The following is a 57,671-nucleotide window of genomic DNA, read 5'->3' as shown; positions in this document are numbered from 1 at the left end:
GAAGGAAAATTATGAAATACATTAAAGACGGCAAATCATATATCGTTAGAATCGATAGAGGCGAAGAAGTTTTAGATAAATTAAACGAATTTGTTAAAGAAACAGATTTAAAGGCAGGAAGCATCACAGGTATAGGCGCTTGCTCGGAAGTAGAGCTTGGTGTTTATAGCGTAAAAAAGAGAAAGTATAGCAAATACAAATACGATGGCGAATTTGAAATTCTTTCTTTAAATGGCAATATCACTAGAGACGGCGAGGAGCCATATATACACCTACACATCATGATTTCAGATGGAGTGGTGCTTGCTGGAGGCTTAACTTTTGGTATGGGTATCACTGTTGGTGGTCACCTTAATAAGTGCATAATAAGCGGCACATGCGAGCTTCGCATTGATGAGTGCGAAAACGCTTATCAAAGAAAAATCGATGATGAGACAGGAATTAAAATTTTAGATATCTAGTTAGAGATACCTCCTCTTTGGGTACAATAGACTCGTAGAGGAGGTATTTATATGAAAGAAAATATTAAGAGAGTATTAGAGATACTAGGAAGTGAAGATGAATTTTATTTAGCAACAGCTGTTGAAGGCAAGGCAAATGTAAGACCATTTGACGTGCACTGCGAGTTTGAGGACAAGATATACATTGTTACAAAGAAGCACAAGAATGTATATAAGGAGATCAAAGCTAATCCACATGTAGCTATAGCAAGATCTATTGGCAAGGACTACTACAGAGTATTTGCGGAGCTTGTTGAAGATGATAGAAGAGAAGCAAGAGAAAAACTTGTTAATGATAACGTAGAAGCATGTAAGGGCAAGTACGCTGCAGACGATGATGATACAGCTGTTTTCTATTTAAAAGATGCTGTGATGAACCTTATGAGTCATGGTAAAGATCCAGAAGTAATTAAATTTTAATTAAATATTTATGCAAAGAAGTTTACGATTGTGAGCTTCTTTTTTATTTATCTAGACCTAGATATTGTTATAGAATTAATAAGAAATATTTCGTTTTTCTAAATAAAAACAGCTATTTCCTTGTATGAGTTAAAAATATATGTTATAATAAATTAAATGTTTTATAAAAAGATATAGATATGAGATATGGAAGTGATTAATTGATAGATAATGAATTTTTGAAAAGAGTTTTTAAAGTAGCGTGGCCATCGGTACTTGAGAGTGTATTTATAGCACTAGCAGGCATCATCGACACTTACATGGTATCAAGCTTAGGTACATACGCCATCTCAGCGGTTGGTCTTACAACGCAGCCAAAATTTATTGGGCTTGCGATATTCTTCTCGATAAGCATAGCTGTTTCGGCGCTCGTAGCGAGAAGAAAAGGCGAAGAGGACAGAAGATCTGCGAATGAAGTTTTAGTAACAGCATTTATACTTGCTATGCTGCTTTGTTTAATAATAACGACTGTCATGGTGACATTCTCCGACCCAATACTAAAATTAGCAGGAAGCAAGAGTGATACACATGAGTACGCGATAGAATATTTTAATATAATTATGGGCTTTAGCGTATTTAATATTATTAGCATAGTTATAAACGCAGCTCAAAGAGGTAGTGGCAACACTAAAATTGCCTTCACTACTAATTTAGTTTCAAGCGTAGTAAATATTTCTTTTAACTACATACTAATCAATGGTAAATTTGGTTTTCCAGCCATGGGCGTAAGAGGTGCAGCGATAGCGACCATCTTAGGCACTTTTGTTGCGAGTATCATGAGTATCAGATCATTATTCAAGAAAGATTCTTATGTAAGTTTACCATTTATAATAAAATATAAGATAAAACCAGCTTTTGAAGCACTTATAAAAATAATTAAGCTTGGATTAAATATGTTTGCTGAAAATCTTGCGATGAGAGTCGGATTCTTATCAACAGCTCTTATGGCAGCATCACTTGGTACAGATCAGTTTGCTGCACACAATGTCGGCATGAACGTACTAAGCATCGGCTTTGCCTTTGCAGATGGAATGCAGGTCGCAGCCGTTGCCTTATCAGGTGAAGCACTTGGAGCGAAAAAATATGACGACGCAGTAACTTATGGCAAAACTTGTCAAAAAGTTGGTTTCGTTATATCACTCGTTTTATCGGCAGTTTTATTATTGTTCGGTAAATACATTTTCGGAGCATTCTTCCAAGATGAAGCAGTTATTAACTACGGTGTAATGATTGGCCGCTTCATAACAGTCATAGTTATTTGCCAAATATCGCAAATTATTTATGGCGGCTGCTTAAGAGCGGCAGGCGATGTAAAATACACACTTATCGCATCCATCATCAGCGTAAGTATAATTCGTAGCGTATCAACATATATACTTGTAAATGTATTCCACTTAGGATTAATGGGTATATGGATGGGCGTTTTATCAGATCAATTCTCAAGATACATCTTTATGAGCACAAGATTTAAACAAGGTAAATGGGTTGAGAAGAAGATTTAATTAAAATTTAAGAATTTATATAAAAATAATGATGTAGACAAAAAATCTACATCATTATTTTTACTCAAAATTAATTTTAATAATTTTCTACAAATATTTCGAAGTGAGCTTGTGGGTGATCACATGCAGGGCACTTTTTAGGAGCTTCCTTGCCTTCATACAAGAAGCCGCAGTTTAAGCACTTCCATATGTAAACGTCGCCTCTTTTGAATACCTTGCCAGCTTCGATATTTTCGATAAGCTTTTTGTATCTGTTGTAGTGAGCTTTTTCAACCTCACCTATGTGTGTAAATACAGCGGCTATTTCATTAAAGCCTTCTTCTTTTGCAATTTTGGCAAATTCAGGGTAAATATTAGTCCACTCTTCATTTTCGCCTTCAGCAGCAGCCTTCAAGTTAGCTAAAGTATCTTGAAGCGCTACTGGATAAGTACCAGATACTTGGATAGTTTCGCCATCTAGCTCGTCCTTTAAGAACTTGTAGAATCTTTTAGCGTGTTGTTCCTCATTTTGAGATGTTTCTAAAAAGATGTTTTGTATTTGTACATAGCCATCTTTTTTTGCTTGAGATGCGTAATAACCATATCTTATAGAAGCTTGTGATTCGTTAACGAATGACTTCATAAGGTTTTCGCATGTCTTAGTTCCTTTTAATTTCATAAAAATACCCCCTCTTTTTTTATGATAAATTTATTATATATCAAATAAAATTTTTTGTAAAGCGGTGTTTGCGGTTGAGCACAAATAAATATTATCAAAATCAAATTAAAAATGCTTGAAGAACTACCTATATTGTGATATAATTAATTTTATGTTTAATAAATATATATAAGAAATATCTATAGAAAAGAGGAAAAATATGAACATAGTCAATGAAGTGCAAAATTTAAAGAAAGACAAAATCAAACACAAATACAACTGGAAAGAGATAGTACTCATCATCATAGGCATAATACTAGTTGCCTCAGCGATACATTTCTTCCTAGTGCCATCGAACCTAACATCAGGAGGCGCATCAGGTATCGCCATAGTTTTAAGTCACTACATACCACTTGGAGTTGGACCCTTATTTATCTTAGTAAACATAGTTTTATTCATCATGGGATTCATCTTCATCGGTAAAGACTTTGGTACAAGAACCATCATAGTTACACTTGCCTTGTCAGGACTAGTTTGGCTATTTGAAATAATATTTCCAAATCCAAAGCCGCTATCAGATGATTTGTTCCTATTAATTACTCTAGGCATGATTATTCAAGGTATAGGCGTGGGCATGGTACTTAATCAATACACATCAACAGGCGGCACAGACATCATTGCCAAGATTATGCAAAAGTTTTTAGGACTTGACTTAGGCATAGGTTGTGTTGTTGCGGACCTTGTCGTTAGTATCTTCGCTGGCTCTGCCTTTGGTATGAATATATTTTTATATTCAGTTATGGGCGTTATAATCAACGGAGCAGTAGTTAGCATCACAATTAGCGGTCTTAACACAAGTAAGCTTTGTTACATCAATACAAAAGAAGTCGAACTCGTATCAAAGTTTATTATAGAAGACCTAGATAGATCCGCAAACCTTATCCCATATAAGGGCGCTTATTCAAAGAAGGACAACGTTTTGATACAAACAGCAGTTTCAACACGCGAGTACATCAGACTAAAAGAGTTCGTTAACGACGCGGACCCAACAGCCTTCGTCGTAACAAGCAGCGCAAACGAGATACTTGGAGAAAAGTGGAGAAGATTTATATAAGTTAATATTGTATATAGGCTGAGCTATTTACTAGCTCAGTTTTTTTATGCTATAATATAGATAAATTTAATCTATACAAGACCCACTATGTATAGATTAATCTTTAAGTGTAAAACAGATATTATATGATATAATATTAATGATGGTATAAGGAGAGTTATATGCAGACGAAGGATTGTATTGAAAAATATAAAAAAGAATTTGAAGAAGAAATAAAATCTCTTTTTTGGACAAGTGATGGTGCTTTGAAGAAAAAGATTTATGGCAAGGTTAAGGAAGAAGCTCTTAATGAGATTGTAAATGATGTTTTTGTTTATGATGATGATTTGTTTAAGTCATTAAATTTAAGTGCGGCTAAGATAAGTGTTTATTTGGAGACGAAGTACAAGGCGGTTGATTTTAGAAGCTTTGTTGCGCCACTATCGAGGATACTTTTACCGGTTGCCATATCTTTCATGACTTTCTTTTTAAGTGCTAAGTCGTTAAAGTACTTCAAGATTGAAGAGATTTTTGGCGTCACATTAAAAACATTTTTTGCTTTTGCTTTGAGCGCCATAGTCATCGGCATGCTCTTTAGTATTTATTATACAAAGGTTAATGAGAAGAAGCTCTATGCTATATACATAAGGGATAGGATTAATTTCGAGATTGAAAGACTTCTTATCCAAGTGAAGAAAGAGGTGTAAGATGGCTTTATTTGTAATTGTCTTCGCCATAGTTATTTCGCTTATCAATGGCGGAAGGATAAATAATTTATTTAAAATGAATTTAAGGTATACATGGTTTTTATTGCTAACAGCTATTATAAATATCGCTGTTCTTGTTTATATCACGAGATTTAATTTTATTTTTAGACGCGAATTGATCATGACATATCCATATATCAATATTTTTACATTTTTTGTAATGATATTTTTTGCGATTGCTAATAACAAGTACTTTGCCTTTAACATAGTGGCGATCGGTCTTGCGCTTAATTTGATAGCGATGATTAACTATGGAGGTTTTATGCCGGTGGTGAAGGATGCTCTTGTATATAACGGTTCTGCTGGCGAGCTTGGCTTTTTAGAAAAATCTTTATCGATGACGCATACGCTTTCTGTTAGCGGAAAAACTTTTAACGCGCTTGCTGACACTATTCCACTTGGTAAGTTCACTAGCTTTAGGACTATAATTAGCATTGGCGATATATTTCTATCGCTTGGACTGTTTATGCTTGTTGAAGATGTTATGAAGAGGAGATCTTAGATGTTATTTAGAAAATTTACAATTTTTCTTCTTTGTTTCATAAATATGCTTTTAGGGCCAGTCGCTTGCAAGCAAAAAGCAAAAGAAATTAACAAGGACAAGTCTTTAACTTATGTTTATGATGTAAAAGAAATTCCGATTATTATTCAGAAAAAAGAAGAGCCCATAAAGACAAGCAAAGTGCAAATATTTGCAGCTGGCGATTTTATGCTTCACGGCCCACAACTTTCGGGCGCTGAGCAAGGCGATGGCACTTATAATTTTGATGAATATTTTAAATATTTACCAAATTTTAAAAATGCCGACATGGCTATGATTAATTATGAGACAACTGTTTCGGCCAATGGCAAATACACTACTTATCCAATGTTTTCATCGCCTGAAGATAGTATTAAAGCTCTTAAAAATCAAGGTTTTGATGTGATTTGTACTGCTAATAACCACGCTTTTGACAAGGGCTTCGCAGGTGTTAACAAAACCATTGACACGATTAAAAAATATGAGATGGACAATATTGGCACATACAAAGACAATAATAACATGCCTCTAATAAAAGAGGTCAATGGCATTAAATTTGGTATATCGGCTTATACTTATTCAATTAATGGCTTTGAGAAAAAAGTTCAAGGAACTGACAAGGCTTATGCGATAAATTTCATCGACATGGATAAGATTAAAAAAGATATTGCTTATATGAATGAGAATGATGTTGATGTAAAACTTGTTTATATGCACTGGGGCAACGAGTATCAGCACAAACCGCATCAAAGTCAGATCAAGGTCGCAAACGAGTTAAATGCTTTGGGAGTGGATTTGATTTTAGGTTCGCACCCACATGTTATACAAAAATCAGATATTATCGAAGCGCATGGCAAAAAAACTTATGTTTGCTACTCTATGGGTAATTTTGTATCGAATCAAAGAAGAGAGGGCATGGGTCAGCGCTTTAGTGAGAGCGAGCTTATGATGGAAGTGATAGTAAAGAAGGACAAAGACGGCGTAAGCATAGAAAAATTCGAAGCGCATCCACTTTGGGTTGACAAGTACCGTGCGAATGGTAAGAGCCACTACAATGTTATTCCGGTGAAGGATGCTCTTGACGGAAAGATTAAAGTAGACAGATTTAATCAAATAAAAGCAAAATTATTAGAAAGCCTAAACGATTTTAATGAATTATATAAATAGGAGATGGTTTAATGTATTTTGAAGATGAAATGACACCAAAAGAAAGGATGATTGCCTTTTCAAAGGGCGAAGCAATTGACAGATTACCTGTAGTGCCAGATATGGGGGTTACTATGGCATGGTACATAGGTAAGAAGACTAATGATTATTATACATCATCTGATGTAATCACAGAGACTGAAATTGCTTTATTCAATCGCTTTCATCATGACAACATCTGTGTGTCAACAACACTTAGGGGCATGGCTGAAGCCATGGGCTCGGTAATGAATTATCCTGATGACAATATCTCTAATTTAAGAGAGCCAGTTGTTAAAACAGAAGAAGACATCGATAAACTCGAGCTTATCGATCCATGGAAGGATGGTCACCTACATGTACTACTAGAGGCGCTTGAAAAAATTAGAGACGCTCTTGGCGATGTAGCTGATATAGGCGCATCAATGACTGCACCGTTCACAGTAGCCGCATCAGTACTTGGCACTGAGAATATGCTTAGATGGATTGTTAAGAAAAAAGAAGCTTTTCATAGACTTATGGATATAATCACAAGAAATAACGCTGAATATATCAAAGCTCTTGGCAAAATTGGTTTCGGAACAGGTTTTTGTGATCCAGTATCATCAACATCTATGATTAGACCTGCTCAATACAGAGAATTTTCTCTGCCATATTTTAAGAGAAATGTTGAAGATGTTAAAAAATATTGCGGTGGCGCCCCTACAATTCATATCTGCGGCAAATCAAAAGATATCTGGGAAGATGTTGTTAGCGCTGGTGTTGGTAACTTCTCTATAGATAACTGCGAAGACCTTGCCGAAGCAAAAAGAATTATGGGTGACAAAGTAGTTATCACAGGTAATGTTCCGCCGGTTGATGCGATTTATCTAGGCAACGACGATATTATTAAAGAAGAAGTTAAAAAATGCGTTGCAAAGGCTTGGGACTCGCCAAAAGGATACATTTTGTGCACTGGCTGCCAAATTCCAAAGAACAGTCCTATTGAAAACATTGATTCATTTATGAAGTGGGGCAGATATTACGGTAAAATGCCTATGGATACATCAAAATTAGTATAATATTTTTTTTATAGACTTTCGATAACAGAAATATTTTTTATAAACAATGTGCGTGTAGCTAAGCTATATGCACATTTTTATTGTATAAATTTCATGAATACCCCTTAATTACATGGATTTGATTAAGTTTTCTAGCTGTTGTATAATATTTAACGGTGAGAGCGTGAAAAAGATAGGAGATATTAGAGTGTACTCATGCACTGCAACAAATGAAAAAGAGTATACTGATTTAAATTTGGATATAAACGAAGAAGACTTATTCAATGATGCAAATCTTTATAAAGATGTGGCTCAAAGAATGAGCCTTGGTTTTGATGTAATTTTTTATCCAATTGTAGGCACTATGGAAGGCGAATTAGCTGGCATGATGCTTGATAAAAACGCTAATCTTAGAAGATTCATAGAGCTTGACAGTATTGATGAATTATATAATTTAAAAGATTTTGATTTTAATTTGGAGCATTTTATCACCATGGAAAAAGCCATGGCGAGTGAAGAGGCTCCTATTTGTTTTAAATTAAACGGTCTTTTGTCATTTATTTCTCAAGTGATAGATATATCAAAATTTCTTCTTGCATTTAGAAAAAAATTAGACAAAGAAAAAATTTATGCTTATTATAGAAGAAATGTTTTAGATTTATTATTAAAGCTTGATGAAATTAAGGTCAAAATCATTTGTCTAGCTGATCCTATACTAAGCGTTGAAACTGTTGGACCAAAGATAGTTAAAGAACTAGTGAATGATTTTTATTACCCTCTTATTAATGATATATTAAATTTTACAAATTTTAAATTACATATCTGTCCTAAATTAGGCTTTGCCTTGTCAGATTTAGGACTATATAATGAAATGAAGTTAGAATGTGACGAGATGAGTTACCAAGAAGCGCTTATAAACTCGTCTTATAGAATTTTTACTAATAGATGCTTTAAAATTTTAGGAAAAGTTAAAGCGATTACAGTTTTAGGGGGAAATTATGAATAAAAAGGAAAGATTATTAAAGATACTTCATGGCGAAAAGGCTGATAGACCAGCTGTTATCTGCCCAGGAGGTATGATGAATCCATGTGTAACAGAGCTTATTGAAAAGTATGGCATTGATTTTGCAAAAGCAAATTCAAACGCTGAAGAGATGGCTAAGCTATCCAAATTTGTAGTGGAAGAGAATCTTTTTGAAAATTATGCTGTTCCATTCTGCATGAGTGTTGAATCAGAGATGCTTGGCGCAAAATGCGTCTATGGCACTAATGAAGAGGAAGCTCACATCATTGAATATGCTATGGATAAGATAGATATAAATAAATTAAAGAATATTAAGGTCGAATTTAGCAGGGAAGATGCTTTAATCGGCGCGATAAAACTTCTTAAGAATGACGATATCCCTGTTATTGGCAATATTACTGGACCATTCTCGGTCGCAACTAGTGTAGTTGAAGCAAGAGAGGTTTATGTTGGACTTAAGAAGAATAAAGAAGCTTTTGAAGCCTTTATGAATTATATTTCTGATGTGATAGCAGATCTTGCTATAAAAGAAGTAGATGCAGGAGCAGATTTAATCGCAATCGCTGATCCAAGCGGTACAGCTGAGATACTTGGACCAAAATATTTCGAAGAGTATCTAATTCATTATGTTAACTACATCATTGACAAGATTAAAGCACATAAGGACGTGCCAATAATTATTCATATCTGTGGCGATATGAAGAGCGTTATCGACATAGTTGAAAAAATTCATGCTGATGCTTACTCATTCGATGCGATAGTTAATCTAAAAAAAGCAAAAGAACATATACACAAGCCTGTTATGGGTAATGTGTCAACATATTTAATCGAAAATCAAAAACCAGAACAAATTTCAAAAGTTGCTAAAAACAGAGTAAAAGATGGCGTGGACATCATTGCACCAGCCTGCGGACTGGGCATGGGCTCGCCACTTGAAAATGTTAAAGCAATATTAAAGGGAGTAGAAGATGCCTAAAATTCACATACTAAGTGATGACAATGTAATTACAACGAATGGAGAAAAAACTTTATTAGATGTATTGAGGGATAATGGTTACTTTATTGAAGCGCCGTGCAATGGCATGGGCACTTGTAAAAAATGCAAAGTGAAAATAATAGATGGTTTAAGTGAAGAGACAGTTCTTTCATGTGAGTACAAAGTAGATAAGGATATAGACCTAGCTTTTTTTGATGAGGGCAAGGCAGAAAATTTACTTACATCCGATATAGATAATTTTGATACAAGTGATTCAGTACTTAATATGAAGACTCATTTTTTTGAGGATAATAGAGACACTGACAGCTCTTGGGAAGATGAGTACGAAAAAGTCTTTGGACATATCTCGTTTAATGTTTTGAAAAACACAAATTTTTCAAAAGGCGAGAAGCATGCGATATATCTAAATGATGAATTGATAGCCATTCGCGATAAAAGTGATGACAAGATATATGCGGCTGCAGTTGACATAGGAACTACAAGTGTTGCAATATCTGTTCTTGACCTAAGTCACGGAAAAGTTATTGAAAGAGCGTCCTTTGTCAATCCACAGATAAGTTTCGGACTAGATGTTTTGTCAAGAATGAGCGCCGCCATCGATTTAAAAGAAAATCTTTATAAGATGCAAGAGCAAATCACCAAGGCCATCGAAGAAGCAATAATAAAAATATTTAAAAAATATAAACTTGATATAGATAGTTTATATGAAATTGTTTTTTCAGCTAATTCAGTTATGATGCATATACTTATGGGAGTCGATCCAACTAGTCTTGGCATAGCACCTTATAAAATTGTAAGTTATTTTAATTTTGAGATAGATGCAAAAGAGATTGGCATGAAGCTTGGTAAGTACACAAAAGCATTTACAATACCATCGATCTCGTCTTATGTTGGAGCCGACATACTTAGCGGCGTTAATCACATAGATATAGAGCACATTGATAAAAATATCATGTTTATAGATATAGGTACAAATACAGAGCTAGTACTTAAGTATGAAGATCATTACTACGCTAGTAGCTGTGCGGCTGGACCAGCACTTGAGGGCATGAATATTGAATTCGGTTCGAGAGCTGAGCTTGGCGCGATTGAAAATGTTTTCTTTGATCTTGATAGCGGAAATAAAAATATCGTCGTCATTGGCAAAGAAAAAGCTAAATCCATTTGCGGCTCAGGTGTTTTAGCTGCGATACGTGAAGCTTTAAAGATAGGTTTAATTGATTACAGGGGAAGATTAATTAAACTAGAAGACCTTGATGAAGATGACAAGAGAAGACCATTCTTAAAGGAAGTGGATGGAAAAACTGTTATCGATTTAGGCGATATCTACATGACTAAGAAAGATATAAGAAATATTCAGTTATCAAAAAGTGCGATTATGTCCGGAATTGTTTTATTATTTAATAAGCTTGGCATGAGCGCTGATGAAGTTGATGATTTATTCATCGCAGGTCAATTTGGTTATCACTTATCAAAGGACATGCTATTAGATACTTATTTTATACCGAAGATATCAGAAGAAAAGATTTCTTATCTTAAAAATACTTCGCTTGATGGCGCGATCAGCGTAGTATTATCAAAGAAAAAGAGGGAAAATCTTTTAAGTTTAAGCAAGAAGATAAAGTTTTTGGAGCTAAGTTATGATGAAAACTACCAAAAAGCTTTTATTGACTGTTCATATTTTAAATAGGAGGTAAATATGACAAAAGAAGAGTATTACAAAATTCTAGACGATTATGTTTATGAGTATGAAGACGAAAAAATTGCCGAAGTCGCTCAGAACTATCTTGATGAAGGTTATGATGCACTCGATGCGATTTTACATGGATTAGTTCCTGGAATGAAGAGGGCGGGGGACGCTTTTCAAGAAGAGGAATACTTTGTAACAGATTTACTACTTTGTTCAGATGCGATGAACAATGCACTTGATGTATTAAAACCACACTTAGAAAAAAATGAGCTAGAGCACAATCATACTGTAGTTATAGGTGTAGTTGAAGGAGATACGCATGACATTGGCAAGAACTTAGTTAAAACTATGTTTCAAACACAAGGCTTTGAAGTTATAGACTTAGGAAGAGACGTCGAAGTTCATAAATTTGTTGATGCTGCTGAAGAGCATGGCGCAGAGATCATCTGTTTGTCAACACTTATGACAACAACTATGAGAAATATGAGAAGAGTTGTTGAAATTCTTGAAGAAAGAGGCATAAGAGATAAATATAAAGTTATGATAGGCGGAGGACCTATTTCACAATCGTTCGCGGACAAGATTGGTGCCGATAAATATACTATCGATGCGATTGAAGCCGTTAAAGCTGCTAAGGAGTTATTAAAAATAAATTAAAAAGTAGGAGGAATTTTTGATGGACGAACAAACATCAATCAAACCTAATGAATTGGCACTGATACCATTCATTGTATTTATAGGTTTTTTCTTATTATCAGGAATCATTTTAGACAAGATGGGTGTAGAAATGGCATTCTACCAAATACCATCACCTATCGCTGTACTTATTGGAACTATCGTTGCGTTCTTAATGTTTAAGGGATCGATAGACTCAAAATTTGACGTATTCGTTAAAGGATGCGGTGATGACAACATCATCATCATGTGTTTAATCTACATCTTAGCTGGTGCTTTCGCAACACTATCTAAGGCATCTGGAGCTGTTGACTCAGTTGTTAACTTAGGTCTAAGCATAATACCAGTTCAATTCATAACAGCAGGTTTATTCGTAATCGCTTGCTTCTTATCAATTGCAACAGGTACTTCAGTTGGAACTATAGTTACAGTTGGTCCAATCGCTGTAGGTATCGCGCAAAAAGCAGGTCTACCAATAGCTTTAGTTTTAGGAGCACTAGTTGGTGGATCCATGTTTGGTGATAACTTATCAGTTATTTCCGATACAACTATCGCTGCGACTAGAACACAAAATGTTAATATGAAAGATAAGTTTAGAGCAAACTTCAAAGTAGCACTACCAGCTGCAATAGTTACACTAATTATCTTATTAATAGTAGGTAGATCATCAGGTCCTGTTGATCTAGGAGATTTAAAATACAATTTTGTATTAATCTTACCTTATCTATTCGTACTTATAGCTGCTCTATGTGGCGTTAACGTATTCGTAGTACTTACACTTGGTATAGTTTTCGCTGGCGCTGTTGGTATTGGAACTGGTTCATACAATGGACTTGAACTTTGCCAAAATATTTTCCAAGGTTTTTCAGGACAATTTGAAATATTTTTACTTTCAATGTTAACTGGCGGTCTTGCTAACATGGTTAGAGCTAACGGCGGTATTGAATGGCTAGTATTAAAGATAGCTAAGATGGCTAAAGACAAAAATTCAGCAGAACTTTCTACAGCACTATTAACAATGATTTCAAACGCTGCTCTTGCTAATAACACTGTATCAATCATCATCTGCGGTCCTATCGCTAAGAGAATTTCTAATAAATTCAAAGTTGACCCAAGAAGAACAGCATCACTTCTTGATATGTTCAGCTGTATAACACAAGGACTTATCCCTTATGGAGCACAAATCCTTATCGCTTCAGGCTTTACTGAAGGAGCTGTATCACCAGTTGAATTAGTTCCATATATTTGGTATCCAATGATACTTTTAGTATTTGCAGTTCTATCAATCTTTGTTAGATATGCTGATCTTAAGACTAAATGGAACTTCGAGCTTGACAAAGTAGAAGAAGCATAGTAATATATTAAAAAACCTAAAGAGAGGAAGACAATCGTGATTAACATTAGAAAAGATTTACCCGAGATTTTTGATGAATTTAAAGATAAGAGAAGAGAATCATTTTTAAAAGTAAAAGAGATTAAGGATAAAAATATACCAGTCATAGGTATATTCTGCACATTTTTCCCTCAAGAGATAGCTCTTGCAGCAGGAGCAACATCTGTTTCATTATGCTCGACATCTGATGAAACAATTAAAGATGCTGAAAGAGATTTACCGACAAATCTTTGTCCGCTTATAAAAGCAAGCTATGGTTTTGCCATAACAGATAAGTGCCCCTTCTTCTATTTCTCAGACCTTATAGTCGGAGAAACTACTTGCGACGGCAAGAAGAAGATGTATGAGTACTTAGGCGAGATCAAAAACGTTTACGTCATGGAATTGCCACAAAAAAGATCCGCTGAGAGCCTTCAATTGTGGACGGCTGAGATAAAAAAACTTGCTAAATTTGTATCAAAAGAGTTTGGCGTAGAGATTACAGAAGAAAAACTTAGAGAAGCAACTGTAATTAAAAATGCTGAGAGAAGTGCAGTTAAAGACTTTTATGGAATAATGAAGGCCGATGAACTTCCTATCATGGGTTTAGATTTGTGGCACGTCTTAAATGGAGTGCAATTTGAATTTGATAAGAAGGCTGTACCTGATGAGCTTAAAAAACTTAAAGAAAAGATATTTAGTGAGAATAAACATATCACAGGCAAAAAAAGAATACTTATCACAGGCTGCCCAATAGGTGGAGCGACTGAAAAAGTTATCGAAGCTGTTGAAAATAACGGCGGAATTGTAGTTGCTTATGAAAATTGCGGGGGAGCTAAGGCAATTGATGAAAATGTTGATTTAGACAATCCGGATATATATGATGCACTTGCTAAAAAGTATCTAAATATTGGCTGCGCATGTATTAGCCCTAATACACCGAGATTAAATTTATTATCTAGAATGATAGATGATTATAAGGTAGATGGTGTTATTGATATGCACTTGCAAGCGTGTACCCCATTTCAAGTAGAAACAAAGACAATTAGAGACTTTGTCACAAAAGAAAAAGAAACTCCTTATATCCAAGTAGAAACTGATTATTCAGATTCAGACTTGGGCCAATTAAACACAAGAATCGAAGCGTTTATAGAAATGCTATAGATAGTAAAGGGCTCTTATAATTGAGGGCCTTTTCAAATGAAAATATTACATTGGCAAAATATTTATAACAAAATTTATAAAAAATATTATTTATATTAAAAAATTTTACGTCAAGAATAGTTTAGTAAAAATAATAAAGAAAAATATTAGAAAAACTATTAAAAAAATATTATACACGTAAAAAAGGTCAAGCAATATCGCTTGACTCTTTTGATATGTAATCCCATTATGTGCCGTTTTTCATAAGTAATTTATCCCCGCATATACGAGGTGGGTTCGTTATTCACAACGTCTAATGTCCACTTAAGGCATATTATCGATTGCAAAAAAATCACGGTCCCATATTATTATTGTCGGTTAAATTAATATGAAAAGCGCGCACTACAGGATATCTTAAATATATTATATCTCAAATATTTTTAAAATGCAAGTGATTTACACAAAATTTTTAGAAAATTTTATTATATCAGCGTGGTCAATTACTTCATAGTATCTTTCCTCATTAGTTCTTGGATCATTAAAACTTATTTCAAAGGAATGAAGCAGCTGCCTATCCACGCCATCATAAGTTTTGCTGTTATAAAGCGTATCGCCAACTATTGGGAACCCTAAGTAAGCTAGATGCAATCTTATCTGATGCGTCCTTCCTGTGATGAGCTCAGCCTCGACTATAGAAAATTTTTCACCCACTTTTACTTTTTTGAATATGGTTTTTGCATAATCACCTTCATCGTCAGCGCAAATCATCTTTTTTATATGATCAGCTTCATCTGTTTTAATATTTTTCTCTACTGTAATCTCATCATAAGGAAAAGAGCCGTCAACCACAGCGTGATACTTCTTTTTAAAGCTGCCATCTTCCATCTGCTGCATTAAATTGTAGTGGGCAAATGGATTTTTAGCGACAACCATAAGTCCAGTTGTATTCATGTCAAGCCTATTGACAAGGCGAACACGCCTTTTTAGGCCGCGTGACTGAAATAAATTTATCAGTGCATTATAAAGAGTGTTGCCTTGATTATTTTTTGTTTCGTGAACAAGAATATTTTTCTCTTTATTTATGACCATGTAGTCAATTGTTTCGTCAATTATATCTATATCACATTTAAAATTATCGGGTTCAGTCTCTTCTTCGGGCATGTATATTCTTAAAATTTCACCTTTTACAATTGGAAGGTCCTTGCGCCTAAATTTTTCATTCACAAAAATATCTTTATTTAAGTAGCAACGCCTAAAAAATCTTTTTGAAATTTTAAGTTCATCAATCATATCACTTATCTTATCATAAGATTTGTTCGCGACAAAGCTAATATTGTATTCATCGTTAATCATTGTATCACCAAAATAATTATATTATATTTTCACAAGTTTTACAAGTAAAGGCCTATATGCATTGAAAAAATACTAATTTTGTTGTATAATTAATTATTATAGAGGTGACGAAATGAGTGAGAGAATTATAAATATACTTGCAAAAGACGATGAACTTAGCAAAAAAATATTATTAGATCTTGAAGATAAACTTCATGCGAATAATTTTATTTGCTCAAGAGATTTTAATAAAGATGCTGAACTTTCTATTGTAATAGGGGGAGACGGCTCTTTTTTAAGAAATGTTCATCAAAATGATTTTCCTGAAGTGCCTTTTCTTGGCTTTAATACTGGCCACTTAGGTTTTTTTCAAGAGCTTTCTATTGACGATGTCGATAAATTTGTAGAAAGTTATATCGCGGGAGATTTTAAGCAAGAGTCATTACACTTAATCGAGACAAACGTTACTTATGAAGGTGGCTCAGAAAGATTGTTTTCTGTTAATGAAATGGTTGTCAAGGCAAATTATTCAAAGGCGGTTGAGCTTGATGTATTTATAAATTCTGATCATTTAGAAAGATTTTTTGGCGATGGACTTATTGTATCAACGCCAGCTGGCAGCACTGCGTATAACTACTCAGTTCGTGGAAGCGTAGTGCATCCGAAGCTTGAGTGTCTTCAAATGACACCACTTGCGCCGATAAACTCGAAGGCTTTTAGATCACTACAAAACTCATTAGTCATACCACCAAATTTTATAGTTAGACTTGAGCCAAAGAAGAGATATGAAGGCGAGATAGTACTTCTTAACGATGGTGAAGAAGTCATTTTCAAAGATGTTAAGACTATTGAGATAGATATGAGCTATAAGAAAATATATAGAATAGTATTTTCAAAGAATAATTATTGGAATAATTTAAAAGATAAATTTTTATAGGAGGCATAGATGTACGATTTTCATTTGCATTCAAATTTTTCAGTTGACTGCAAGGTTCCGCCGGAGGACATGGTCAAAGAAGCTATAAAGATGGGTATGAAAGCGATTTGCTTTACTGATCACATAGACCTATCGTTTGACCAAGATAAAAGTAAAAACGTTCTTTTTAATATTGAGGACTATATTAAAGAGATAAACAAATTAAAATACACATACATAAATGAGATAGAAGTTTTAAAAGGAGTTGAGTTTGGTCTTCAGCTTGGCTTGATTGATAAGTATAATGAATTAAGCAAAAATCCTTTTGATTTCATTTTATGTTCAATTCACAGCATAGATGGCGAGAGAATTTTCTCCAGGGAAAAGAGCTTTGATAAAGATTATGAAGCTGGTCAAGTACGCTACTACACAGAGATGCTAGAGGTTTTGAAAAATTTTGATAGCTTCGACTCACTTGCTCACATAGATTTCATAGACAGGTACTACAAATACAATGACATTGAATATAAGTTTACAGATGCAGCTAAGGAAATTGTTTATGAGATATTAAAGGTGCTTATTGACAAGGAAAAAGCCTTGGAGATAAATACTGCTGCGCTTCGCTTTAATATGAAGAGCTTTCATCCACAAGATGATATACTTGATATGTATAAATCATTGGGAGGAGAGCTGATCACAGTTGGCTCAGATGCTCATTATAAAGAAGATCTTGCTTATGGTATAAAAGATGCGGAAAAGTATCTAAAAGAAAAAGGTTTTAAATATTTGTATATATATAAGAAGAGAAGACCTTATCCAATACATTTATAAAATTGATAAAATAAAATTGATATCACTCCTTGACAAAAAATCAAGGAGTGATATAATATATTTAGGGATACGAAATATTTAAAATATTTATGAAAAAACATTTGCAAAGGGGGCGCACTATGTTTAAATCACTAAAACCTCTTTTAAAATATTTCAAAAAGTACAAGTGGGGTTACATATTAGGAATATTCTTCCTACTGTTCATCGACGTTGTTCAGCTGTACATACCTCAAATACTAAAGTACTTCGCAAACGACTATCAAAGGGGAGTTTTGACTATGGCCTCGGCGACTAAGTATGCCATATTAACCATAGTAACAGGACTGATGGTTGCTGTAGCGAGATATTTTTGGAGAAATTTCATTATTGGTAACTCAATGAGAGTTGACTATGATTTGAGAAAAGATTTTTTTTGGAAATTAACCAGTCTTTCTCAAAATTTTTTTAATACGCACAAAACAGGAGACCTAATGAGTCTTGCGACAAACGATATAAATGCTGTTAGGATGACTCTTGGTCAAGGTATCATCATGTTTATCGACTCAACTTTTTTACTTATACTAAACCTTATTATGATGATAGTGACTACAAATGTTTTGTTTGCATCAAAAGTTTTATTCACAATACCATTAATTATATTATTAGTAACAAGATTTGGCGGAGTCATTCACTCACATTTCAAAGCAGTTCAAGCTCAATACGGCAAGATAACTGATAGAGCTCAAGAAAATTTTTCTGGAATTAGAATTATTAAAGCCTTTGGACAAGAAGAAGAGAATGAAAAATTATTTAGAGAAGAAAATCAAAAGTATTATGACAAAAACATTGAACTAGCAAAATTACAAAGCTTTTTCAACCCATTTATACAAGTTTTAAGCAATTTAAGCTATCTTTTCTTATTGTTCTTCGGAGCAAAAGAAGTTATGGCTGGCACTATGCTTTTAGGCGAGTTTATTGCTTTTAACGCTTATCTAGGACTAATGATGTGGCCAGCTAGAGCTCTTGGCATGGTTATAGTTTTCATGCAAAAGGGCGCTGCATCCATGGATAGACTTACAAATATTTTCAAAACTCAGCCAGAAATAGTTGATAGAGCCGATGCTATTGAACTTGATAATATCAAAGGCGAGATTGAATTTAAAAATGTTTCATTCAAATACGCTAAAGATCTTCCTTATGCACTTAAAGATATAAGCTTTAAGATTGAGCCGGGAAAAACACTTGCCATACTCGGAAGAACTGGTAGCGGCAAGTCAAGTATTGTGAACGTTTTACTAAGGCTATATGATCTTGATCAGGGAGAAATTCTTGTTGATGGTCACAATATTAAGGACCTTACGCTTAATTCTTTAAGGGAAAATATTTCTTATGTGCCTCAAGATGACTTTTTATTCTCAAAAACTGTTAAGGAAAATATTGAATTTCATTACGAAGAAGAGCTTGATATGGCAATGATTGAGAAATATGCAAAGATAGCTGGCGTTTATGACGATGTTATGGACTTTAAAGATGGTTTCGACACTATCTTAGGCGAAAGAGGAGTAACTTTATCTGGAGGTCAAAAACAAAGGGTTTCAATTGCGAGAGCCTTGGCAAAAGAAAAGAACGTTTTAATCATGGACGACTCTTTATCTGCGGTTGATACACAAACTGAAGAAGAAATATTAGAAAATTTAAGTAAAGATGAAGGACATGTATCAAAGATCATTATTTCACATAGGGTTTCAACTATACAAGATGCTGATGAAATACTATTTATTGAAGATGGAGCCATAGTTGAGAGAGGCACACACGATGAGCTAGTTAAGCTTGGCGGCAGATATGAAAAATTATACGAAGATCAATTACTTGAGCAAAAGATAAATAGAGGTGATGAATAATGGAAAGAAACATAGACGATATCGCTTATCAAGGCAAAAATTCCAAACACACCTTTAGAAGGATGCTCTCATACGCAAAGCCATATACATTTCAATTAGTAATAACATTCTTGATGATAGTTGCGCTAACTGGTTTAGCTCTAGTAAGCCCATATTTAATCAAAGTTGCCATCGATGAGCACATACAGATCGAAAAAATTAAGATGTATGAGTACCCCGAGGCGACTGAAAAAACTATCAAGATTGAAAATACTAAAGAAAATATGTCAAATGATCTTCATTATTTCATTAGAGAGACAGATTTAAACAATGAAGAAAAAGCTCAATATGAAAAGAAAGAAGCTTTTCATCTAAGACAAGATGATAAAGGGGCATATCTTTATAAATCAGGTGATGAGAATAAAAAAGCAATATATGAAGTATCAAGCGCTGAGTTTAAGGCTTATAGAGATAAAGATTTCAAAGCTATTAACAAATTAAGCTTAATATTTTTATTAGCAGTGATATTAACTTTTGTTCTTGATTATTTGCAAACAATGTCAATCACCATAGCATCGCAAAAAATGATATATAGCATGAGAACAGAAGTATTTGATCATGTTTTATCAAGGTCACTAAGCTTTTTTGATAGAAACGCAATCGGCAGATTGACAACAAGACTAACCAATGACATCGAAGCTGTGGCGGAGATGTATACAGATGTTATGATAACTCTCTTTAAAGATATATTTATGCTTGCGGGCATCATGATCTTTATGATGTCTATGGATTTAAAACTAAGTATACTAAGTTTTATATCGCTTCCATTTATATTTGCAATATCAATATATTTTAGAGGAAAAATTAGAAAGATACTTGCCTTATCTAGAAAAAAATTATCACTAATCAATTCAAAACTAAGTGAGAATATTTCTGGTATGAGACTAATCCATATTTTTGGTAAAGAAAATAAGATCAATAGAGAGTTTGATGAAGCAAACGCTGACTACAGAGACACTATGCTTAGAAGGGTCAAGATATTCTCAATATATAGACCGGCGATTGATATCATCAGAAACATAGCCATAGCAAGCCTTATATACTTCGGCGCAAAAGAAGTTTTGAACGAGACAATGTATTTTGGTATGTTATATTTATTTATTGACTACTTAAAGAAATTCTTTATGCCTATCATGGACTTAACCGAAAAATATAATATCACTCAATCGGCAATGGTTTCAGCTGAAAGAGTTTTCGCAATACTTGATGATGAGAGCGAAATTAAAAATCCTGAAAATCCAGTGCCATTTGATAATGTTCAAGGCGAGATTGAGTTTAAAAATGTTAGTTTTAGTTACATCAAAGGCGAGCCAGTACTTAAAAATATTTCATTTAAGATCAAAAAAGGTGAATCAGTTGCTTTTGTTGGGCCAACTGGTTCAGGTAAAACGTCCATCATATCATTATTAACAAGATTTTATGATATAGATGAGGGCGAGATATTAATCGATGGCATAAACATAAACGAGGTAAGAAAAGAAGATTTAAGAAAGAACATTGGAGTCGTTTTGCAAGATGTTTTCTTGTTCTCAGGAACTATCAGAGACAATATCAAGCTCAATAAAGATATATCAGACGAAGAAATTATTAAAATTTCAAAATATGTAAACGCTGATTCATTTATACAAAAACTACCTGGCAAATACGATGAAGCTGTTATGGAGAGAGCGTCGACACTATCGTCAGGTCAAAGACAGCTTTTAAGTTTTGCGAGAACTTTGGTTTATGAACCAAAGATACTTGTGCTTGATGAGGCAACAGCCAACATCGATACAGAGACAGAGCTATTAATTCAAGACGCGGTTAAAAAACTAATCGAAGGAAGAACATGCATCGCTATAGCGCATAGACTCTCAACAATACAGCACGTTGACAAGATAATCGTCATCAAGAACGGTACAATCAGAGAAGAGGGTACACATCAAGAGCTTCTTGACAAGAAGGGACTTTATTACGATTTATATAGACTACAATATAATAAGTAAAAATTTTAGAGAAGCTAATTTTTTATTAGTTTCTCTTTTTGTTTATCTTTTAATATTATTGGGTATATAAATAATAGCAAAATATTAAAAAGGAGTGATATTATGGGATTATTTGATTTCATATCAGCAAAAGCAAGAGAAGAAGAAAGAAAAGAAAGAATGAAGAACGCTGGCAACATTGCCATGGGTACTTTATTAGGATTAGCAGCAGGTGCTGTAGCTAGTTATTTATTTGCACCAAGAAGCGGTGAAGAAACTAGAGAGATGATTGCTAAGAAGAGCAAAGAAACATATTGTGATATGAGAGATGGTATCGCAAATGCAACTCAAAGAGCAAAAGAACTAGGCCAAAGTGCTTTAGAAAAAGCTAAAGAATTTAAGGATGAAGCAGCACAAAGAGCTGAAGAACTTAAAGACGAAGCTGTTGACAAAGCAAAAGAACTAAAAGACAAAGCTGAAGATAAGGCTATCGATGCTAAGAAAGAAGTAGAAAAGAAAGCTAATGACGTTAAAAAGGACGTAGAAAAAGAAGTAGAAAAGGCTAAGAAATAGGTGATAATATGGGCATAGATTTTGACAAAATTAAAGATGAAGCAGCTAAAAAAGCTGAAGAATTAAAGAACGAAGCGGCTAAAAAGGCTGACGAACTAAAGAACGAAGCTGAAAAAAAGATTGATGAAGCTAAAGATGCTGCTGAAAATGTAAAAGATGAAGCAGTAGACAAAGCTAAAGAAATTAAAGAGGATGTAGAAAACGCATTTAAGAATATTGTGAAATAGGTGATATAATGGACGCAATGTATATATTAAAATGTGTGCTAATAGTTTTTGGCATAGCAGCACTAGGTTCATTAGCTTATCTATTCATTAAAATTGCTTCATCAGTTAGCACTATGAAGAATATGATGGAAGAAAACAGACTTAACATCGGACAAACAGTAGCTAAACTTCCTGAAGTGATGAACAATGTAAACGGCATTACTAGTAATGTCAATGGACTTGTTGATGACATAAGACCAGATATAAAAGATATAACACTTGAAACAAAGGATCTTGTTAGAGATCTTGGACCAAACATCAAGAGCGTTACTGATGATGTAAGTAGATTAGTTAACGACGTAAGACCAAATATCGCTGGCATCATGAACAACATAAACGGTGTTACATCAGATGTTTCTAGATTAACAAATACAGCTATGGGTATTACTGATAGCGCGATTAGTACTGTTAATAGAATTACATCGCAAGTTTCAAACACAGCAAACAACGCTTATTCAGCTGTCAACGGCATACTAGGCAATGTAAAAGATTCTATCTACGACAAGAAGATGAAATCAAAAAGCTTTGCTGAAAATGTTATATCTAAGGTAATGGACATCTTTAAAAGAAACTAATAAATATTAGAAGGACTCGTAAGAGTCCTTTTTTTATGTGCATTATTATCAAAATCTAATTTAATATTGATAATTTTATAAAAAAGCATAAAAAACTATAAAATATTTCAATGCAAAATCATCTGAATTAGTGTTATAATAATTGTTGTGTTAATTTTAGAAAGCCTATATAAAAGGAGAGAAAAAGAAATGAAAAAAATTAAATTTTTAGCAATGCTATTGATGGTTTCATTATTATTAGTAGCTTGCGGACCAAAAACAGACACTAAACCAGAAGAAACTAAGACAGCTGAATCAACTGAAACAACTGATACAACTGATACAGAAGAAAAAACAGAAGAAAAAACAGATGATAAAGATGCTGATTGCTGCGACGATGCAACATTAAATGGTGTTACAGAAGAAAATCCACTAAAGGTGGATAAAGATGCTAAGAGCGTAACAATCTACACTAAGTACAACGGAAAATTTGAAACAGAAGCTACAAGACACTTAGTTATCTGCAAAGATGGTAAATTAAGCGACAAATCAATCTTCTCATCATACGTATCACCAACAGACTTTTACAACGCATTAGTAGAAGTAGGCGCAGAACCTGGTAATAACATGACAGCTGATAACGCATCTACTACTAAATCAGAAGGTTCTAAGCTTGAAGTAAGTTTATGTTGGGCAGGACATGAAGGTTCAGTAGGCATTGATGATGTGGTTAAAGATTCTAACGGAAAAGCTATTGACATGAGATTCTCAGGAAACATTGATCCATCAAAAGAATTCAACACTGGCTGTATCTCTTGTCTTGACTCTTGCTTCGTAGGTATCACAAGTAACGGCGAATACCCTCTAGGTGCTATCGAAGAAACAAAAGAAGTTTCTTTTTCTGTAGATGCTGACAAAGCACCAGAAGATGGAACTCCAGTAGCAATCACATACACAGTAAAATAGTTGAAAAAATTTTTAATTTACTCCTTGCAATTGTAGTGGGGATTTTAGCCGCATCGATTGTGTCAAGCCTTATTAGTTTAAGCCTTTGGCTAGATATGAGGGTGCATTCAAGGCACATATACTACGCTTTTATCGCACTTGCGGCTATAGCTTCACTATTTATGGACAGAGCAAATGAAAAAGTCTTTTTAATTATAGAATTTATATCTATAGCATTGATTTTATTTTTTGGCAAGTTTATGAGAACTATGTACGAACTAAGAGATGCGATGCATATAGATATGAACATAGAGCTATTTAAAAATATTATAATAATAATTTTTATAGTAATTAATTTAATGGTATTTCTAAAATTTTTAATAAAGAAAAAGAAGTCTGCGTAATTTAAACGTAGACTTCTTTTTTGATCTAGTATTTTAATTCTTTTAATATTTCTCCAGTATAAATATCTATGAGCATAATTTTTTTGTCGTCCATCATGGCAACAGATGCTTTGCCATCTTTTGGTATAGTTGTTGAGCCAGGATTTAATAAGATTATTCCGTCTTTTTCTTCAAGCACCTTTATATGTGTGTGACCAGTAACTATCATCTTGATGCCAGATTCTTTGGCGTATTCTATTCTAGCAAATTCTGTCTCTTCATAGCCATGAATAAGAAGCGTCTTAAGTCCATTGATATCTGTAATACGAGCTTTTTGTGTGAGATCTTTATCGGTAACCATCTGATCGACGTCGCTGTCACAGTTACCGCGCACGTAAATAATATTATCACGTTCTTTTAAATACGCTGCTAAATCCTTTGGATTGTAATCACTTGGAAGAGCATTTCTTGGTCCGTGATATAAAACGTCGCCTAAGTGATATATAATTTCACAGTCTTTAAGCACCTCAAGTGCTCTAAGTGTCTCGTCTATGCCGCCATGTGTGTCACTAATGAAGCCAATTTTCTTTCTCATTATAAATAAACTACCTTTTCTGTTCTTTCTTTTGCTTTAGGAACTTCATCAGCGTAGCCTATAGCCATCATACCATAAGAAATGTGATTTTCTGGTATTTTGAACGATGACAAAACTTCTCTTACGCCTTCATCTTTATTGCCTCTTAATTGATTGATCCAAACAGAAGCAAGTCCAAGCGCGTGAGATGCTAAGTAAATATTTTGCATAGCAGTTGATGTGTCTGCGTCGCCTAATTTTAAATCTTCAGGCACAGTCACTATGATCAAGGCCTTTGCATAATATATATGATAATCATCTCTATCAAGTGATTTTGCAATGGCTGCTGCTAGTCTTTGTATATCATCTTCTTTAGTCACAACAGTAAAAAGTCTTTCTTGTCTATTCATTCCTGTTGGCGAAGCCTTTGCGCACTCGATTATCTTTTCAAGCAAATCCTTTGGCACTTCATCAGTTTTAAATTTTCTTATACTTCTTCTTGTCAATAGCATTTCTATTGCGTCCATATCATCACGTCCTTTCATATTGATATTATACCACAAAATTGGGTATAATAATTATGGTGATTATATGAAAGACAATTTTTTAATTCAAGGAATGAGCTGTGCTGCTTGTTCAGCAAGGCTTGAAAAAGTTTTATCAAGACAAGATGGCGTATCAAGAGCCAATGTTAATCTATCATCAAATAGAGCGAGAGTAATTTATGACGAAAATGTAATTTCTCGTGATGATATATTGGATGTCATCTCAAGAGCGGGTTTTACTGGCTACTATCAAGAAAGCCGCGATATAGAAAAGGAGAGAGAGCTTAGAGAAAAAGAGATAAAAACACTTAAACGCGATTTTTTAATCTCATTAATTTTCGCACTGCCATTATTTTCAGTAATGTTTTTACACATGGCACATATACAAGTGTTTTACGCAGATGCCAGATGGCAATTTGCTTTTGCAACGCTTGTTCAAATTTTTGGTGGGCACAGATTTTATAAAGGCGCAATAAGTTCATTAAGAAGCAAAACTTTTAATATGGACGTACTTGTTTCTATGGGAACGACAGCTGCGTATCTATATAGCATTTACAATATGTTTATAGATAATCCTCATCTATACTTTGAGTCATCGGCTGTAATTATTACTTTAGTTTTATTAGGTAAACTTATGGAAGCAAAGGCAAAAGCCAAGACTAATGAAGCTGTTGATAAATTACAAAGTTTAAAAGTTGACGAAGTGACTGTAATTAGAGAGGGAGAAGAAAAAACCATTAGCATAGATGAGCTTGAGATAGATGACGTCGTCTTAGTTAGACCGGGCGAGAGACTTGCTTCAGATGGCGTAATCACTGAAGGCGAGGCATCAATCAACGAAGCGATGATAACTGGTGAGAGCCTTCCTGTGAATAAAACGATTGGCGAGGCAGTTATAGGATCAACTGTCAATGGACCAAGCACTTTTAAGTTTAAGGTCACTAAAGTTGGCGAAGATACAACGCTTGCCAATATCATAAGGATGGTTGACGACGCGGCTAGTTCGAAAGCACCGGTACAAAGGATGGCAGACAAGATTGCCAACATCTTTGTTCCGTCGGTAATGGCTATTGCATTTTTGACATTTTTGATTTATACTATATTTAAGGACGCTAACACAGGCATAATTAATGCGATAAGTGTTTTGGTTATCGCTTGCCCATGTAGCTTGGGTCTTGCAACACCTACAGCCATCATGGTTGCGACAGGCAGAGCAGCTCAATCGGGCGTACTAATCAAGTCAGGCGAAGTTTTGGAAGCAAATGCAAAAGTTGATGCAGTTTGTTTTGACAAGACAGGTACATTAACTGAGGGAAAATTATCTCTTACAAAATTTATCAATACTTCAAATATTAGCGATAAAGATATTTTAAGATATGCTTATAGCGCCGAAAATCAATCAGAGCACTTAATAAGCGAGGCGATATCATCATTTGCTAAAGATAAGGGCATTGAATATCATGAAGCTGATGAATTTGAAGCGATTCACTCAAAGGGCGTTTGCGCAAAACTTGATAACAAAGAAATAATTTTATCAAACGAAAGATATTTTGATGAGCTTGGCATAAATTATGACAATGCTTTAATGAAAGAACTTTTGGACGAGGGCGCTACTGTCATAGTCATGGCAATAGATGGAAAAGCTGTAAGCTATTTTGCGATTGAAGATAGTTTAAGAAGTGACAGTAAAGAAGCCATTGCTAAAATTAAGTCCATGGGCATAAAAACTTATATGCTTACAGGGGATAATGATATTGTAGCTAAGAACGTAGCTCAAAAACTTGGTATAGATGAGTTTAGAGCAGAACTTCTTCCAGAAGATAAATTAAAAGCAATTGAAGAGATTAAAAAATCGTGTGCAAAACTTGCCATGGTTGGCGATGGTGTCAATGACGCACCAAGCTTAGCAAGCTCAGATGTTGGCTATTCAATCGCTTCAGGCACAGATGTTGCTTTAGAAGCGAGTGATATAAGTCTTTTGAATAACTCCATCGGCGGCGTTCAAAGAGCACTTGAACTTTCACGAGCAGCCATGAAAATTATTAAAGAAAATTTATTCTGGGCCTTCTTTTATAATGTGGTTGGCATACCATTTGCCATCTTAGGCCTATTAACACCGATGCTTGCGGGAACTGCGATGGCATTCTCATCAGTATGCGTTGTAACGAACTCACTAAGATTAAGATACAAATAGAAATATAATTGAGGAGGAAATTTATGGATAGTAAAAAACTAGACATCGCTAGAAACAGAAAGGGTTTCATAGCTGCCTTAGACCAAAGTGGTGGTTCAACACCAAAGGCTTTGAGACTATATGGTATTGATGAGGACAAATATTCATCAGAAGATGAAATGTTTAAACTTGTTCATGAAATGAGAACAAGAATCATCAAAGCACCAAGCTTTAACAAGGACCATATACTTGGAGCGATACTTTTTGAACAAACTATTGACAGAGAAATTGATGGCATGAAGACAGCTGATTACTTATGGAATAAATTAGAAATACTTCCATTCGTTAAGGTTGACCAAGGCCTAGCAGATCTTGAAAATGGCGTTCAAGTTATGAAAGAGATGACTAAACTTGACTCGCTTCTTGAAAGAGCGAAGGAAAGAGGCATCTTTGGTACTAAGATGAGATCAGTTATAAAAGAATTTGATTGCGTAGGCATAAAAGAAGTAGTAAAACAACAGTTTGATTATGCTAAGAAAATCATCGCAAAAGGCTTTGTTCCTATCATAGAACCAGAAGTTGACATACACGCTGAATATAAGGGCGAAATCGAAAAAATATTATTAAACGAATTAAAAGAAAATATAGAAAAATTAGCTAAAGATGACTTCATCATGTTAAAGCTAACATTACCTGAAGAAGATAATCTATATTTGCCACTATATGATTATGAAAATGTTCTAAGGATAGTAGCACTTTCAGGTGGATACTCAAGAGAGGAGTCTAACGAAAGACTTGGTAGAAATCACAGAGTTATCGCATCCTTCTCAAGAGCACTAACTGAAGGAGCTAAAGCTAGCATGACAGATGAAGAATTCAATAAACATATGGAAGAATCCATAGAATCAATTTATAAGGAGTCGATTAAGTAATGAAAAGAATTTTAAAAGTACACGGAATGAAATGTGAAGGATGTAGCGAAGCTATTGAAAAGGCATTAGAAAAATTTGATGAGATTGATGTAGTAACAGCTAATTTTGCATCAGGTCATGTTGATATTGAAAGCAAAGAAGAATTCGATTTAGCAAAAGTTAAAAAGGCTATCGAAGACCTTGGCTACGAAGTAGAAGACTATGAAGGAGTCGAATAAAAGAATTCTCGATATAGCAGAAAAATTATTAAAAATAGATTCACCATCGGGCATGTGTCAGATGGTGAATACTTATATAGAAGAGCATTTTAAGGGAAAATTGAGCTTAGAAAAAACAAATAAGAATGCTCTTTATGCTATATTGAAGGGAAAAGATTCATCTAAGCTTAGAATAGTAACTGCTCACATTGATACACTTGGCGGAATCGTTTCAAGAATCAAGGACAACGGCAGGGCAGAATTTGAAAATATTGGCGGATTTATGTACGCATCGCTTGAGGGAGAACTAGTTAGAACTTATACTAAGAAGGGCGTAGTTACTGGAACAGTTTTACCAAACAAGGCTAGCGTTCACACCATGGAAGACGAAAGAGAAAAAACTCTTCCAAGAGAAAGACACTCAACTGAAATAAGATTTGATATTGAAAGTTCTTCAAAGGAAGAAACTTTAGCAATCGGTGTTAATGTTGGAGATTTCGTTGCTTTTGAGCCGCGCACAAGAGTGACAGAAAACTTTTTAGTATCACGCTTCATCGATAACAAGATACACGCTGCCATCATGATATATGTGATGGAAGAAGTTCTTAAGAAAAATATTGAATTGGCATGTGATACAATGTTTTATTTCACAAACTTTGAAGAGCTTGGTCACGGCATAAGCTATGTGCCAGAGCATGCATACGAAGTACTTGCTCTTGATATAGGTATAGTTAGTTATGAAAATAATTCAGCCGAAGACAAGGTAACAATAGTTGCAAAAGATTCAAGAACACCTTATCCAATCGATTTTAGAGATAGACTTGAAGACTTAGCGATAAAAAATAAAATTGATTACGTTATAGATGTTCATCAAAGATATGGTTCAGACGGTTCACTAGGAGCAGTCGCTGGACTTAATCTAAACTTTGCTTGCATAGGTGTTGGCACAGATGCATCACATCATATCGAAAGAACAAATATAAAAGCGATTGACAATACTGAAAAATTATTAAAAGCTTATTTAGAAAAATAAATAAACTTATAAACGTAAGAAGACGGGTGAGTGTGCCCGTCTTTTTTATGCGTTTAAACAAGAATCTTCATATAAAAAAAGACTCCGAAATTAATCGGAGTCCATATAGTAATTATTTTAAATTATTTACCAATATTTTCGTGAATCTTATCATAAACGAATTGAACTTGTGGTCCAATAATGATTTGGATTGAATCCTTATCAGGTTTGATAAGACCTAAAACTTTTGCTTCTTTAATCTTTGCTTCGTTAACTTTTGCTCCATCAACAAGGCTAGTTCTTAGTCTAGTTGAGCAGTAGTCAATGTCTTCGATGTTTTCTTTTCCGCCAAGACCTTCGATAATGATGGCAGCTACTTCATCAAAGTCATTCTTAGCTGAAGCTGTATCAGCTGTTGCTTCAATGTCGTCATCTTCTCTACCAGGAGTCTTTAGATTGAATGTTCTAATGAAGAATCTAAATACTAGGTAATAGATTACGAAGAATATTAGTCCAAGTGGGATTAACATCCAAGGATTGTTAGCAACTGGGTTTCTTAATGATAAGAAGTAGTCAACAAAACCTGCTGAGAAACCAAAGCCTGCTGTCCAATGGAAAGCTGCTGCGATAGCAACTGAAATACCAGTTAATAATGCATGAACTACATATAGAGCTGGTGCTAAGAACATGAATGCAAATTCAAGAGGTTCAGTAACGCCTGTGAAGAATGATGCGAATGCTGCTGCAACTAATAATGATTTAGCAACATTTTTCTTTTCAGGTTTAGCTTCTTGATACATAGCAAGAGCTGCGCCTGGTAGACCAAACATCATTACAGGGAAGAAACCTGCTTGATACATACCTGTTACACCTTTAACAGCTGTACCTGCTTCTAGAGAAGCTGCTCCGCCTAAGAAGTTAGGGATATCATTGATACCAGCGATATCAAACCAGAATACTGAGTTTAGTGCGTGATGAAGTCCAGTTGGTATTAATAATCTGTTGAAGAATGCATAAATACCTGCACCTATTGCGCCTAAACTTTGAATACCTTCACCAAAAGCTACTAGAGCGCTAAATAGTATTGGCCATACATAGTAAAGTATTGCTGATACTATAATCATGAATAATGATGTCATGATAGGAGTAAGTCTTCTACCACTGAAGAATGCAAATGCATCTGGCAATTGTACTTGATAGAACTTGTTGTATGCAAATGCAGCTACAAGACCTGAGATGATACCAACGAATACGTTTCCGTTGTTCATTTTTTGCCAGCCGTCAGTTAAAGCTAGTTCAGATGCATCAACACCTTTGAATATAGCAACTGTTCCTGCTGATAGAAGTGTAGTTGCTATTAAGAATGCTACTAGACCAGAAAGTCCTGCTGCACCGTTCCTATCCTTTGATAGACCATAAGCAACACCTACTGCGAAAATAATTCCCAAGTTGTCAAGTATGGCTGCACCAGTCTTGATTAAGAATGCTGCGATAATGCTATTAGAGCCCCAACCTGTTGGGTCAATCCAATAACCAATACCCATTAGTAGAGCAGCAACTGGAAGTATAGCTACTGGTTGCATCAAAGCCTTACCTAGGTTTTGAAGTTTTTTCATCATAATAATGACCTCCTTAATAAAAATTAAATAATAATTACTATTATTATTTATATTATACCACATTCTTACGAAATTAAAAATACTTATTAAAAAATAGTTTGCAAAAATACTATATTTATTGTAAAATGAATATAAGCATACTTATAATTAAGTATAAAATATCAGGGGGTGTTACTATGCTTATAAAAGGAGCTAATGTTTACTGCGACGGTAAATTTATTAGAAAGGATATTGCTGTGAATGGAGAGATATTCACTGTTTATAGCAATGACGATATCGTTAAAGATTATTCAGATGCTTACATCATTCCAGGTTTAACAGATATTCATTTCCATGGCGCGATGGGCAAGGACCTATGCGATGGAACAAAAGAGTCTATAGAAGCAATATGCGAGTATGAGGCGCAAAATGGCGTTACTCAAGTCATTCCAGCTACTATGACCTTGGCAGATGAAGAGCTAGAAAGAATATTCAAAGCGATTGGCGAATACGATGGAACTAAGGGAGCTGAGTTTATTGGCGTGCACATGGAAGGACCATATATATCCAAGGACAAGATTGGTGCGCAAAACCCTAAGTACTTAGCTATGCCAAGTCTTGAGCATTTTGACAAATATCAAAAACTTTCTAATAATAGAATAAAAAAGATCACTATAGCGCCTGAGGTTGATGGAGCAAAAGAATTCATCAAAGAAAGAGCTGATGAGGTCGTTATATCAGTTGGCCATACTGATTGTGACTATGACACTGCACTTGAAGCCTTTGATTTAGGAGCAAGATCGGTAACACATTTATTTAACGCGCTTAATGATATCAAGCACAGAAACCCTGGTGTGTGCGGAGCAGCCTTTGACAGCCCTGAGGTCATGGTTGAGCTCATAACAGATGGCGTTCATATACATCCATCAGTAATAAGGATGATATATGCGATGTTTGGTGACGACAGAGTAATCTTAATATCTGATTCTATGATGGCAACTGGCCTTTCGGACGGCAAATACAGCTTAGGCGGTCAAGACGTTTATGTAAAAGGCAAGAAGGCTACACTTGAGTCGGGAACTATAGCTGGCAGCGCAAGTAATTTATTTGACTGCATTAGATACGCTTACTCAATTGGCGTTCCATTCGAATCGCTTGTTAAATCAGCTGCTGTTAACTCAGCCAAAGAAGCTGGTATTTATGATAAATATGGCAGCATAAGAGTAGGCAAATATGCTAACTTTGTTGTAGTTGATAAAGATTTAAACATAATCGATGTATATATAAGAGGCAAAAAAATAGGTGGAGTTAATGAAAACAATTAAAGGAACTATAGCTAATAAAGGTCTTGTTTTAGGCAAGATAAAAGTTTTCTCTGATGAAAAAATAAATATTAGCAAAGAAAAAATTAATGATACAGCTAGTGAAATCAATAAATTAGATGCAGCAGTAAAAAAATCAATAGATGAGCTAGATAAATTATTTGAAAAAGCAAAAGTGGATGCAGGCGAAGAAGAAGCACAAATCTTTGAAGTACACAAGATGATGATCGATGATATTGAGTACCAAGATGAAATTAGACGAAATATTAACGAAGAAAAAGATAGTGCCGCTTATGCAGTAAGTCTTGCTGAAGAAAAATTTTATGAAATTTTTAATAGCATGGACGATGAATACTTTAGCCAAAGAGCAAAGGACATAAAAGATATTTCTCAAAGACTTATTAAAAATATCTTAGGCATCAAAAATTCATTTAACGAGGGACTTGAAGAAAAAGTTATTTTGTACGCAGAAGATTTATTGCCAAGTCAAACGCTAAATATTGATAAGGACAAGCTTCTTGCGATAGTCACAGTGAAAGGCTCGACGCAATCACACACAGCAATACTTGCTAAGTCCATGAATATAGCTTCGCTTGTGAATCTTGATAGCGCTTTTGATAAATCAATTGATGGCAAAACTGCCATACTTGATGCTTATGAAGGCGCTCTAATCATTGATCCAGATGAAAAATTACTCGCAGATGTCAAAGATAGAATAGAAAAAGAAGAAAAAAGAAAATTAGAGCTTGAAAAATTAAAAACAGCCAAAGCCATTAGCAAGGACGGAACACATATAAGTGTTTACGCAAACATTGGCAATTCAAAGGACTTGCCGCTTGCTTTAAAGAATGGCGCAGAGGGCATAGGTTTATTCAGAACAGAATTTTTATATCTTGGCAGAGACTCGCTTCCAACAGAAGAAGAGCAATTTAAGGAATATAAATACGTGGCTGAAGCGTTGGAAGGCAAAGAAGTAATCGTGAGGACCTTTGATATAGGTGCGGATAAAAAAGTTGATTACCTAAATCTACCAGAGGAAGAAAATCCAGCTCTTGGCTATAGAGCGATAAGGATATGCCTTGATGATACGGATTTATTCAAAGCTCAGCTAAGAGCAATAATTAGAGCATCTCATTATGGCAATATCAAGATTATGCTTCCTATGATAAATGACGTTTGGGAAGTGAAAAAAGCAAAAGAGCTTATTAAAGAAATATTTAATGAGCTAAAAGAAAAAAATATCCCATTCAATGAAGATATTGAAGTAGGTATCATGATCGAGACACCGGCAGCAGCCATAATCAGTGATGATCTTGCAAAGGAAGTAAGCTTTTTCAGTATAGGCACAAACGATTTAACTCAATACACTCTTGCAGTTGATAGACAAAATGAAAAGATAGCAAGACACAGAGACATTCATCATAAAGCGATTTTAAGACTTATGGAGATGACTGCGGCTAACGCAAAGAAAAATGGCGTTAAGATCAGTGTTTGCGGCGAGCTTGGCAGCGACCCAGACTTAACTGAGTTTTATATAAAAAATAAATTTGACAAATTATCTGTTAATCCTGGACAAATACTTGAATTAAAGGATAGAATAATAAATTCGTAAGGAGGACAAAATGAAAGAATTCGAATACACAATCACAGACCCGATAGGTATACACGCAAGACCAGCAGGTTTACTTGTAAAATTACTAGCAGCTATCAAAAGCGATGTAAAAGTAGCTAAAGGAGAAAAAATTGTAAATGCTAAATCAATTTTAGGACTTATGGGCCTACAAGCAAAACAAGGCGAGGTAATCAAGTTCATAATTGAAGGCGCAGATGAAGAAGAAGCAATAAAAAAGGTAGAAGATTTCTTAAAAGAAAATTTATAATCTTGACTAAAGCCCTCTATGCTTGTATAATATAAGCGTAGGGGGTAAAATTATGGAAAAAGAAAATTTCAGCCCAAAAGAGGTACTGTCCATGACCTTGTCTAATGGGGTTAATAAAACTAAGCTTAAGACGAGAGCGCAGTTCTTTTTAGGTGTATTAGCAGGTATGTATATAGCATTTGGTGGCGTTTCATCAACTATAGTGAACAATCTTGGTAAAGGATTTAACCCGCAAATCACAAAAATACTTGTTGGATTAACCTTCACCATCGGTATAGTAGCTGTAGTTGTTGGCGGAGCAGAATTATTCACAGGCAATATACTCATGTTTGGTGCAACACTTGATAAAAGAACAAAACTTGGCAATCTATTATACAATTGGCTAAAAGTATATTTATATAATTTTATCGGAGCACTTTTAATTGTAGCTATAGTATTTTATTCAAATATTTTATCAGATGGAACAAAAGAGCTTTTTGTAAATATTTATAATGCAAAGACATCACAAGGATTTTTAGAGCTTTTCGTTAAAGGAATTGGCTGCAACATCCTAGTTTGCTTATCAGTTTGGCTTGCGACAGCTAGTAAAGAGATAACAGCAAAAGTTTTTGCATCAGCTTTTCCAGTTGCAATATTCATTATATGCGGCTTCGAGCACTGTGTTGCCAATATGTTTTATCTACCTATAGCTATGATGATTAGCGGCACATGTGATATGGCGGCAATGTTTCACAATTTAATTCCAGTTACACTTGGTAATATTGTTGGCGGCATGATACTAATAATATTTTATTATTACGCTTATAAAGAATAATATATATTTATATAGAAGAACAGCTTATAATTGTTCTTCTTTTTTTATGATATTTTATGTGATGAAAATTTTAAAAATATTTTGTAAATGAAAATTGTTAATAGATATATTTTATTGATGTAAGATTATTAAAAAATAAATTTATGAGAAAAATATTGTTATAAATTGATATAAAGTTTTTTTACTAAATAAAAAAGCCAAGCGATTATGCTTGACCAAAATTTTAAATTATTTTTTTAAGTTTAAAACTTTTAATAAATTTAGTGTCGAACCCTTTTTTGGAGTGTTTAGTGCGTTCGTAGTCATCAAAGCCATCTCACCACGATTTAGATAATCATCAGGCTTTAGATCAAGACCGTCCATAAGACCATAAGTCACTGCATAGTCAGAGACCATGTCCCACTTTTTCGCCTCAGATGAATAATCAAGTATCCTAAGTAGTATTGCTTGATACTGTTTAACAGTAACAAAAGTTCCATAACCAAACTTATCCTTAGTTATGCCGTGTATGTAGCCATTTGACACAGCCCAGTTGATGTAAGGCAAGTAGACTTTGCTCGCGCTCTTAAGATCAGTAAACTTTGTTTCAGAGCTAAACTTTTTTGCTCTTTCCTCATCGTTCATAAGCCTCGATAGTATAACTATGAGGTCTTCTCTCTTAAGATTCTTATCAAGCATCAAATCACCTGACGAATCACCTTGTATTATATTGTATGACTTAAGCTCTTCGGCACTTTTCTTAAATTTACTGTTTAAATTTTTTGCACATAGATTTGTGCTAGTAAATAAAATTAAGAAAAAGCATAAGAAGAGTATAAATTTTTTCTTCATACATACCACTCCACTTATATTATACTACATAAATTGCTTTTTATATGTTAAGTTCGTGTTACAAAATTTAAATTCGATTGATATATACATAATAAAAGCTAATTTTTAACTAGATTGTAATATTTAAAACATATATTATATGGTATAATAATTACATAAGAACTAGTAAAATAGTTATGAAAGGAGCAAAAACATGAAAAATAACTTAAAAAGAGTATTTAGTTTAGTGCTTGTATTTATGCTATGCATCACATTTATACCGATGAACACAGCAAGTGCGAAAACATTTAAAGACGTGCCTAAGAGTCATTGGGCATACAATTACATCAATGAGATGAGTAACAAAGGATATATACAAGGTTATCCTAATGGAACATTTAGACCAGGCAAAGACATTTCATTCTTAGAGGCAATGAGATTTGCAGCTATACTTACACAATACGATGAAAAAGCATTACAAGCTGCAAGACAAGTTTGGCTTAAGGACGTAGTAGCGCTAGGCGTACCAAAATGGGCACAAGATAACGTTGTTAAGTGCTTAGCAAAACAAGCTGTCAATATGACAACATTAAAAGCAGCTAAAAAGAATAAAATGTTTACTACAAATAAACCTGTAAGTAGAGTTAATCTTGCTGAATTTTTCGCAGGAGCAATGGGAGTTAAATCAACAGATCCAGTTATCGCTCTTCCATTTAAGGACGTAAACGATATCCCAGAAGGAACTAGAGCAGCTGTAGCTGGACTTATAGACGCTGGCGTTATATCTGAAAAAGGTACTGGAAAAGGCATGTTCTATCCAAAGAGAGCGGTTAGAAGAGATCAAGTAGCTAGAATGGTTTATTCAGCACTTGAGTATCAAGCAAAAAACACAAGCAATGTAAATCCAGTTAACCCAGTTAATCCAGTTAATCCAGTAAACCCTGTAACTCCAGTTAATCCAACACCAACAGTTGTTACAGGTACTATTAAAGAAATTGGTATCACAGGAGTTACGGCTATAATGCTAGTTAACGATAACACAGCTACTGGCAAGGTATTCTCTATAAATCCATCAACAGTTATAACAGTAGATGGAAGCATTGGTAATCTATCAAGCTTATTAGTTGGTCAAAACGTAACAGTTACTGCTGACTCATCTTTAGGTGCAATGCAAGCTAAGTCAATAAACGCAAAGGGCGTTCAATTCAGCCTTGAAGGTGAAGTAACAAACGTTGACAGCTCAAACAAAGAAATCAAAATTACTTATACAGATAGCAGCAAGAACAAAGTTTCAAGAGTATTTAAAGTTGATTCTGATTCATCAATCACAATTAACAATAGAACTAGAGATTTAATCGATGTTAAGAGAGGTTCTCAAGTTAAAGCAACTATCTACAATGAAAAGGTTAAAACACTTGAAGTAACAGCATCTTCAGACGATTACAAGGGATATATCAAGAAATTAAATTATAGAGAGATTACAATAGTTTCATTAAACGGTAGAGAAAACACTTACAAGCTTCCAAGAAGTGATAGAGACTATGATATTTATGACAGTAGAGACAACTCTAGAAGATCTTATAGAGAACGCAAATTGACATATGATGAACTAGCAAGACTTGGATCAGTATATGTTGAAATAGAAACAGATGTTAAATATGACGACGAAGTTGTATCAATAGACGTTGGCGATGGTTTTGACAATGAATACATCGTATATAGAAATAATGATAAAGGTAGAAACCGTGACCAATATCAAATAGAATTATATCCAAAGAATTCATCAAATAGCTATAGAGACAGAGAAACTTATTACTACGATTATGGCTTAACAGCAGATAGCTTTGATTCAAGAAGAGGAGTAAGAGTAAGAGATATAGGCGAAGGATCAAGAGTAGTTATTCTTGAAAAGGATAAAGATGTTATTAAGAGAATTATGGTTATTGATTCAAGATATAACAATGGATATGTATATAATAATAACTGGGTACAAGCTAGAGTAAATTACAAAAAGAGCGATGCTTTAGGTATTAAAGAATACAACACAGGCAGAGAATATGAAGTTAAAATCGATAAGGATTTAGAGATTAGAACATTAGATTATGTAACATACTATTACTTTGAAATAATTAATAATACAGTAAGAAGCTATTCAGAAAAGGAACCTAGTGGTTACAGAGCACAAAATGGTAGATATGATAGGACAATAAAGATAGTAAGAGCTTCATGGGGTGCAAATGAATCAGTTCTACTATTTGAAAGTGAGTATGATCATTATGGATATGTACTAGATAAAGATACTACAATTGATTCCAATTATACTTTTGATCAACTATATAGGGAACTTGGCTCTAGTTGGTATGAAGGAAGAACAATAGATATAAATATTGGTAAAAATTGGCACATAGATAGAATTAGCTTTAGATAATTAAACAAACTATACAAAAAATCTTAGGACTTTTGTCCTAGGATTTTTTTGTGTTAAAAGCATTTTAAAACATTTTTCGTTAAAAGTAAATCCATAAAAATTTTTTCATTATACGCAAAAAAATAATTGTAATAATTTTTCTCGTGTGTTATAATCTTAACGAGGTGAAAACATGAAACTAGGTTTTTCAAATGAACTATATATAAAGGAACAAAGTGACTATATTTTAAAGAGGGTTGGAAAGTTTGAGAAGCTTTATATGGAGTTTGGCGGTAAATTAATTGGCGATAAGCATGCGCAAAGAGTTTTGCCAGGTTATGATGAAGACGTAAAAACTGTTTTACTTGAAAAATTAAAAGACAGGATGGAAGTCATCATAACTATACACGCTCAAGACATCATATCAAATAAGCTTAATAACAATACTGGATTGACTTACGAGAGAGAAGCAATTAGACTTATCGAGAGATTAAAGGCAAAGGGTATTAAGATTAACAGCGTTGTTATCAATCGTTACAAGAAAGATGAAAATGTTGATAAATTTAAAGAGTACATGGAAGCAAGAGGCATGAGGGTTTATCTTCATGACAAAACTGAAGGCTTCCCTAATGATGTTGACAAAATTCTTTCTGAAGATGGCTTTGGTAAGCACCCATACATTGAGACTACTATGCCTATCATAGTTGTGACTGGCCCAGGCCCAGGCAGCGGTAAGATGACTACATGTTTATCTCAACTTTATCATGAATATAAACGCGGCGTTAAGGCTGGTTATGCAAAATTCGAAACTTTCCCAGTTTGGAATCTTCCACTAAAGCACGAACTAAATCTTGCTTATGAGGCTGCGACTGCTGATTTAAGTGATGTTAACCAAATCGATCCATACCATTTGCAAGCGTATGGCGAAATTTCTGTAAATTATAACAGAGACGTACAAGCCTTTCCTATATTAAAGAAGATTCTTGATAGAATTATGGGCGAAGAATTTTATAAATCTCCAACTGATATGGGTGTAAATAGAATTAAGTCCGGCATCATTGACGAAGAAGTTGTTAAAGAGGCATCAAGACAAGAAATTATCAGAAGATATCTAAAGGCGCTTCTTACTTATAAGATGACTAATCAAAAGAAGGACGAAGCTCAAAGAATCAAGACTCTTATGGAAGAATTAAATCTTAAGGTAGAGGACAGAAAATCTTTGGTTGCTGCTAGAAATAAAAAAGAGGATCTTCTTAAGAAGGGCATCACTAACTCAAATGTAACTGCCATCGAATATGAAGATACCATCATAACTGGTAGAGACGGCGAACTTATGGACTCAGCTGCGGCTGCTGTACTTAATCTTCTTAAGTATATATCAAAACTTCCTGATGAATTGCACTTAATTGATAAGGCTATACTTGAACCAATCATTGAAGTTAAGGGAATAATTGAAAAAGAAGAGAGCCCGCTACTAAATGTTGAAGAGGTTTTAATTTGCCTAGCAACATCAAAGATGTTTAATCCAAGCGCTAAGCTTTGTATAGACAATCTTTCTAATATAAGAAATTTAAGAGCTCACTCAACAGCTATGTTAAATTTAACTGATATAGAATTATTCAGAAAATTAAATATTGACTTAACAAGCGACTATATCGATATAAAATTTTAATAAAAATTAATTAATATAATCTTTTAAAAAACTCCTGATCATTTGATTAGGAGTTTTTCTATGTAAATAGTATTGAATTGCATAAAAAAGGTCAAACTTTTATAGCTTGACCTTAAAATATTATTTTGTTTCATCAATGTAGGCAATCGCTAAACAGCCCGGTCCAACGTGTGCGCCTATTGCAGTTCCTATCTCTCTTATAGCAATATCTTTCGCATCAAATTCTTCGTTAATCATTTCATAAAGCTTTTGAGCGTTTGCTAAGTTATCTGTATGACCAATGATGGTATGCTTAAGTATATCAGGATTGCGTCTTACATCGTCAAAGTAAAGATTTAGTATTTTCTTATAAACTTTTGCTTCGCCACGAACTTTATCTTTTAAGATCAAAGCGCCGTTCTCATCATTTGCAAGTAAAGGCTTGATATTTAAGACTTGACCAACAGCTTTGATTGCTTTTGAAATTCTTCCGCCCCTATAAAGATACTCAAGGTCTTCAACTGTAAATAAGTGGTTAACTTTGCCAGCTAAGAACTTTGCTCTTTCTTCAAGCTCTTCAATCGATTTACCTTCATTATTCATCTTGATAATCTCTCTAACGATAAGCTGCTCACCTATAGTCATGGATTTAGAATTTATAGACACCATCTTAATGTTTGGATACTTTTCTTTTAGCATTTGTATAGCCATGCAAGATGAGTCCCAAGCAGTAGTTAAGCCATATGAAAGACAGATGTATATGAAGTCTTCGCCTTCTTTGCATACTTTTTCAAAACACTCTAAGTACTGGTTAAGATTGATCTGACTAGTTTTGTAAATCTTGCCATTTCTCATGTTTTTATATATTTCCGACGTTTTTATATCAAGTCCGTCACGATAAATATTTTCTATATCATCAGTATCAATAACACTTACATAAAGGGGTTCTAGATTAAATTCTTTAATTTCTTCTTGAGTGAAATCACTCGCACTATCAATTATAATTCTTGTCATTTTTTACCTCTCTCATTTGTTAATTATATCATATAAAATAATTAAAGACAAGCTAAAATATTATCATTTTCGTAATAATTAGCTAAGACTAATACAAAGAGTACAAAAAAATATATTTTTGTGGTATAATACATTCATAAGGGAGGTTTTATTATGTCAATTGACGATAGAGTTAAAAGTTTAAGAGAATTAATGAAGAAAAATGGTATAACTATGTATATAGTTGCCACAGCTGATCCACACATGAACGAGTACTTATCCGATCATTACAAGGATAGAGTCTTCATATCAGGTTTTACTGGCTCACAAGGCAATGTCATAATCACTATGGATAAGGCAATGCTTTGGGCAGACGGAAGATATCACGTTCAAGCTGAAAATCAATTAAAAGGCACTTCTTATGAATTATATAAATGGGGCAAACCAGGTGTTCCAACATTTATGGAATACTTAAGAGATAACGTTAAAGAAGGGGAAGTGATTGGTTTTAACGGAAAAACTTTCTCTGAAGCAATGTTTGAAAGGATAGAGGACCTTGTTGATGACAGGGACGTTAAATTTGTTGACGATGTTGATCTAATCTCAGAAATTTGGACTGATAGACCTGCACTTAAAAAGGACAAAGCCTTTATATTATCTAGTGAAGAAGCAGGCGAGAGCACTAAGGATAAATTATCAAGAGTAAGAGCCAAATTAAAAGAGGAAGGCGCTGACCTAAGCATCATAGCTTCACTTGATGACATTTGCTGGCTATATAACATAAGAGCAAATGATATACAAGATTCACCAGTATTAATTTCATACGCTTACGTTGATTTTGATAAGGCAGCCATCTATACAGATCTTGATAAGCTTGATGATGCCATAATCAAGGCGCTTAATGCACAAGGCGTTGAAGTTAAAAAATATGAAGCATTTGAAGATGATTTAAGAAAGATTAAAGACAAAACTATTTATCTAGATGAAAACAAGATTAATAGATACATGTTCAAGCTTATTGAAGATGATAACTATGTTATAGGTGATATAAATATCACTACTAAGTTTAAAGCAGTTAAAAATGATACTGAAATTAAAAATGTAAAGAAAGCGCACATCACTGATGGTGTGGCACTTGCAAGATTTATGAAGTGGCTTAAAGAGTCTGACAAAAAATCACTTGACGAACTTACTGTTCAAAATAAACTTCATGATTTTAGAGCAATGTCAGAAGATTTCTTGGAAGAAAGCTTTGAGACTATCTGCGGTTATGCTGATAATGCTGCCATCGTTCACTATATGTCAAGTGAAGAAACTAACAAAAAGCTTGATAATAAAGGACTTTTATTAGTTGACAGCGGCGGACAATATCGCTTTGGAACAACTGACGTTACTAGAACCATGGCTATGGGTGCATTAACTGATGAAGAGAAAAAAGGATTTACTCTTGTATTAAAGGGCTTTATTAGACTTATGAGCGTTGTATTTAAGAGAGGCACTAAGGGTTCATCCTTAGACCTTTTAGCAAGACTTGACCTTTACAAGCACCAAATGGATTATCTTCATGGAACTGGTCACGGTGTTGGATATTTACTAAATGTTCACGAAGGACCACACAATATTTCATCAAGATACAATGACATAGACCTAGTTAAGAATATGATTTTCAGTGTTGAGCCAGGCGTTTATGAAGACGGTAAATATGGCGTTAGAACTGAAGTTTTGGTTTATGTTGAAGACGCAGGAACAAGTAAATACGGCGAATTCTTTAGACTTGAGCCACTAACATACGCTCCTATCGATAAGGATGCTATAGATAAAGACATGCTTACAGCTGAAGAAATATTATGGCTAAACGATTATCATAAAGCTGTTTATGAAAAAATATGCCCACTTTTAAATGAAGATGAAAAAGCTTGGCTAAAAAAGGCAACAAGTGAAATTTAATGTTTAACTTTGAAGAAGAGATAAAAAAGCTGCCTAAAAACCCTGGCATTTACATTATGAAAAATGACAAGGGCGAGATAATTTATGTAGGCAAGGCGAAAAATTTATCTAATAGAGTGAGAAGCTACTTTAGAAGCTCTACTAATCACTCTGAAAAAGTTAAGGCTATGGTAAAAAACATTGCCGAATTTGAATATATAATTGTTGATAATGAGGTTGAGGCTCTAATTTTAGAGTCCAACCTTATTAAACGTTACGTGCCTAAGTACAATATAGTACTGCGTGATGATAAAAGTTATCCATATATAAAGGTAACGACTAATGAAAAATATCCGCGCATATTAAAAACTCGTTTACTTAGAAAAGATGGAGCAAAGTACTTTGGCCAGTATCCAAACGCAGCTAGCGTCAACATCGGCATTGATATTATTAATAGAGAGCTTAAATTAAGAGATTGCAATTTAAATATTGAAAAAGTCAAAGGAAAGATAAGGCCTTGTCTAAATTATTTTATCGGCAAGTGCATTGCGCCTTGCAAAGCAGATGTCACTGAGGAAGAGTACGCTGAACTTGTTGATAGAGCGATGAAAATTTTGCAAAATAAAGATAAATCTATTTTGGAAAAATATAAGTCAAAGCTTGACGAAGCGGTTAAAAATCTTGAGTTTGAGAAGGCAGCCGAATACTTAAACGTGGTCAATGCTTTTAATGACATACATAAGGAGCAAAAAATTACTTCGCCCGATGCCATCAATAGAGACGTCCTTGCTTATGCGGAAGGAATTTCAGATGTTATACTAGAATTATTTATCATTCGTGACGGTAAAATCGTTGAGCGAAACTATTATTTATTCGAAAATGAAAAGAAGACCGAGATCAAAGACATATTCAAAGCCTTTATCTCGCAGCATTACTCAGCCAACATCGATATGCCAAATGAAATCATTTCGGAGATAGATTTTCCAGACAGAGAGGAAATGATAGAAGCACTATCAAAGATAGCAAATCATAAGGTTGATATACATGTGCCGCAAAGAGGCGAGAAGAGAGCTTTGGTGCTTATGACGAAGAAAAATGCCATCGACATGGTTGAGAAACATGCAGATAGATATATAAGGAAGAAAGCTTTAAAAGATATGGCGATGCAGCGCTTTAAGGATCTTTTGTGGCTTGAAGACGTTCCAAATAGGCTTGAGTGCTACGACATATCCAACACCATGGGACAAAATTCAGTAGCATCCATGGTTGTCTACGAAAACGGCGATATGCAAAGAAATGAGTACAGACGCTTTAGGATCAAGACCATAATTGGTCCAGACGATTACGGCTCGTTAAGAGAAGTACTAGAGAGAAGATTTTTAAGAAGTATGAAGGACAAAGAAGGTTCATTCGCAGCGCTGCCAGACATAATTCTTATGGATGGCGGACTTGGTCAAGCATCAAGCGCGCAGACGGTTTTGGATAACTTAGGTATAGAGATACCAGTCGTTGGTCTAAAAAAGGACGACCATCACAGAACCGACTCACTCGCTTACATGGGCGAGATTATAAAAATTGATAAAAGCTCAGAACTTTTTAAAATACTCACAAGGATACAAGATGAGGCACACAGATTTGCCATCACATATCATAGGTCCTTAAGAGAGAAAAACATCAATCAATCGATACTTGATGAGATAGTTGGCATCGGTCCAAAAAAGAAGAAGATATTATACGAAGCCTTCGACGATATTGATGCAATCAGAAGAGCAAGTCTTGAAAAATTAGAATCAATCAAGGGTATATCAAAGACAAACGCAAAAGATATATACGAATTTTTCAGAAAAGATACTTAGTTAATTTAAGTATCTTTTTTTATTGAATTATTGCTTGAAGTAAAAAAGAAGAGTTTAAAATTAAAATCTTAGCAAGAGTCTTATTGGATTAGCATTTTTTATACAAATTCAAGGTTTATTTAATTATTTATATAAAGTGCTTGACAAATTAATTAGCTAGTGCTAACATATATTTATAATAATATTATAAAGCTGTGAATTAAATTATTATATTAGAAGATAAAGGAAAATTTTATTAAATTATTTATCATGAGGAGAAAATCTTATGAAACAATTTGATTTTAATGATGACAAGAAAATAAAAGCTGACTACAAAAACTGGATGCCTAAAAGACTCTTGGTCGCTAAGATTTGTGAAAGTCTAGTAAGTCTTGTTTTGTTTGGTATATTTGGTGCAAGTGACCTAGTTCTTCAAGGAAGGCCAAGGATTATCTGCGGATTTATCCTAGGGGCATTGTGCCTAATACTTATATTACTTACTTTCTGGCTTAGCATCTTATATAAGAGCTTTGATTACAAGGGCAAAAGAAAGCTCGCTAAAGTCATTATAGAAGGGACTGCTGACTATTTAAAAATCCAAGATGGTGGAGTGGGCTTAGATGTGGGCTGCGGCAGTGGCGCACTTACTATAGCCTGTGCAAAGAAAAATCCAGGAGCAATCATGGTGGGTTGTGATATATGGAGTGGTCCATACAAGAGTGAATTCTCAAAGAAGCTCTGCCAGGACAATGCTAGGGCTGAGGGAGTAGCAAATGTGAGATTTGAAGAAGGAAATGCAGTGAATCTTCCATTTGAAGATGAAAGTTTTGATGCAGTGACAAGCAACTATGTTTATCACAACATTGTAGGAAAAAACAAACAAAAACTTTTACTGGAAACATTTCGTGTACTTAAAAAAGGTGGAGTTTTTGTTATTCATGATTTGATGAGCAAGTCAAGATATGGAGATATGAATAAATTTATTGAAAAGCTGAAAAAAGATGGCTACGAAGATGTGAAATTAATTGATACAACAAAGGGTCTTTTTATGAATCACAAAGAAGCTATTTTGCTGGGACTTTCCGGTTCGACGCTTCTTATTGGGAGAAAATAAATTTGTATATAAATTACTAAAACAAAATTTATGGGTCATGGACAATTTCTCCACGATCATCCCAAAGAATACGCGGAGAAACTAAAAATCTTTTTGGAAAATAAATAAGGAGAATATTATGGATATAACAAGAGCAATATTAGATGGAATTGCAATGGCTGCTATTTTTAACGGTGCAGTGGCAGCTTTTGTACTGATTAACCCGAGATTTTTCTTTGATTCCTATCCAAAGAAAATACAAAATTCGGCTCCAGAAAAGATGACAAAAGAAGAAAAAAGAATAAATTTAATACTTACATTTATAATTTTAGGAATCGTATTTATATATGGAGTGACCTCTCTTTTACATACGGGAATAAGAGGACTTAGAGATCTTTTCTGGATGAGCTATATTCAGTGGACAATATTAAACTTGGGAGATTTCTTTCTATTGGATGTAATTTTGTTCCAAGGAAAGTACAAGGATAAGATAGTGATACCAGGTACAGAAGGACATGAAGACTACGAATTTGGAAATTGGATGAAACATTTGGCTATTAAAGAACATTTTATCTTAACGCCATTTTTGATAATTCCAATCGCATCTATAGTCCAAGCGTGGCTAGTGATTCTACTTGGATTATAAAATAAAATTTTAAATGTATGACGAAACTTGTTACACAAAGAAGTTCGAGAAATAACACTTTAAAAAATGAGACTGATATACGATAATAATAAATAAAATAAATTTAAGTAAAGAATCACAAGGAGAACAATTTGGAAATTAGAAAAATATCAAAATCAGATTTAGAAGAATTAGCAAAGTTAATGGTAGATGTCTACAATGCTCCACCTTGGAATAATAAATGGACAAAAGAAACAGCCCTAGAATCCTTAAGCGATATTTTAGGCTTCCCTAAATTTTTTGGCAATGTAATTGTCGATGGAAATAAAATAATTGGTGCAATAATTGGTCATATAAGAAGATATGCTACTGAATCAACTTTTTATATTGATGAGTTTTTTGTTTCTGAAGAATATAGAGGGACTGGTCTATCAAAAGAACTTTACCAAACGAGTATAAAACAATTGAAGCAAAAAGGTATAAGTGGTGCGTTTTTTACTACTTTAAAAAATTCGCGAGCCTACTATTTTTACGTAAAACAAGGTGCTTGGGATTTGGAAGATTCCTCATGCTTCTACCATAAATTTTAGCAGCTTTCTATCAAGTTGATACTTATGAGATAGTTGGCATTGCTCCAAAAAGAAAAGATATATATGAATTTTCAGAAAAGATACTTAGTTAATTTAAGTATCTTTTTTTAATTGCTTATGACTACTTAATATGAATAAAAATATTATCATTAAAATTTATAATAATATTAAATCCAAGAACATAAAAATAAAAAAATATATAAAATTTTTTAATATAAGAAAATCTTATAGGTGATCTAAATCACATTTATAAAATTTTCTTGCAAAACTTTTGCCTTTGATATATAATTGAACATGTAAAAGATAATAATTTTAATAGGAGGAATAAAAATGGCAAAACAATTTAAAACCATGGATGGTAACACAGCCGCTGCTTATGTATCATATGCATTTACAGAAGTTGCTGCCATCTACCCAATAACTCCTTCATCAAATATGGCTGAAGCTGTTGACAGTTGGTCTGCTCATGGCAAGACAAACATATTTGGCGAAAGAGTTTTAGTTCAAGAAATGCAATCTGAAGCTGGTGCAGCAGGTGCTGTACACGGATCATTACAAGCAGGTGCATTGACTACTACATATACAGCTTCACAAGGTCTTCTACTTATGATACCTAATATGTATAAGATCGCTGGCGAATTACTTCCAGGTGTATTCCACGTATCAGCTAGAGCTTTAGCATCACACGCTCTAAGCATATTTGGTGACCACCAAGACGTTATGGCATGCCGTCAAACTGGATTTGCTATGTTAGCATCTGGTTCAGTACAAGAAGTTATGGACCTAGCAAGTGTTGCTCACCTTTCAGCAATCAAGGGAAGAGTACCATTCTTACACTTCTTCGACGGATTTAGAACTTCTCACGAAATTCAAAAAATTGAAGTAATCGACTATGAAGATCTAAAGAAACTTCTTGACAAGGACGCTCTAAGAAAGTTCAGAGAAAACGCTTTGAACCCTGAACATCCAGTAACAAGAGGTACTGCTCAAAACCCTGATATCTATTTCCAAGCTGCAGAAGCATCTAACAAACACTATGAAGATATCGTAGAAATAGCTGCTGACTACATGAAGGAACTTTCAAAGATTACAGGAAGAGAATACAAACCATTCAACTACTACGGAGCTGAAGATGCTGAAGACATCATCGTTGCTATGGGTTCTGTAACTGATACAGTTGAAGAAACTGTTGATTATTTAAACAGCAACGGCAAAAAAGTTGGTCTTATCAAGGTTAGACTATATAGACCATTCTCTAAGAAATACTTCTTCGATGTATATCCAAAGACAGTTAAGAGAATCGCTGTTCTAGATAGAACTAAGGAAAAGGGCGCTCTAGGCGAACCACTATATCTTGACGTTAAGTCAATGTTCTACGATGCAGATACTAAGCCACTTATCGTTGGTGGTAGATACGGTTTAGGTTCAAAGGATACTACTCCTTCACAAATCTTATCTGTATATGAAAACTTAGAATCATCAAACCCTATCAATGGCTTCACTATTGGTATCAATGATGACGTTACTCATAAATCACTAGAAATTAAGAAAATTATAAATACAGAACCAGAAGGAACTATCAAGTGTAAATTCTGGGGCTTCGGTTCAGACGGTACAGTAGGTGCTAACAAATCAGCTATCAAGATTATCGGTGATAACACTGATTTATACGCACAAGGCTACTTTGCTTATGACTCTAAAAAATCAGGTGGTGTAACTGTTTCTCACTTAAGATTCGGTAAATCACCTATCAAATCAACATACCTAATCAGTCACGCAGACTTCATAAGCTGTTCAAAACAATCTTACATCAATCTATATGATTTATTAGATGGACTTAAAGATGGCGGAACATTCTTATTAAACTGCATTTGGGACGAAAAGGAACTAGAAGAAAACTTACCTAACAGCTTAAAACGCTCTATTGCTGAGCACAATGCTAAGTTCTACACAATAAACGCAACTAGAATAGCTGAAGAAATCGGTCTAGGCGGAAGAACTAACATGATTATGCAAGCTGCATTCTTCAAGTTATCTGAAGTACTTCCTCTTGACGAAGCAATTGCTCACTTAAAAGACTCTATCGTTAAATCTTATGGACGTAAGGGTGAAAAAGTAGTTAACATGAACTACCAAGCAGTTGATAAGGGTATTGAAGAATTAAAAGAAATTAAATATCCACAAAGCTGGAAAGACTTAAAAGACGAAAAAGAAGAAAAGAAAGAAACTACTAAATTCTTTGAAGAAGTTGCTGAAGTAATGAACGCTCAAAAGGGTGACACTCTTCCAGTATCTAAGTTTATAGGTATTGAAGACGGTACTTTTGAAAATGGTACAGCTAAGTTCGAAAAGAGAGCTATCGCTGTTAACCTACCACATTGGAAGAAAGAAAATTGTATCCAATGTAACCAATGTTCATACATCTGCCCACACGCTGTAATTAGACCAATACTTTTAAACGCAGATGAAGCTGCTAAGGCTCCTGAAACATTTGAAACAATCGAAGCTAAAGGCAAGGGACTAGAAGGATTACAATACAGAATGCAAGTATCTTCACTTGACTGTACAGGTTGCGGTAACTGCGCTGACATTTGTCCAGCTAAGGATAAAGCACTAGAAATGGTTCATTTCGAAGACATTGCAGAAGTAGAAAATGAAAATTGGGATTTCGCTATGGACGAAGTTGAAGTTAAAGACGACGTTATGGATAAATTTAGTGTTAAGGGATCTCAATTCCAACAACCACTTCTTGAATTCTCAGGCGCTTGCGCTGGTTGCGGTGAAACTGCTTATGCTAAGTTAATCACTCAATTATATGGCGACAGAATGATCATTGCCAATGCAACTGGTTGTTCATCAATTTGGGGAGGTTCAGCTCCATCAACTCCATACTGCGTAAACAAATGCGGCAAGGGACCTGCTTGGGCTAACTCACTATTTGAAGATAACGCTGAATATGGCTATGGTTTTGCTTTAGCTGATGAAGTTAATAGAAACAGAATTAAATCTCTAATGGAAAGCTACAACGCTCTAGACAATAAGGATTCTGAACTAGAAGAAGCATTCAAACTTTGGTTATCAGATATGAGAGACGAAAGAGTAAGCAAAGAAGCTTATGCTAAGATGGCTAAGAAATTAGATAAGAAAACTGGAGACGCAGCTCAAGACGAAATACTAGAACAACTTGATGAATTAAGAGATTACATGATTAGAAAATCTGTTTGGGTATTCGGTGGAGACGGCTGGGCTTATGATATAGGCTTTGGCGGACTTGATCACGTACTAGCATCTGGTAAAGACATCAACGTATTTGTATTCGATACAGAAGTTTATTCAAATACAGGTGGACAATCATCAAAAGCTACTCCAACAGCAGCTGTTGCAAAATTTGCAGCATCTGGTAAGAAGATCAGAAAGAAAGACCTTGGTCTAATGATGACAAGCTATGGCTACGTATACGTTGCTCAAATCGCTCTAGGCGCTAACATGAACCAAGCATTAAAAGCAATTAAAGAAGCAGAAGAATACGATGGACCATCAATCATCATCGCTTACGCTCCATGTATCAACCACGGATTAAAATGCGGTATGGGCAAGAGCGTTAACAGAGAAAAACAAGCCGTTGCTGCTGGTTACTGGCACCTATACAGATTCGACCCAAGACTTGAAAAAGAAGGCAAGAATCCATTTGTACTAGATTCAAAAGATCCTACAGAATCATTCCAAGACTTCATAGGCTCTGAAGTAAGATACACATCACTTCAAAAGGATTTCCCTGAAGAAGCAGAAATTTTATTCAAAGCAGCTGAAGAATCTGCAAAAGACAGACTTGCAAACTACAAGAGAATGGCTGGCTTAGATAAATAATTTAAATAAATATATTTAATTAGATGCGAGGAGAGATTTTCGCATCTTTTTTATTGCAATTCACACTTCAATAAATTATAATATATAAAAGGAAGTGAAGAGATGAAACTTATTAAAGCAAATAAAAATCATAAAGATATAGTTTTAGAATTTAAAGAGAAAATAATAGAAGCAGGAGAAAGATTTTGTGGAGTTAGTGGACTTGAAAGACTTGATTTTGATGAGTGGCTTGAAAGGAATAAGTCAATAGAAAATAAAAGCACCTGCCCAGATGGAATAGTCCCTGCGATGCAATATATTTATACTGATGACGATGAGAGCAAAGTTATTGGCATGATAAATTTAAGATTTGAACTAAATGACTTTTTAATGAAGTTTGGTGGACACATAGGCTACTCAATAGTACCAGATGAAAGACGCAAAGGTTTTGCAAAAGCTATGCTTAAAGAGGGACTTAAGTTTTATAAAAATCATGACTATGAAAAAGTGCTTATTACATGCGACATTAATAATATAGCGTCAGCAAAGACCATAGAAGCGTGTGGAGGAGTACTTGAAAATATATTAAAAGAAGATGAATTTCACTCAACAAAAAGATACTGGATTAAATTATAATTGGGTATATATATTTTAAGGAGTTGATTATATGTATTTACTAAGACTATACAGAGACTTTGACCTTGTCTACTCGATAGGCATGTTCAAAGAAGAAAAAGATTACAAAGAGTTTTTAAAAGGCATTCCAAGCTGCAAACCTGAAGAAGATGGCTACAACTATAGAATATATTTAGATGGTTTTCCAGCACTTTTAAAGCTAAAATTTAACGATGCCGATTTTATTCTATCAAGAGACATATTTTTAAATAGAGAATATCTTTATGTTGATGTCGAAGAGTATCCCGTGCTTAATGAATATAAGGGCATGTACGATAAATATCAAGTGATTGGCGCTTATGCCATCGGCACAGATGAGCTTGAAGACTATGTTACAAGACGCAATAAAAAGCTAGAACTTGTATTTAAGATACTTGATGACATGGGTATCGAAGCTTTTAGAGACTATTCTGACTCTGAAGATGGCGAGTGCATCATTCTTAAAAAAGACTCAAGTATATTATTTGTGCTTGATCCATCATTTAATGAAGACCTTCCAGACGATGAGGCTGGCTTAAGAAAGGCTATCGAAGAAGAGCTTAAGAACAGATAAATAAAATTATAAAGATCTAAGTTTTATTTAGATCTTTTTTAGTCTATATACATTGCTAATGTGATAACAATTGTGATTAAAATGCTTGACAATTATGATTAAATCTAATATAATAACAATGTTAATATATATGTAAGGGGAGAGATGTATGGCCAAAGAACAATACTTAACAGAAGAGGGTTTAAAACAAAAGGAAGAAGAGCTTGAGTATCTTAAGACGGTCGCAAGAAGAGAAGTTGCCGAAAAGATCAAGATAGCTCTAGGATACGGAGACTTAAGTGAAAACGCTGAATATGATCAAGCTAAAAATGATCAAGCGGCACTTGAAGAAAAAATTGCTAAACTAGAAAACATACTTAGAAATGCAGTACTTATAGACGAAGCAGGAGATACAGATAATAAATCGGTAAAGGTTGGCTCGAATGTTAGGTTCAAGGACTTGGATACAGACGAGTTTTTAGAATACCAAATCGTTGGTGTTGTAGAAGCGGATCCATTTAATGGCAAGATCTCAAATGAAAGCCCTGTTGGCAGAGCCATGATAGGCAGAAAAAGAAATCAAGTTGTTGAAGTAGAAGCACCATCGGGTATTAAGAAATATAAAATAACAAAGATATCATAGGAGTTGAAAGATGCAAAACACAGATTTAAATGAAATGCTTCAAATTCGTAGACAAAAGTTAAAAGACTTACAAGATCAAGGCAAGAACCCATTCAAGATTGAAAAGTTCAATCCTGATCATCACACAACAGATATTACTGATAACTTTGAAGAATTTGAAGGCAAAGAAGTTACCTTAGCTGGTAGAGTTATGTCAAAGAGAGGCCACGGCAAGATCTCATTTATGGACATACAAGATATGAAAGGCAGAATACAAATCCTTTCAAAAATTGACGAATTAGGCGAAGAAGCCTACAAGATTATCTCATACTTAGATATGGGCGACATCGTTGGCGTTGAAGGCGAAGTTTTTAAAACACAATCAGGAGAAATCAGTATAAAAGCTAAAAAGCTTACATTACTTTCCAAATCCTTACAAATACTACCTGAAAAGTGGCACGGATTAAAAGACCCAGACCTTAGATACAGACAAAGATACGTTGATTTAATCGTAAATCCAGAAGTAAAAGAAACATTCTTATTAAGAAATAAAATCATAAAAAAGATTAGAGAATTCTTAGACAATTTAGGCTACTTAGAAGTAGAAACACCTATACTTGGCAATATTGCTGGTGGCGCAAACGCAAGACCATTCTTAACACATCATAACGCACTAAACATCGATATGTCACTTAGAATAGCGAACGAGCTTTATCTAAAGAGACTTATAGTTGGTGGTTTTGACAAAGTTTATGAAATGGGTAAGATGTTCAGAAACGAAGGTATGGACACAAGACACAATCCAGAGTTTACTAATATCGAGCTATACGAAGCATATGCTGACTATAACGATATGATGGAAATAACTGAAAATCTTGTTGCTTATGTAGCTAAAGAAGTTTTGGGAACTACAAAAGTTGAGTATCAAGGCAAAACTATTGATTTTACTCCACCATGGAAAAGAATCAAGATGCAAGATGCAGTTAAAGAGCACACAGGTGTTGACTTTGATAAGATAAATACAGATGAAGAAGCTATCGAAGTAGCTAAAGAACATAAATTAGAGATAAAACCTGGCATGACTAGAGGACACGTTATTAGCGAAATGTTCGAAGAATTCTGCGAACAATATATGGATCAGCCAACATTTATCATTGGCCACCCAGTAGAAATTTCTCCATTAGCAAAGAGAAATCCAGATGACCCAAGAATTACTAACAGATTCGAAGCCTTTGCTAATTGCTGGGAAATTGCAAACGCATTCTCAGAATTAAACGATCCAATCGATCAAAGAGAAAGATTTGAAGAGCAATTAAGACAAAAAGAATATGGCGACGACGAAGCTCATCCAATGGACGAAGACTTCTTAAACGCTATAGAAGTTGGTCTTCCACCAACAGGCGGACTTGGTATAGGTGTAGATAGATTAATCATACTATTAACAAATCAGGCATCTATAAGAGACGTAATCTTCTTCCCAACAATGAAGCCAATAGGCGCTGATCCTAATGCAGATGCAGCACCAAAGGCAAGCGTTAAAGCGGATGAAAAGATTGACTTTTCAAAAGTTGAGATAGAACCATTATTTAAAGATATGGTAGACTTTGAAACATTTTCTAAATCAGACTTTAGAGCAGTTAAGGTAAAAGAGTGCTCAGCAGTACCTAAGTCAAAGAAATTATTAAAATTTGTTCTTGACGACGGAACAGGAGAAGACAGAGTGATATTAAGCGGTATACATGAATACTACGAGCCAGAAGAGCTAGTAGGCAAAACACTTATCGCAATAGTCAACCTTCCACCAAGAGCCATGATGGGCATAGACTCATGCGGCATGCTTTTATCAGCAATACACGAAGAAGAAGGCAAAGAAAAGCTTCATTTATTAATGGTAGATAATCATATACCAGCAGGAGCAAAATTATACTAAAAGAATACGCTAATTATGAAACTGGGGTTTGTTATGAATCCCAGTTTAATTTTTATATTAAGCATGATACTACGTTATTAAACGTAGTTTCTACTTTAGATCTATATAACACATCAGAAACAAGATCAAATCAAAAATATTTTGGTCTAAATTACCAAAAAACGGCAAAGAACTTATGAGCCAAGATTAAATAACTGTAATGGATGGTGGCAAGTGTATATACCAGCTAAGAGGAGTAATACCTTTTCTATCTGATAAATTCGATATTACAAAGCATAAGAATTACAAGTTATTGGAAGATTATGATGAGAGAAATGTTTTTGATGTAGAGAAATATTTACAAAAAAAGATGGAGTTAGGTTAAATGAAAAATAAAAACAGGAAAAATTTAATAATAGTGACTTTAATGATAGGGTTGATATTTATAACTTCTTGTTCTAAAGAAAAAAATGTTAAAAGTGAAGAATTTCATTTGTTTAAAGAAGAGATGTCATCAAATAAAAAAATAGGTGAGATTCAAATAAAATTTTTAAGACCATCCTTATATATTAATTTTGTTACATCTGAAAATTTTAAAATTAATGATGTAAAAAAAGTAATAGATAAATTAAAACCACTCATAAATACCAATCACATGGATGAAATTGCAAGCAAATATTGGGAAAAAGATACAAAAGTATCTACTGTATATATATCTTTTTATAATGGGAAAATAGATAAGAATGACACAAGAAAGAATCTCGTGTATAGTATATATACAGAGTATTATAAAACTCATGTTGTTGATGATAATCCTTTAAATATAGATGCTTATAGCACATGGTTTATAGAAGTTGATGGGAAAGAATATCAACTTGAGGATTACTTAGACGGAGATTATTAAAATTGGTATATTTTTATCTAAGAGTAGTAAGACATTTCTTGTCTGATAAATTCGATATTACAAAGCATAAGAATTACAAGTTATTGGAAGATTATGATGAGAGAAATGTTTTTGATATTGAAAAGTATATTACACGAAAGGGTAAAGCTAAGATAAATGGTAATACAGTGATAACCAGATTGTAATATTTACTGTAAGAGTCTACACATGCGAGGGACTATATTATATAATAGAACTAGATAAATTAGAATTTGTGGAGGAGAAAATGATGGATAAATTAAGAAAAGAAATTGCAATTCAGCAGAAAAAAGGATTACCATTTATCATGGCATCGGTGATTATATGGCTTCTGATAGTACTTGTGTCAATTTTAGATATCAATATGAATATGAAAAATTTATTGGTGTTTTGCTGTTCATGCCCATTATTACCGCTGTCTTGGCTCATTGGTAAACTTATAAAGGTGGATATCTTTTCAAAACAAAATCCACTTGGACAATTAGGCTTCATTTTCACCTTAAATCAAATGGTTTATTTATTAATCGTTATGTGGGTGTTTAGTGCGGTTCCGGAAAAGATGATTATGGTATACGCTATGGTGTTTGGAGCACATTTATTTCCCTATTCATGGTTGTATCAATCAAAGGGATATACAGTTGCTGCAATTTCCATTCCGATGATTTCTTTGATTTTAGGATGTGCATTAAACGGCACAACGGTTGCTGTTGCGGCATGTATTATTGAGATAGTATTTGCTTGTGTATTACATATGGAATTAAAGAAAATGGGAGATAACTAAAACAAATCCCAGTTTGTCGAGCCAAATAATTAAATAGAAACGCAAGAGATGATAGATAATTAAACTCTATCGTCTTTTTTTATACGATAATTTATCTTTTATAACGCATCATGTAATCATACAAAATTATTGATGTCGCAATCGAAACATTTAAGCTATCACAATCACCATGCATCGGTATCTTAATCATCTCATAGCGCTTTTCATACCAAGGAAGCGATATACCATATTTTTCGCTGCCAATCACAAAGCAAACTTTGTCCTTATATTCAGTATCCATGTATATGGCTTTGGCATCAGTATCAGTTAAGTAAATGGTATAGCCATTATCCATTAGATAAGAATAAAGTTCATCGAAATTTGTATCAATAATATTCATATTAAGAAAGCTTCCAAGAGAGGAGCGAACAAGTTTCGGGTGATTGATTCTGACCTTTCTATTGATAAAGACAACATCATAGATGGCAAGCGCATCAAGCGTTCTAAGTATAGTGCCAATATTGCCATGAATTTCAAGACCGTCAAGCACAACTAGAGGCTTAGTGGGATCAATGGACTTGAAGCTGCCTTCATTCATAAAGAAGACCGTGATGATGCCTTGAGGGTTCTTCTCCTCACTTAAGTAGTCAAAAGTTTTCTTCGAGACGAAATAAAGCTTGGCATCTCTATCAAACGCTTCAGCAACAAGGCTTTGCGCCTCAGCAGTTTTTATGTACTCAGGACAGATGACCAAGTAATTAAGTTTCTTATTGTACTTAAGAATCAAATTCAGCCCCCAAACACCTTCAAGAGCAATCTCATTTAATGGATTTGGCCTTGAATTGTTATTTAATTTAATAAGACTAAGGATATCAGGATGCTTTTTTGATGCCTCAGTATATTTACCAGAAAAGACTTCCTTTATATAAGGGATTCTTTCTTCATCACTCATAGAGTTTAAATCAATAAATTTCATATAATCACCAAGAAAATTATAGCACATGAAAAAAGAAAAAGCAATTGAAGTATATAGACGAATAAAAAATTTGTGTAAAGCAATTTACTTGACAACTACATGGAGCGGAGTGTAAATAAAAAGTAAAAATATTTACAAAAAACTTTAAAATTTTTTAAAAAACTT

General features: G+C 34.2%; 53 protein-coding genes and 1 other RNA gene. 45 read left to right on the top strand and 9 right to left on the bottom strand.

Translation table 11 applies throughout. The features are described 5' to 3' along the window. Positions 1–11: 11 nt before the first annotated feature. The 3 genes from BN30_RS02045 (at position 12) to BN30_RS02035 (ending at position 2,461) form a co-directional block, all read left to right on the top strand. Positions 12–461, top strand: coding sequence for a PPC domain-containing DNA-binding protein (locus BN30_RS02045; protein WP_019213872.1), 450 nt, complete (start codon positions 12–14; stop codon positions 459–461). A 51-nt stretch (positions 462–512) separates the two neighbouring features. Further along, a complete protein-coding gene (locus tag BN30_RS02040; protein WP_019213871.1) occupies positions 513–920 on the top strand; it encodes a pyridoxamine 5'-phosphate oxidase family protein in 408 nt (135 codons plus the stop codon). Positions 921–1,120: 200 nt separating this feature from the next. Next, a complete protein-coding gene (locus tag BN30_RS02035; RefSeq protein ID WP_019213870.1) occupies positions 1,121–2,461 on the top strand; it encodes an MATE family efflux transporter in 1,341 nt (446 codons plus the stop codon). 76 nt (positions 2,462–2,537) lie between these two features. Here BN30_RS02035 and rbr read toward each other — a convergent pair whose 3' ends face one another. Further along, positions 2,538–3,119 (bottom strand): rubrerythrin, encoded by a 582-nt coding sequence (gene rbr / locus BN30_RS02030; RefSeq protein WP_019213869.1) that lies wholly within the window; start codon positions 3,117–3,119, stop codon positions 2,538–2,540. 199 nt (positions 3,120–3,318) lie between these two features. On the opposite strand from rbr, the gene BN30_RS02025 reads away from it, so the two are divergent. The 11 genes from BN30_RS02025 (at position 3,319) to BN30_RS01975 (ending at position 14,625) form a co-directional block, all read left to right on the top strand. Beyond that, positions 3,319–4,212, top strand: coding sequence for a YitT family protein (locus BN30_RS02025; protein ID WP_019213868.1), 894 nt, complete (start codon positions 3,319–3,321; stop codon positions 4,210–4,212). Between the two features lie 161 nt (positions 4,213–4,373). Further along, positions 4,374–4,898, top strand: a complete 525-nt coding sequence (locus BN30_RS02020; RefSeq protein ID WP_019213867.1) for a hypothetical protein — start codon at positions 4,374–4,376, stop codon at positions 4,896–4,898. 1 nt (position 4,899) lies between these two features. Then, positions 4,900–5,460 (top strand): DUF5317 family protein, encoded by a 561-nt coding sequence (locus BN30_RS02015; RefSeq protein WP_019213866.1) that lies wholly within the window; start codon positions 4,900–4,902, stop codon positions 5,458–5,460. Beyond that, positions 5,461–6,645, top strand: coding sequence for a CapA family protein (locus tag BN30_RS02010; protein ID WP_019213865.1), 1,185 nt, complete (start codon positions 5,461–5,463; stop codon positions 6,643–6,645). 11 nt (positions 6,646–6,656) lie between these two features. After that, on the top strand, positions 6,657–7,724 hold the full coding sequence (locus BN30_RS02005) for a uroporphyrinogen decarboxylase family protein (protein ID WP_019213864.1): 1,068 nt from the start codon (positions 6,657–6,659) through the stop codon (positions 7,722–7,724). 163 nt (positions 7,725–7,887) lie between these two features. Continuing rightward, a complete protein-coding gene (locus tag BN30_RS02000) occupies positions 7,888–8,709 on the top strand; it encodes a uroporphyrinogen decarboxylase/cobalamine-independent methonine synthase family protein (protein ID WP_154648829.1) in 822 nt (273 codons plus the stop codon). After that, positions 8,702–9,703: a uroporphyrinogen decarboxylase family protein gene (locus BN30_RS01995; protein WP_019213862.1), complete on the top strand. Its 1,002-nt coding sequence runs from the start codon at positions 8,702–8,704 to the stop codon at positions 9,701–9,703. The genes BN30_RS02000 and BN30_RS01995 overlap by 8 nt, the downstream gene beginning before the upstream one ends. After that, positions 9,696–11,414, top strand: coding sequence for an ASKHA domain-containing protein (locus BN30_RS01990; protein ID WP_019213861.1), 1,719 nt, complete (start codon positions 9,696–9,698; stop codon positions 11,412–11,414). Before BN30_RS01995 ends, BN30_RS01990 begins: the two co-directional genes overlap by 8 nt. Before the next feature lie 9 nt (positions 11,415–11,423). After that, a complete protein-coding gene (locus BN30_RS01985; RefSeq protein ID WP_019213860.1) occupies positions 11,424–12,071 on the top strand; it encodes a corrinoid protein in 648 nt (215 codons plus the stop codon). A 19-nt stretch (positions 12,072–12,090) separates the two neighbouring features. After that, the gene (locus BN30_RS01980; RefSeq protein ID WP_019213859.1) at positions 12,091–13,443 is read left to right on the top strand and encodes a Na+/H+ antiporter NhaC family protein; all 1,353 of its coding nucleotides are present in this window, start codon (positions 12,091–12,093) and stop codon (positions 13,441–13,443) included. A 39-nt stretch (positions 13,444–13,482) separates the two neighbouring features. Then, positions 13,483–14,625: a double-cubane-cluster-containing anaerobic reductase gene (locus BN30_RS01975; RefSeq protein WP_026880618.1), complete on the top strand. Its 1,143-nt coding sequence runs from the start codon at positions 13,483–13,485 to the stop codon at positions 14,623–14,625. 216 nt (positions 14,626–14,841) lie between these two features. Here the strand turns inward: BN30_RS01975 and ssrS are convergent. Further along, a non-coding RNA gene (ssrS, locus tag BN30_RS09795) (6S RNA) lies at positions 14,842–15,018 on the bottom strand. A gap of 42 nt (positions 15,019–15,060) precedes the next feature. Beyond that, a complete protein-coding gene (locus tag BN30_RS08730) occupies positions 15,061–15,957 on the bottom strand; it encodes an RluA family pseudouridine synthase (RefSeq protein WP_019213857.1) in 897 nt (298 codons plus the stop codon). A 112-nt stretch (positions 15,958–16,069) separates the two neighbouring features. Between BN30_RS08730 and BN30_RS01965 the strand changes: the two genes are divergently transcribed. The 9 genes from BN30_RS01965 (at position 16,070) to BN30_RS01925 (ending at position 24,308) form a co-directional block, all read left to right on the top strand. Then, positions 16,070–16,873, top strand: coding sequence for an NAD(+)/NADH kinase (locus BN30_RS01965; RefSeq protein ID WP_019213856.1), 804 nt, complete (start codon positions 16,070–16,072; stop codon positions 16,871–16,873). A gap of 9 nt (positions 16,874–16,882) precedes the next feature. Beyond that, positions 16,883–17,683, top strand: a complete 801-nt coding sequence (locus BN30_RS01960) for a histidinol-phosphatase HisJ family protein (RefSeq protein ID WP_019213855.1) — start codon at positions 16,883–16,885, stop codon at positions 17,681–17,683. A gap of 119 nt (positions 17,684–17,802) precedes the next feature. Beyond that, positions 17,803–19,563: an ABC transporter ATP-binding protein gene (locus tag BN30_RS01955; protein WP_019213854.1), complete on the top strand. Its 1,761-nt coding sequence runs from the start codon at positions 17,803–17,805 to the stop codon at positions 19,561–19,563. Next, positions 19,563–21,587: an ABC transporter ATP-binding protein gene (locus BN30_RS01950; protein ID WP_019213853.1), complete on the top strand. Its 2,025-nt coding sequence runs from the start codon at positions 19,563–19,565 to the stop codon at positions 21,585–21,587. The genes BN30_RS01955 and BN30_RS01950 overlap by 1 nt, the downstream gene beginning before the upstream one ends. Before the next feature lie 102 nt (positions 21,588–21,689). Next, on the top strand, positions 21,690–22,139 hold the full coding sequence (locus tag BN30_RS08725) for a YtxH domain-containing protein (RefSeq protein ID WP_019213852.1): 450 nt from the start codon (positions 21,690–21,692) through the stop codon (positions 22,137–22,139). An 8-nt stretch (positions 22,140–22,147) separates the two neighbouring features. Continuing rightward, complete coding sequence (locus tag BN30_RS01940) at positions 22,148–22,366, top strand: YtxH domain-containing protein (RefSeq protein WP_019213851.1); 219 nt, start codon at positions 22,148–22,150, stop codon at positions 22,364–22,366. Positions 22,367–22,374: 8 nt separating this feature from the next. Continuing rightward, complete coding sequence (locus BN30_RS01935) at positions 22,375–22,980, top strand: hypothetical protein (RefSeq protein WP_019213850.1); 606 nt, start codon at positions 22,375–22,377, stop codon at positions 22,978–22,980. Between the two features lie 189 nt (positions 22,981–23,169). Beyond that, positions 23,170–23,925: a YdjY domain-containing protein gene (locus BN30_RS01930; RefSeq protein ID WP_019213849.1), complete on the top strand. Its 756-nt coding sequence runs from the start codon at positions 23,170–23,172 to the stop codon at positions 23,923–23,925. 59 nt (positions 23,926–23,984) lie between these two features. After that, entirely contained in the window at positions 23,985–24,308 is a 324-nt protein-coding gene (locus BN30_RS01925) for a hypothetical protein (protein ID WP_019213848.1), read from the top strand. Between the two features lie 25 nt (positions 24,309–24,333). Here BN30_RS01925 and yfcE read toward each other — a convergent pair whose 3' ends face one another. Further along, positions 24,334–24,882 (bottom strand): phosphodiesterase, encoded by a 549-nt coding sequence (yfcE, locus tag BN30_RS01920; RefSeq protein WP_019213847.1) that lies wholly within the window; start codon positions 24,880–24,882, stop codon positions 24,334–24,336. After that, positions 24,882–25,388, bottom strand: coding sequence for a nitroreductase family protein (locus BN30_RS01915; RefSeq protein ID WP_019213846.1), 507 nt, complete (start codon positions 25,386–25,388; stop codon positions 24,882–24,884). Before BN30_RS01915 ends, yfcE begins: the two co-directional genes overlap by 1 nt. Before the next feature lie 64 nt (positions 25,389–25,452). On the opposite strand from BN30_RS01915, the gene BN30_RS01910 reads away from it, so the two are divergent. Genes BN30_RS01910 through BN30_RS01895 form a run of 4 tightly spaced genes read left to right on the top strand, consistent with a single transcriptional unit; the run spans position 25,453 to position 29,741 of the window. Next, positions 25,453–27,600, top strand: coding sequence for a heavy metal translocating P-type ATPase (locus tag BN30_RS01910; RefSeq protein WP_019213845.1), 2,148 nt, complete (start codon positions 25,453–25,455; stop codon positions 27,598–27,600). 23 nt (positions 27,601–27,623) lie between these two features. Continuing rightward, on the top strand, positions 27,624–28,511 hold the full coding sequence (locus tag BN30_RS01905; RefSeq protein ID WP_019213844.1) for a fructose bisphosphate aldolase: 888 nt from the start codon (positions 27,624–27,626) through the stop codon (positions 28,509–28,511). Next, positions 28,511–28,729 (top strand): heavy-metal-associated domain-containing protein, encoded by a 219-nt coding sequence (locus BN30_RS01900; RefSeq protein WP_019213843.1) that lies wholly within the window; start codon positions 28,511–28,513, stop codon positions 28,727–28,729. The genes BN30_RS01905 and BN30_RS01900 overlap by 1 nt, the downstream gene beginning before the upstream one ends. Continuing rightward, positions 28,713–29,741, top strand: a complete 1,029-nt coding sequence (locus tag BN30_RS01895; RefSeq protein WP_019213842.1) for a zinc-binding metallopeptidase family protein — start codon at positions 28,713–28,715, stop codon at positions 29,739–29,741. The genes BN30_RS01900 and BN30_RS01895 overlap by 17 nt, the downstream gene beginning before the upstream one ends. A gap of 122 nt (positions 29,742–29,863) precedes the next feature. Here the strand turns inward: BN30_RS01895 and nagE are convergent, their stop codons facing one another. Further along, positions 29,864–31,339, bottom strand: a complete 1,476-nt coding sequence (gene nagE, locus BN30_RS01890) for an N-acetylglucosamine-specific PTS transporter subunit IIBC (protein WP_019213841.1) — start codon at positions 31,337–31,339, stop codon at positions 29,864–29,866. 176 nt (positions 31,340–31,515) lie between these two features. Here nagE and nagA point away from each other — a divergent pair, with 176 nt between their 5' ends. From nagA to BN30_RS01870, 4 genes are read left to right on the top strand one after another with little or no spacing between them, the layout of a single operon-like run. Next, on the top strand, positions 31,516–32,643 hold the full coding sequence (gene nagA, locus BN30_RS01885; RefSeq protein ID WP_019213840.1) for an N-acetylglucosamine-6-phosphate deacetylase: 1,128 nt from the start codon (positions 31,516–31,518) through the stop codon (positions 32,641–32,643). Next, the gene (gene ptsP / locus BN30_RS01880) at positions 32,630–34,252 is read left to right on the top strand and encodes a phosphoenolpyruvate--protein phosphotransferase (RefSeq protein WP_019213839.1); all 1,623 of its coding nucleotides are present in this window, start codon (positions 32,630–32,632) and stop codon (positions 34,250–34,252) included. The genes nagA and ptsP overlap by 14 nt, the downstream gene beginning before the upstream one ends. A 10-nt stretch (positions 34,253–34,262) precedes the next feature. Further along, the gene (locus tag BN30_RS01875) at positions 34,263–34,520 is read left to right on the top strand and encodes an HPr family phosphocarrier protein (RefSeq protein ID WP_019213838.1); all 258 of its coding nucleotides are present in this window, start codon (positions 34,263–34,265) and stop codon (positions 34,518–34,520) included. A gap of 52 nt (positions 34,521–34,572) precedes the next feature. Further along, positions 34,573–35,334, top strand: a complete 762-nt coding sequence (locus tag BN30_RS01870) for a formate/nitrite transporter family protein (RefSeq protein WP_019213837.1) — start codon at positions 34,573–34,575, stop codon at positions 35,332–35,334. A 228-nt stretch (positions 35,335–35,562) separates the two neighbouring features. Here BN30_RS01870 and BN30_RS01865 read toward each other — a convergent pair whose 3' ends face one another. After that, complete coding sequence (locus BN30_RS01865) at positions 35,563–36,165, bottom strand: S-layer homology domain-containing protein (RefSeq protein WP_019213836.1); 603 nt, start codon at positions 36,163–36,165, stop codon at positions 35,563–35,565. A gap of 193 nt (positions 36,166–36,358) precedes the next feature. Here BN30_RS01865 and BN30_RS01860 point away from each other — a divergent pair, with 193 nt between their 5' ends. Both BN30_RS01860 and BN30_RS01855 read left to right on the top strand, forming a co-directional pair. Continuing rightward, positions 36,359–38,572, top strand: coding sequence for an S-layer homology domain-containing protein (locus tag BN30_RS01860; RefSeq protein WP_019213835.1), 2,214 nt, complete (start codon positions 36,359–36,361; stop codon positions 38,570–38,572). 172 nt (positions 38,573–38,744) lie between these two features. Further along, positions 38,745–40,223 carry a DUF1846 domain-containing protein gene (locus BN30_RS01855; protein ID WP_019213834.1) on the top strand — a complete coding sequence of 493 codons (1,479 nt, stop codon included), beginning with the start codon at positions 38,745–38,747 and terminating at the stop codon, positions 40,221–40,223. 120 nt (positions 40,224–40,343) lie between these two features. Here BN30_RS01855 and BN30_RS01850 read toward each other — a convergent pair whose 3' ends face one another. Then, the gene (locus BN30_RS01850) at positions 40,344–41,216 is read right to left on the bottom strand and encodes a DegV family protein (RefSeq protein ID WP_019213833.1); all 873 of its coding nucleotides are present in this window, start codon (positions 41,214–41,216) and stop codon (positions 40,344–40,346) included. A gap of 153 nt (positions 41,217–41,369) precedes the next feature. Between BN30_RS01850 and BN30_RS01845 the strand changes: the two genes are divergently transcribed. The 12 genes from BN30_RS01845 to BN30_RS01780 all read left to right on the top strand — a co-directional run bounded on the left by BN30_RS01845 (position 41,370) and on the right by BN30_RS01780 (position 56,551). Further along, positions 41,370–43,142 (top strand): aminopeptidase P family protein, encoded by a 1,773-nt coding sequence (locus BN30_RS01845; RefSeq protein WP_019213832.1) that lies wholly within the window; start codon positions 41,370–41,372, stop codon positions 43,140–43,142. Further along, positions 43,142–44,977 carry an excinuclease ABC subunit UvrC gene (gene uvrC, locus BN30_RS01840; protein ID WP_019213831.1) on the top strand — a complete coding sequence of 612 codons (1,836 nt, stop codon included), beginning with the start codon at positions 43,142–43,144 and terminating at the stop codon, positions 44,975–44,977. The genes BN30_RS01845 and uvrC overlap by 1 nt, the downstream gene beginning before the upstream one ends. Positions 44,978–45,242: 265 nt before the next feature. Beyond that, on the top strand, positions 45,243–46,070 hold the full coding sequence (locus BN30_RS01835) for a class I SAM-dependent methyltransferase (RefSeq protein WP_019213830.1): 828 nt from the start codon (positions 45,243–45,245) through the stop codon (positions 46,068–46,070). 118 nt (positions 46,071–46,188) lie between these two features. Further along, on the top strand, positions 46,189–46,695 hold the full coding sequence (locus BN30_RS01830; protein WP_019213829.1) for a hypothetical protein: 507 nt from the start codon (positions 46,189–46,191) through the stop codon (positions 46,693–46,695). 131 nt (positions 46,696–46,826) lie between these two features. Further along, entirely contained in the window at positions 46,827–47,264 is a 438-nt protein-coding gene (locus tag BN30_RS01825; protein ID WP_019213828.1) for a GNAT family N-acetyltransferase, read from the top strand. A gap of 330 nt (positions 47,265–47,594) precedes the next feature. Further along, positions 47,595–51,131 (top strand): pyruvate:ferredoxin (flavodoxin) oxidoreductase, encoded by a 3,537-nt coding sequence (gene nifJ / locus BN30_RS01820; RefSeq protein WP_019213827.1) that lies wholly within the window; start codon positions 47,595–47,597, stop codon positions 51,129–51,131. Positions 51,132–51,233: 102 nt separating this feature from the next. Then, positions 51,234–51,746 (top strand): GNAT family N-acetyltransferase, encoded by a 513-nt coding sequence (locus tag BN30_RS01815; RefSeq protein ID WP_019213826.1) that lies wholly within the window; start codon positions 51,234–51,236, stop codon positions 51,744–51,746. Between the two features lie 31 nt (positions 51,747–51,777). Beyond that, a complete protein-coding gene (locus BN30_RS09540; protein ID WP_019213825.1) occupies positions 51,778–52,338 on the top strand; it encodes a hypothetical protein in 561 nt (186 codons plus the stop codon). A gap of 148 nt (positions 52,339–52,486) precedes the next feature. Next, entirely contained in the window at positions 52,487–52,960 is a 474-nt protein-coding gene (gene greA / locus BN30_RS01805) for a transcription elongation factor GreA (protein WP_019213824.1), read from the top strand. A gap of 10 nt (positions 52,961–52,970) precedes the next feature. After that, entirely contained in the window at positions 52,971–54,869 is a 1,899-nt protein-coding gene (gene lysS / locus BN30_RS01800) for a lysine--tRNA ligase (RefSeq protein ID WP_019213823.1), read from the top strand. Between the two features lie 364 nt (positions 54,870–55,233). Next, entirely contained in the window at positions 55,234–55,752 is a 519-nt protein-coding gene (locus BN30_RS10530) for a hypothetical protein (protein WP_019213821.1), read from the top strand. 268 nt (positions 55,753–56,020) lie between these two features. Then, the gene (locus tag BN30_RS01780) at positions 56,021–56,551 is read left to right on the top strand and encodes a DUF7010 family protein (RefSeq protein WP_012797130.1); all 531 of its coding nucleotides are present in this window, start codon (positions 56,021–56,023) and stop codon (positions 56,549–56,551) included. A gap of 91 nt (positions 56,552–56,642) precedes the next feature. Here the strand turns inward: BN30_RS01780 and BN30_RS01775 are convergent, their stop codons facing one another. Then, positions 56,643–57,506 carry a TrmH family RNA methyltransferase gene (locus BN30_RS01775; RefSeq protein ID WP_019213819.1) on the bottom strand — a complete coding sequence of 288 codons (864 nt, stop codon included), beginning with the start codon at positions 57,504–57,506 and terminating at the stop codon, positions 56,643–56,645. Positions 57,507–57,671 lie beyond the last annotated feature (165 nt).

Source organism: Fenollaria massiliensis, assembly GCF_000312505.2.
Lineage (GTDB): Bacteria > Bacillota > Clostridia > Tissierellales > Peptoniphilaceae > Fenollaria > Fenollaria massiliensis.
Note: the sequence above shows the minus strand (reverse complement) of the source record. Positions and strands in the feature narration are given on the sequence as shown.

Excerpts from the sequence above, each read along its gene's own strand:
- BN30_RS02045 (WP_019213872.1), top strand. The coding sequence starts at position 12 with ATGAAATACATTAAAGACGGCAAATCATATATCGTTAGAATCGATAGA.
- BN30_RS02040 (WP_019213871.1), top strand. The coding sequence starts at position 513 with ATGAAAGAAAATATTAAGAGAGTATTAGAGATACTAGGAAGTGAAGAT.
- rbr (WP_019213869.1), bottom strand. The coding sequence starts at position 3,119 with ATGAAATTAAAAGGAACTAAGACATGCGAAAACCTTATGAAGTCATTC.
- BN30_RS02025 (WP_019213868.1), top strand. The coding sequence starts at position 3,319 with ATGAACATAGTCAATGAAGTGCAAAATTTAAAGAAAGACAAAATCAAA.
- BN30_RS02020 (WP_019213867.1), top strand. The coding sequence starts at position 4,374 with ATGCAGACGAAGGATTGTATTGAAAAATATAAAAAAGAATTTGAAGAA.
- BN30_RS02015 (WP_019213866.1), top strand. The coding sequence starts at position 4,900 with ATGGCTTTATTTGTAATTGTCTTCGCCATAGTTATTTCGCTTATCAAT.
- BN30_RS02010 (WP_019213865.1), top strand. The coding sequence starts at position 5,461 with ATGTTATTTAGAAAATTTACAATTTTTCTTCTTTGTTTCATAAATATG.
- BN30_RS02005 (WP_019213864.1), top strand. The coding sequence starts at position 6,657 with ATGTATTTTGAAGATGAAATGACACCAAAAGAAAGGATGATTGCCTTT.
- BN30_RS01995 (WP_019213862.1), top strand. The coding sequence starts at position 8,702 with ATGAATAAAAAGGAAAGATTATTAAAGATACTTCATGGCGAAAAGGCT.
- BN30_RS01990 (WP_019213861.1), top strand. The coding sequence starts at position 9,696 with ATGCCTAAAATTCACATACTAAGTGATGACAATGTAATTACAACGAAT.
- BN30_RS01985 (WP_019213860.1), top strand. The coding sequence starts at position 11,424 with ATGACAAAAGAAGAGTATTACAAAATTCTAGACGATTATGTTTATGAG.
- BN30_RS01980 (WP_019213859.1), top strand. The coding sequence starts at position 12,091 with ATGGACGAACAAACATCAATCAAACCTAATGAATTGGCACTGATACCA.
- BN30_RS08730 (WP_019213857.1), bottom strand. The coding sequence starts at position 15,957 with ATGATTAACGATGAATACAATATTAGCTTTGTCGCGAACAAATCTTAT.
- BN30_RS01965 (WP_019213856.1), top strand. The coding sequence starts at position 16,070 with ATGAGTGAGAGAATTATAAATATACTTGCAAAAGACGATGAACTTAGC.
- BN30_RS01960 (WP_019213855.1), top strand. The coding sequence starts at position 16,883 with ATGTACGATTTTCATTTGCATTCAAATTTTTCAGTTGACTGCAAGGTT.
- BN30_RS01955 (WP_019213854.1), top strand. The coding sequence starts at position 17,803 with ATGTTTAAATCACTAAAACCTCTTTTAAAATATTTCAAAAAGTACAAG.
- BN30_RS01950 (WP_019213853.1), top strand. The coding sequence starts at position 19,563 with ATGGAAAGAAACATAGACGATATCGCTTATCAAGGCAAAAATTCCAAA.
- BN30_RS08725 (WP_019213852.1), top strand. The coding sequence starts at position 21,690 with ATGGGATTATTTGATTTCATATCAGCAAAAGCAAGAGAAGAAGAAAGA.
- BN30_RS01940 (WP_019213851.1), top strand. The coding sequence starts at position 22,148 with ATGGGCATAGATTTTGACAAAATTAAAGATGAAGCAGCTAAAAAAGCT.
- BN30_RS01935 (WP_019213850.1), top strand. The coding sequence starts at position 22,375 with ATGGACGCAATGTATATATTAAAATGTGTGCTAATAGTTTTTGGCATA.
- BN30_RS01930 (WP_019213849.1), top strand. The coding sequence starts at position 23,170 with ATGAAAAAAATTAAATTTTTAGCAATGCTATTGATGGTTTCATTATTA.
- yfcE (WP_019213847.1), bottom strand. The coding sequence starts at position 24,882 with ATGAGAAAGAAAATTGGCTTCATTAGTGACACACATGGCGGCATAGAC.
- BN30_RS01915 (WP_019213846.1), bottom strand. The coding sequence starts at position 25,388 with ATGGACGCAATAGAAATGCTATTGACAAGAAGAAGTATAAGAAAATTT.
- BN30_RS01910 (WP_019213845.1), top strand. The coding sequence starts at position 25,453 with ATGAAAGACAATTTTTTAATTCAAGGAATGAGCTGTGCTGCTTGTTCA.
- BN30_RS01905 (WP_019213844.1), top strand. The coding sequence starts at position 27,624 with ATGGATAGTAAAAAACTAGACATCGCTAGAAACAGAAAGGGTTTCATA.
- BN30_RS01900 (WP_019213843.1), top strand. The coding sequence starts at position 28,511 with ATGAAAAGAATTTTAAAAGTACACGGAATGAAATGTGAAGGATGTAGC.
- BN30_RS01895 (WP_019213842.1), top strand. The coding sequence starts at position 28,713 with ATGAAGGAGTCGAATAAAAGAATTCTCGATATAGCAGAAAAATTATTA.
- nagE (WP_019213841.1), bottom strand. The coding sequence starts at position 31,339 with ATGATGAAAAAACTTCAAAACCTAGGTAAGGCTTTGATGCAACCAGTA.
- nagA (WP_019213840.1), top strand. The coding sequence starts at position 31,516 with ATGCTTATAAAAGGAGCTAATGTTTACTGCGACGGTAAATTTATTAGA.
- ptsP (WP_019213839.1), top strand. The coding sequence starts at position 32,630 with ATGAAAACAATTAAAGGAACTATAGCTAATAAAGGTCTTGTTTTAGGC.
- BN30_RS01875 (WP_019213838.1), top strand. The coding sequence starts at position 34,263 with ATGAAAGAATTCGAATACACAATCACAGACCCGATAGGTATACACGCA.
- BN30_RS01870 (WP_019213837.1), top strand. The coding sequence starts at position 34,573 with ATGGAAAAAGAAAATTTCAGCCCAAAAGAGGTACTGTCCATGACCTTG.
- BN30_RS01865 (WP_019213836.1), bottom strand. The coding sequence starts at position 36,165 with ATGAAGAAAAAATTTATACTCTTCTTATGCTTTTTCTTAATTTTATTT.
- BN30_RS01860 (WP_019213835.1), top strand. The coding sequence starts at position 36,359 with ATGAAAAATAACTTAAAAAGAGTATTTAGTTTAGTGCTTGTATTTATG.
- BN30_RS01855 (WP_019213834.1), top strand. The coding sequence starts at position 38,745 with ATGAAACTAGGTTTTTCAAATGAACTATATATAAAGGAACAAAGTGAC.
- BN30_RS01850 (WP_019213833.1), bottom strand. The coding sequence starts at position 41,216 with ATGACAAGAATTATAATTGATAGTGCGAGTGATTTCACTCAAGAAGAA.
- BN30_RS01845 (WP_019213832.1), top strand. The coding sequence starts at position 41,370 with ATGTCAATTGACGATAGAGTTAAAAGTTTAAGAGAATTAATGAAGAAA.
- uvrC (WP_019213831.1), top strand. The coding sequence starts at position 43,142 with ATGTTTAACTTTGAAGAAGAGATAAAAAAGCTGCCTAAAAACCCTGGC.
- BN30_RS01835 (WP_019213830.1), top strand. The coding sequence starts at position 45,243 with ATGAAACAATTTGATTTTAATGATGACAAGAAAATAAAAGCTGACTAC.
- BN30_RS01830 (WP_019213829.1), top strand. The coding sequence starts at position 46,189 with ATGGATATAACAAGAGCAATATTAGATGGAATTGCAATGGCTGCTATT.
- nifJ (WP_019213827.1), top strand. The coding sequence starts at position 47,595 with ATGGCAAAACAATTTAAAACCATGGATGGTAACACAGCCGCTGCTTAT.
- BN30_RS01815 (WP_019213826.1), top strand. The coding sequence starts at position 51,234 with ATGAAACTTATTAAAGCAAATAAAAATCATAAAGATATAGTTTTAGAA.
- BN30_RS09540 (WP_019213825.1), top strand. The coding sequence starts at position 51,778 with ATGTATTTACTAAGACTATACAGAGACTTTGACCTTGTCTACTCGATA.
- greA (WP_019213824.1), top strand. The coding sequence starts at position 52,487 with ATGGCCAAAGAACAATACTTAACAGAAGAGGGTTTAAAACAAAAGGAA.
- lysS (WP_019213823.1), top strand. The coding sequence starts at position 52,971 with ATGCAAAACACAGATTTAAATGAAATGCTTCAAATTCGTAGACAAAAG.
- BN30_RS10530 (WP_019213821.1), top strand. The coding sequence starts at position 55,234 with ATGAAAAATAAAAACAGGAAAAATTTAATAATAGTGACTTTAATGATA.
- BN30_RS01780 (WP_012797130.1), top strand. The coding sequence starts at position 56,021 with ATGGATAAATTAAGAAAAGAAATTGCAATTCAGCAGAAAAAAGGATTA.
- BN30_RS01775 (WP_019213819.1), bottom strand. The coding sequence starts at position 57,506 with ATGAAATTTATTGATTTAAACTCTATGAGTGATGAAGAAAGAATCCCT.